This is a genomic window from Streptomyces sp. yr375 (assembly GCF_900110755.1).
GTDB lineage: Bacteria > Actinomycetota > Actinomycetes > Streptomycetales > Streptomycetaceae > Streptomyces.
In genome coordinates this window covers 1-57,671 of sequence record NZ_FOFF01000019.1, presented here as the reverse complement: position 1 = coordinate 57,671, position 57,671 = coordinate 1, and the positions used below count along the sequence as shown (strand labels likewise).

Here is a 57,671-nt window from a genome sequence, read left to right as displayed (position 1 = left end):
CCATGGAGAAACTCCTCGCCGTTCGTCGTTACGGGGCCTGTGGCGTCCCCGGCTACGAGGCGTCATCCTCACGGCCCCGCGTGCGCTCTGCCCAGGGCGACGCCGGATAGTTCGTCAGATAGGCGAGGGGCGGCTGCGTACGGAATTCCGGCGGGCGGCGGACCTGACAGAGTGGCGAGTCGCGGGTTGAGCGGCACCGATCCCGTGCATTGTGCTGTCCCCCATGTCGAATTCCACGGAAACAGCAGCAGGAACAGCAGCAGGAACAGCAGCCGGCACTTCCGCCGGTGTGCAGATCACCCTTCCCACCGAACCCGGCGGGATTTCGGCGGCGTTCGAGCAGGCTTTCAACGCGGGCAGTCTCGACGCCATCAAGCAGCTTTTCGAGCCGGACGCCCTGCGTGTTCTCGCTCCCGGCCAGTACCTGTCGGGCGAGGAGATGTGGAAGTCGGCCGAGCAGACCCTGCCGGACCGGCTGCCGGTCAAGCTGTCGGTGCGGCACATCTACACGGTCGCCGACACGGCACTGCTGATCTGCGACTACGTCCACGAGGGCACCGGCCCGGACGGAACGCACCAGCGCGTCGAGGGCACGGCCGCGGACATCCTCCGCCGTGGCGCGGACGGCGTCTGGCGGTGTCTGATCAGCAACCCGCCCGGCACCACCCGCGCCTGAGCGGCGGGGCCGACCGATGCCGGACACCTCCGACGACGACCTGCACGCGCCCGCCACAGCACCCTGGTCGCGCGCCATCGACGTACACCACCACATCCTCCCGGAGTTCTACCTCGACGAACTGGCCCGGCTGGGCGTCGCGACGATCCTTCCCGGCGTCGACCGGCCGACCTGGAGTGCGCGCGGCAGCCTCGCCATGATGGACCGGCACGGCATCCGGGCCGCCGTGGTGAGCGTCTGGCCGGGGGTGCCGGCGACCCTGGAGCCGAAGCCGGCCGCGCGGTTCGCGCGCCGGGTGAACGAGTATCTCGCCGAGCTGGTCGCCGCGCACCCCGGCCGGTTCGGCGCGTTCGCCACCCTGCCGTTTCCCCATCCGGACCTGGTCCTGGCGGAGTTCGAGTACGCCGTCGACGTGCTCGGGCTGGACGGCGTGGGCCTGGTCAGCAACTACGGCGGCCTGTACGTGGGCGACCGCTCGATGGACCCGCTGTTCGCGGCGGCGGCCCACCGGCGCACCCCGCTGTTCGTGCATCCGACGGTGCCGCCGTCGACCGGTCAGCCCGACTTCGGCCTGCCGGCCTCGCTGTACGAGTTCCCCTTCGAAACGGTGCGCGTGGCGGCCCAACTCCTCTACAACCAGACGCTGGAGAGGTACCCGGAGCTGCCGGTGATCCTGCCGCACGGCGGGGGCGGCGTCCCCTTCTACGCCGGCCGGCTCGCCTGCGGCGGACTCATCAGCGCGCCCCTCGCGGACCGACTGCCCGAGGACCCCGTCGGCTCACTGCGACGGCTCTACGTCGACATCGCCATGGCCGGCGACCCGCACGCCCTCGCGGCCCTGCGGTCCTTCGCCCCGGCGGACCGGATCCTCGTCGGCTCGGACTTCCCGCTCATGCCCGAGCACTACATCCGCGACACCGCTCAACAGGTCGTCGACCAGGGCGGGTTGAGCACTGAGGAGCGCCACCGGCTGGAGCACGCCAACGCCGAGGCCCTCTTCCCCCGGCTCCTCCCACGCCACAACGAGCGCAGAGACGGAAGCGAACACGGACACGGACACCGACACGGAAAGGACGTGTGAGATCGCCGTGCTGGACAAGGAGACGGTCGCCGCCTATCTGGACCGCATCGGGGCCGACCACCCGCCCCGTCTGGACGCGGACGCCCTGCGCCACCTGCACGAACGGCATGTGCTGTCGGTGCCGTTCGACAACCTCGACTATGTGCGCGGCGGCGACATCCGGATGGACGAACGGGCCGTCGCCAAGATCGTCCACGAGCGGCGCGGGGGCCTGTGCGGTGAGATCAACATCGCGTTCCATCTCCTGCTGGCGGCCCTGGGCTTCGACGTCACCCTGCACCAGGGCCGCGTCCACCTGCCGGACGGCGGGATCACCGCCCCGTACCACCACGTGGTGATGACGGTGGCCGTCGACGGCGCGCGATGGATCGCCGACATCGGGTTCGGCAAGAGCAGCCGCCGCCCGCTCCTGCTCGACCACGACGGCCAACAGCCGGACCCACACGGCGAGTTCACGACGCGGCGGCTGGACCGGCGGTCCGTCGAGGTGGTCCGGGGCGGGACACCGCTGTACGTCCTCTACGAGGAGCCGGTCGAGCCGGACGAGTTCCGCCAGACGATGTGGTGGTACCGGACGAGCCCGGACTCCCCGTTCCTCCAGACCCTCGTCTGCTCGCTCCCGCTGGAGGACGGCTGGGTCATCATGCGGGACGACCTGCTGACCGTCGTCTCAGGGGAACGCCGACGGACCGAGCAACTCACCGACGACGACGCGGTGTTGGCGGCGTACGAGAAGTGGTTCGGGATGCGGCTGGCGGAACGCCCCGTGCCGACCCCGTACACGAACGACTCGCTCCGCTTCTCGTTCGACAACCACTGACCGCCACTGACCGACAGGGGAAACGGCATGCTGGACGAAGTGACGACGGCCGCCTATCTGAAACGGATCTCGGCCGACCGGCCCGAGCGGCCCGACCTCGCCGCGCTGCGCCACCTCCATGAGCGGCATCTGCTGTCGGTGCCCTTCGAGAGCCTCGACTACCACCTCGGCAGGGAGATCTACTACAAGGACGAACGGATCGTCGAGAAGATCGTGCACCAGCGCCGCGGCGGCGCTTGCGGCGAGCTGAACAGCTCGTTCTTCTTCCTGCTCCAATCCCTGGGCTTCGCCGTGGAGTTGCGGCACGGGCGGGTCTGGATCGGCGGCCGGCTGCGCGATCCGTACAACCACATGCTGCTCACCGCCGAGGTCGAGGGGCGTCGCTGGATCGTCGACGTCGGGTTCGGCAGGGGCAGCCGGTATCCGATCGCGCTGGACACCCCGGAGGCACAGGCGGATCCGCACGGCGTGTTCAGCGTCCGGAGGGTCGACGAGCGGGCCACCGACGTCCTGCGCGACGGAAAACCGCAGTACCGCCTCTACGACGATCCGACGTCGCTGTCGGACTTCGACCAGGTCATCCACTGGTACCGGACGAGCCCCGACTCGATGCTCCTGCAGAACATGTTCTGCTCCCTACCCACCGACGACGGCTGGGTCGTGCTCAAGAACGACGTGCTCAGCGTCACCCGCGGAAAGGAGACGGCGACCGAGAAACTCGCCGACGACGACGCGGTGTTGGCGGCGTACGAGAAGTGGTTCGGCGTCACGCTCGACAAGCGGCCCACGCCGAGCCCGTATCTGAGGGCCTCCGTACGCATGGCGTTTGAGGAGAAATAGGCGCCCCCCTTTCGCCCTCACCACTCCCACCACTTCCACCATTCCCAAAACTCTCGACACCCCGAACCCGGCCCCGTGGAGGACTTCGTCATGCCCAAATGGGAACTCGCACCGGTCAGTCCGCGCAGCGTCGCGCTGGCATTGCCCGAAAGGGTCGTCACCAATGCGGAACTGTGCGAAACCCTGGACACCACGCCGGAGTGGATCGAGGAGAAGACCGGAATTCTTCAGCGGCGGTTTCTCCAGTCACACGAGACCGTTCTCGACCTCGCCGTCGAGTCGGCCCGCAAGGCGATGGCGGCGGCCGAGATCGGCGCCCGTGACATCGACGTCCTGGTGGTCGCCTGCACCAGCCCGGACTGGATCATGCCCTCGCTGGGCGTGAGCCTCGCCGAGCGCCTCGGCATCGAGACCCCGCGGATCCTCGACCTCACCCAGCACGCGTGCGCCTCGTCCGCGTACGGCATGTACACGGCGTCCTGCCTGCTCCAGGAGCCGGGGCTGGACACCGCGCTGGTGGTCTGCGCCGAGCGCGGCTCGGGCATCACCGACCCGCAGGACCGCCTGACCCGGATCTTCTTCGGCGACGCGGCGGGCGCGGTGGTGCTGCGCCGGACGGACGGCGCGGACGGCCTGCTCAGCTACGACCTCGGCAACGTCTACTCGGACGGCGTCCGGATGGCGTCGGCCTGGCGGGTGGACCAGGAGGTGCCGACGTCGCCGACCGACACCCCGCGCTCGCCGTACATCTTCATGGACGGCAACGTGGTGCTGCGGGAGGCGATGACCCGGGTGCCGAAGTCGCTGAGCGAGGCGCTGTCGCTGGCCGGGGTCACGGTCGACGAGGTGAGCGGGTTCGCCGTCCACCAGGCGAACGCCAAGCTGGTGCGGCACATCGGGCGGATCGCCGGCGCCGAGCCCGAACGGGTCCCGGTCACCGCCGACACCCTGGGCAACACCGCCGCGGCCTCGCCGCTGACGGCCCTGTGGCGGCTGGCCGCCGAGGGCCGGGCCCGGCGCGGCGACGTCATCGTGCTCGGCGCGATCGGGGCGGGTTTCCTCTACGGCTCACTCGTCTTCCGGCTCCCGGCGGACCTGGTCGCGGCGGAGGTCCCGGGCATGGCGCTGCCCGGAGCGGGGTGACGGCCGGCCCCGGCGGACCACTGTCCGGCCACGGCCGCTGTCCGGATCGGCACGTCCGCCGCCTCTTTCCGCCTACTCTGGCGCCCGAACCACCGGAGTACGGAAGGGACCGTCGTGCGCACACCTCTCTCCTGGCTGGCGGGCCGGTACTCGCTCGGGCCGCGCAGCGTCCAACGGGCGGCGCTGGCCTCGGTCGTGGCCGCCATCGCCATCGTCGTCACCGGCGGCATCGTCCGCGTCACGGGCTCGGGCCTGGGCTGCCCGGAGTGGCCCACGTGCACGGACAGCACGCTGGCGCCCACGGCGGAGATGGGGCTGCACGGCGCGATCGAGTTCGGCAACCGGCTGCTCACCGGGGCGCTGTGCGCCGTCGTGGGCTGGGTCATCATCACGGCCCGGATCCAGCGCACGCCGATGCCGCGGGTGCTGCGCTGGGCGTGGGCGCAGTTCTGGGTCGTCGTGCTGAACGCGGTGGTGGGCGGCGTCACCGTCTGGATGCGGCTGAGCCCGTACATCGTCGCGGCGCACTTCCTGGCCGCGATGCTGCTGCTCACAGCGGCGGTCATCACCTGGTACGAGGCTCGGCACCACGGCGGCGAGAGCGAGCCGGCCACGGCCGTACCACTGCCGCCGGCCACGACTGTGGCGCTGCCGCCGGCCTGCCGTACCGTCTCGGTGTCCCTGCTCGCCGTGAACGCGTTGCTGCTGGTGGTGGGCACCCTCGCCACCGGGTCGGGGCCGCACGCGGGCGACTCCTCCGACGTCCCCCGCATGCCGCTGAACTGGACGCTGGTGACGACCGTCCACGGGCTGCTGGCCGCCGCCGTCATGGCGGGCGCGGGCTTCCTGCTGTACGCCCTGCCGCGCGACGGCTTCGCCGCGGCCCGCCGTAAGACGGTGTTCTTCCTGGCGGCCGTACTGGCGCAGGGCGCCGTCGGTCTGGTGCAGTCGCTGACCGGCCTGCCGGCGCTCGCCGTCGTCCTGCACCTCCTGGGATCGGCGCTCGTGTGGACCGGCGCGCTCCAGGTGTACCTCACGGTAACGGCGTCGACTTCACGCCAACCGTCACCGCCCGACCGGGCCGAACCGCAGCCCCTGCCCGCCGACACGACGTCCGCCCGGTAACGTCCCGGAAATCGAAGACCCAGGTGGTGATCGCCTCGCAAGAGGCGGACACCACCTTTCTTTCTTTGTCATGTCTTTAATTGCCCAAAAGTGGAGCAATAAGTTCCGGACGCCCTCGGGAGACATCCTTGTGCCCCACACGGACCTGTGGTTAGGGTTCCTTTCGACCCAACGATCAAAGGAGTGAGAAACATGATCGAGAACGAAATCACGGAATACGAGGCGCCCGAGATGCTGCCCGTCGGCGAGTTCTCCGAGCTCACCATGTGGTACGGCTGGGCCAGCAACGACGGTGAGGGCGTAGCCATCATCTGATAACGGCGCATGTCATTCGGTCAGGAAGGGGGAGTTCATGGGTGCGTCATGGTTCGCCGCTTTTCCGGAAGACGTCGATGACGTATTCCCGAGTATCCCCGAAATGGCCGACGATACCGCACCGCACAACTCGACCCTGAGTTATGCGTCAGGCCGGACCTGGGTCGTCGCAGACGTCTCGCATTCCCGCCTGATCGTTGCGGAAGCCGGTGCCAGGCGTCTCGCGCTCTTCGGCGAGACGGACGCCGATGCGAGGCGCCTGGCACGTCTCCTCGACCGGTACGACGACGTCGACGGCCTGCTGGCCGCCGCGCACGCCCTCGCGGGCAGCTTCCACCTCCTGTATACGGACGGCCGCTCGCTGTACGTGCAGGGCAGCGCGTCCGGTCTGCGCCAGGTGTACTACGCCCGGCGCGCGGACACCGGCGGCTACGCGGTGTCCGACTCGGTCGAGTTCCTGGCCCGGCTGACGGGCGCCGCCCCGCGCGTCGAGATGGCCGCCTGGGGCATGGTCCACCCGGGCTTCGACTACGGGCTGACCGAGGGCACCTACTGGACCGGCGTCCGCCGGCTCCCCGCCGACCAGTGGCTGCGGGTGACCGGCGACCGCGTCGAGCGCTCCACCTGGTGGTCGCCGCCGCCCTCGGACCTGTCGATCCACGACGGCGCGCCGCGCCTGCGGGCCGCGCTGGACGCGGCGGTGGCCGTCCGGGTCGCCACGGCGGACGGCCTGTCGGCAGACCTGTCCGGCGGCATGGACTCCACGTCGCTCTGCTTCCTGCTCGCCGAACAGGGCGCGGCCTTCCGCTCCTTCGTCGAGCAGACCGTCGACCCCAACCACGACGACGCCCGCTGGGCGGTCCTCGCCGCGCAGGAGATGGGCCGGGCCAAGGACCTGACGGTGCTGCGCCCCGAGGACGTGCCCGGCCCCTACGACGGCATCTGGGACCCCGCCGAGGGGCTGGTCCGGTCGGTGCCGTACGGGCTCGGCGAGCCGTACACCCTGATCCGAAACCGCACCCGGAAGATCGCCATGTCGCGGATCTTCGCGGCCACCGGGGCCACCGTGCACCTCGGCGGCTTCGGCGGCGACGAACTGTTCACGGTGGCGCCCTCCTACTTCAGCGACCTGTACGCCACCTCCCCGCTCAAAGCGGTCCGCGGCATCCGCGACCTGGCCCGGCTGCGCCGCTGGCCGCTGCCGTCCGTGGTGCGCGCGCTGGCCCGGCAGCAGTCGTACGCGGGCTGGTTCGAGGAGCAGGTGCGCGGCCTGCACCTGCCGCGCCCGGACACCACCGGCCCGACCGTCGGCTGGGGGCCGCGCCTGCGCACGACACCCTGGACCACGCCCGCCGGCGTCGAGGCGATCCGCTCGCTGGCGCACGCCGCCGACTCCGGCCGCACCCCGCAGGCCGCCACCCGCTCGGTGCACACCTCCATCGCGGGGCACCGCATCGGCGGCCAGCGGCTCGGCCCGCTGCGCGCGCTCATGCAGCACCAGGGCATCCTGCTGTCGCTGCCCTACATGGACGACCACGTCCTCGAAGCCGCGCTGGCGATCTCCCGCACCGAGGCGCAGCCGGGCCGCGGCTTCAAACCGGCGCTGAGGGCCGCGATGCGCGCGGACGCGTCGAAGACCGCGCTCTCCCGCTCCACCAAGGGCGAGTTCAGCATGTCGGTGCACCGCGGCCTGGCCCGCAACCGCAAAGCCCTCCTCGGCCTGTTCGAGGACTCCCTGCTCGCCGCACACGGCCTGGTGGACATCGACCGGCTCCGCTCGACGCTCCGGGACACCATGCGCCCCGAGTACGAGACGAACGCCCTGGAACTGACCGTCGCCGCGGAGACCTGGATGCGCGCCGTCGCCGACCGCACCACCGACCGACGCCTCACGAACGGACGGCTGGCCTGACCATGCTCAGAATCTCTCCCCACGTGGTCCTCACCAAGGACGAGCACGAGAACCCGAACCAGAACCAGAACCAGGACGCCGACGACATGGCCGGGGCCGTGCTGCTGAACAAGAAGTCCGGCACCTACTTCCGGCTCAACCCGATGGCCGTCACGGTCTTCGAGCTGCTCCGCGCCGGGCAGTCCCCGGAGGCGATCGTGAGCGCCCTCCAGGCCCGCCATCCGGGCGCGGCGGACCGGATCCCGGACGACGTCCAGAAGGTCATCGCCACCATGCGGAACTCCGGAGTGCTGATCTGACATGACACTGCCCATGACGCTGGAGCCGCGCACCCCGCTGCCGCTGCACCGCAGGCCGCTCCCGCTGCTGGCCGTCGCCGCCGGCCGGCTCCTCGGCTCCCGCAGCCCGCACACGATGGAGCGGGCGCTGCGCCGGCTGGCCCGGGGCGCGCGGCCCGCCACCCACGCCGAGGCCCTGCGGGCACGCGACGACATCGTGTCCGTCAGCCGCCGGGCCGCCGGCCAGTACTGCCTGGAACGGTCGGTCGCGACGGCCATCCTGGCCCGGCTGCACGGCAGTTGGCCCGACTGGGTGTCCGGCGTCTGCCTCGTGCCGTTCGCGGCGCACGCCTGGGTCGAGGTCGACGGCAAGCCCGTCGGCGAATCGCTCCGGCTGGACGCCTTCCGCAAGAACATCGTCATCGCCTGCCCCCACCACCCCACCGGGAAGGGAAAGTGACCATGGACCCCAAGAGCATCGCGGCGGAGCTGGCGACGAAGGGCTACGCGCTCGTCCCCGACTTCCTGACGGGCACCGCCCTGACGGAGGCCGTCGCGGCGATCGAGACGTACTTCCCCGACCCCGAGGCCGACGGCAGCAGCGCGCAGGACGTGGCCGCCCTCAAGCACGCCGTCCCGTTCCCCTTCACCGCCAACGCCCTGAACCGGCACCCCCTCGACCCCCGCGTGATCGGCGTCGTCGAGGAGCTGCTGGGCACCTCCGACCTACGGATGACCAGCGCGTTCATCCAGGCCAAGTACGGAACGGCGTACGGGGAGAGCACGGACCAGCGGCTGCACAACGACGCCTGGGCGGCGAGCAGTCTGGTGCATCCCCGCGCCGACGGCGTCTACCAGCGGGTGTACGGGATCCTCTACCTGACCGACGTGACGGAGGACACCGCCCCGACCTACGTCGTCGACCGCGCCGCGCACCTCGGCCTGCCGCTGCTCACCGCCGAGGGGACGGGGGCGTACACCAAGGAGTCGTACCCCGAACTCTACGAGCGGGAGCGGCCCGTGGTGGCCGCCAAGGGCTCGCTGCTGCTGTTCGTGGGCGACATCGTCCACCGCGGCTCCGCCTACCACGCCCAACTCGGCCGCCGTCTCGCCCTGTTCTTCAACATCCATGGCGCGCAGGCCCGTTGGACGGACAAGCACCTGTGGTCGCTGCGTCCGGCGCACCCCGACTGGGGCACCTTCCGCGACCTGATGATCGAACTGGAGCCGCACCAGCGGCACTTGCTGGGCTTCCCGCCTCCCGGCGACGACTACTGGACCGAGGAGACCGTCAAACACCTGGCGGAGATGTACCCGGGCATCGACGTCGAGCCCTACCTGCCGACGGACACGGCGGACACGGCGGACACGGCCTCATGACGACGGCGGCGCACACCCCTGCGGACACCCGGGCCGCGCGCGGTTACGCGCGCCTGGCCGTCGACGGCCTCAGACACCTCGGGGACGTCCTCGAACTGGGCCCCGCCTTCCACGCGTCGGCCGAGGACACCGTGTCGGTGCTCTTCGGCGACTGGGGCCACCGCACCACGCGCGACCCCGCCAAGCCCGAACAGCCCGCCGCCCCGGCCCCGTTCGAGTACTCGCTCGTGCTGGACGGCGACCGCGTCGAGGTCCGCCTCTTCTACCGGCCGCTGGCCGCGACGGGCGCGACGTCCGCGCAGGCGAGCTGGGACGCGGGCCGGCGCACCCTCGCGGACCTCGAACGGCGCGGCCTGGCCCACCTCCGCCGCGCCCGTGACCTCGGCGACCTGTTCCGGCCCCGCAGCCCGCAGGCGTCGTTCGGGACGTGTCTGGCGGCGACCGCCGGTCCGTACGGGATCGCCCGCGTCAAGGTCTACTTCGACACCTTCGCGGCCGGTACCGGACACCACCGGGAGCTGCTCGGGGACGCCCTGCACCGGCTGGGCCACGGGCCCGCGTGGACCTGGGTGGGCCGGCACGACCCGGCGGGCGTCGCCGCGCTCATGCCGGCGGTGTTCGCCGTCGACCTCCAGGACTCCGCCGACGCCCGGAGCAAGTTCTACACCACGGTCCACGAACGCTCCGGCGCCGAACTCGCCGCGCGGGCCGCCGTGTTGTCGGACACGGCGGGCCGCACGGCGGCGGACTTCGTCACGCGCATGGCCGTCGCCGGATCGGCGGCGCTGGCGGCCGACGGGCCCCGGCCCACCCTGTGCTGGAGCATGACCTCCCGCCGGCCCGACCGCCCCGACGACGCCACGCTGTACCTCCCCAGCAACCGGTACGCCCCGAGCCGGACGGACATCACCGCCCGGCTGCGGGCCGCCCTCGCACCGGACCTGTTCCGGCGGCTGGAGCGCCTGGTCGCCCAGTACGCCGAGACCGCGCCGGCGGGAGCCCCGCAGAACCCGTTCCACTGGGTGGGCACGAAACTCCTGCGCCCGGACGCGCCGCTCACCGTCTACCTCTCGGCAGCCGCCGTGGAGTCCGCCCGCGCGGCCTTCCCTGCTGCTACGCCCTGAACGTCGCGGGGCGCTCCGGGCTCGCCGCCGCCAGCGCCTTGGTGACGTCGTCGACGCCGGCCTGGAGTCCGTAGACGGGGGTGTCGGGCTGCTGCCGCCAGGACTCGTCGATGCCGCCCGCGTCGACGGTGTCGAAGCCGAGGTCGTCGATGAGGGCGCGCACCTTCGCCTTCGCCGCCGCGTCGTCGCCCGCGACCGGGAGCGCCAGGCGAGCGGGGTCGCCCGCCGGGAGCGGGCGGTCCAGGATGTCCTGGGCGTAGGTGCCGTTGAACGCCTTGATCACGGGGTGGCCGATCCGGCGTTCCGTCCAGCGGCTCTCGGTGACGCCCTCGTCCTCGATCTCCGCGATCCGGCCGTCGCGCTGCTGCGGGTAGTAGTTGTTGGTGTCGATGACGGTGACGCCGTCGGCCGCGCCGTCCAGGACGCCGGACGGCAGGCTCGGTACCGCCTTCACCGGGATCGTGACGACCACGATCTCGGCGTCGCGCGCCGCCTCCTCGACGGTGACGGGGGTCGCCCCGGTCTCCTCGGCGAGTTCCGCGAGGGTCTGCGGGCCACGGGAGTTCGCGACGGAGACGTCGTGGCCGAGGGCGGTGAGGCGGCGGGTGAGGTTGCCACCGATGTTGCCCGCGCCGATGATGCCGATCTTCATGACAGGTCCTGTCTGCTTCGGTATCGAGCCGGATTCGATGCACGCACATACATGCCTCGTGTCGGCGTCAACCCGACCCGGCGGCACCCTATTCCGCTTACGCGATTCCGCTTACGCGACGAATCCCGGCACGCCGAAGGGGGGCACCCCCAAACGCGGCACCCCCCTGTCGGCTCACGTGACTCGCTCAGGTCACTTGCTGAGGTGGGTCCAGAACTCGTCGAACGACAGGACCTTGTCGCCGTTGAGGTCGCGGCTCTTGATGATGGCCTCGGCGACCGTCTCGGTGACGTTCCAGTCGCCCTCCTGGGCCAGGGCGCTCTTGAACTCGGCCGCGGTGATGAAGCCGTCCCCGTCCGTGTCGATCCGCTGGAACTGCTTGCGCGCTTCTTCGATGTCGGCCACCGGTCCGCCCCTCTTCGTCATGCCTTGCGGTCATGCGTACGGTCTTGCTGTCCTACTGACGCAGGTCAGATTAACGGCCCTGGTGAGCGCGCGGCGCAGCGACCACCCAGCAGACTCGGAGAGCACGACGATGACGACCTTGCGGGACATTCTCGACGCGGCCGCACAGGGCGTCTTCCCGCCGCCCGACGGCCGTACGACCCTCGTCCCCCAGCCCTCCGACCGCGACGCGGGCGTCCTCGCCTTCACCGGGCACTCGGTCGTCTTCACGGACGAGGACCCGGAGTGGGTGTACGGCGCGCTGCGCGGCGTCGACGCCGATCCCCTGTCGGCGTCCATGAACCCGCGGTTCCTGGCCGCTCTCATGGAGCGTACGGGGCGTACGGCCGAGACGGTCGACATGATGCTGGTGGGCGCCCCGCTGCCCGGCGAGCCCCCTGCGCCGCCGCGGGAGGTCAAGGACTCGGACCATGCCCGGATCCGGTACGCCCTGCGCCGGCGCGACGAGGTGCGCGTGTGGTCGGCGGACGGCGGGATCCTGGTCATGGGACGCGGTATCGGCGGCCGGCTGGAGGTGTCGGTGGAGGTCGACGAGGCGGCACGGCACCGAGGTCTCGGCCGCGGCCTGGTCACCGCCGCCCGCCACCTGGCCACGGAGCCCGTCTGGGCCCAGGTCGCCCCGGGAAACGCCCGCAGCGTACGGGCGTTCCAGGCGGCGGGGTACGTACCGGTGGGCGCGGAGATCCTGCTGATCCCCCGCCGGTCACCCGAGCGGAGTGCCTGTCGGAGTGCCTAGCGGAAGATGCCGGTGTGGCCGAGTGAGTAGCGGCCGGGCTGCGGGTAGACGGCGAGGCCGTGCGGGCCGCCGCCGACCTTGATGCGGGCGAGCTGGCGTCCGGTGCCGGTGTCGATGGCGTACACCTCGGAGTTGTAACGCCCCGACAGCCACAGGACCTTGCCGTCCGCCGAGACGCCGCCCATGTCGGGGCTGCCGCCGTCCGGGAGCCGCCACTTCTTGGTGAGGGCGTTCTTGGTGAAGTCGAAGACGGAGACGGTGCCCTCGCCCCGGTTGGAGACGTACATCTCGCGGGAGTCGCGGCTGACGTACAGGCCGTGGCAGCCCTTGCCGGTGTACAGGAACGTCGGCTTGGCGAAGGTGTCGCCGTCGAGGATCCACATCCCGTCGGCCATCATGTCGGCGATGTAAAACCGCTTGCCGTCGGGTGAGATCTTCACGTCCTGCGGCATGGCGCCCTTGAAGGGCAGTTTCTGCTGGGCGACGACCTTCATCTTCTCGGTGTCGACCTTCAGCAGTTCGCCGCTGAACTCGCAGGACACGATGAAGTACCTCCCGTCGAGGGAGAAGTCGGCGTGGTTGACGCCGTAGCAGGTGACCGGTTCCGTCTTGATCCGCTTCATGGTGTGCGGGTCGCGGAAGACGAGCTCGCGGTCCATGGAGGCCATGACGACGGCGTACTTGCCGTTGGGCGTGAAGTAGAGGTTGTACGGGTCGTGCACCTCGACCGACCTGCCCGCCTTGCCGGTGCGTGGGTCGATGGGGGTGAGGGTGTGGCCCCGGTTGTTGTTGACCCACAGCGTCTTCATGTCCCAGGACGGCACGACGTGCTGCGGCTGCCGGCCGACCCGGAGCGTCTCGATCACCTTGTACGTCTTCGGGTCGATGACGGAGACGGTGTCGGACTCGGTGTTGGGGACGTACACCCGGGACGGGAAGTCCTTGACCACCGGGGAGAGCCTGTTGGGGCGGTCGGCGGCGTAGACGTCCTTCGGGTCCAGCACGGGCGGCATGCCGGGCAGCCCGTCGACGGCCGGTCTCACGGCCTTCTTCACCGGCGCGGGGGCGGCGGCCCGGGTGGCCCGGTCCGCGCCGCCACCCTTGCCGCCGGTGCCGCAGGCGGCGAGGACGGTCAGCGCGGCGCCTGCCAGCAGGGCGCTTTTCACGAGGTTGCGGTGCATCAGCCGATCAGCTCCGTGGTGGTGACCGCGCGCAGTCCGCGGCGGTCGAGTTCGTCCAGGACGGCGGGGAGCGCGGCGACCGTGTCCGCGTACCCGAAGTGCAGGCTCACCACGGACCCGTTGCGGATCCCGCCGAGGACGTTGCGGGCGACGGCGGGGGCGCCGGGCGAGGTGAAGTCGAGCGAGTCGACGTCGTAGGAGAGGACGTGCGGGTAGCCGGCGCGGCGGGCCAGCGTCTCGACGAGCGGGGAGGCGTGGGCGGTGCGGGAGGGGCGGAACCAGGTCCCGATGGACCCGGTGAGCTTGCGCAGCCGCTCGGCGCAGCCGGTGATCTCGGCCGTCGCGTCCGCCTCGGACATGGCGTTGACGTCCAGGTGGCGCTGGGTGTGGTTGCCGAGGTCGTGGCCGCCGTCGAGGACCCGGCGGGCGAGGTCGGGGTGTTCGTCGAGCCAGGTCCCGACGGCCAGGACGGTGACCCGGGCCCCGTGCCGCTCGGCCTCACCGAGCAGGGCGCGGGCGACGGCGGGGTCCCCCTGACCGTGGAAGGTGAGGGCGACCCGGGGCCGGTCCCGGGGACCGTGCGTGATCTGGACGGGCTGCCGGGGGTAGGCCCGGGGGGCGGGAGCAGCGGCCTTGGCGGCGGGAGTCGCGGAGGTGGGGGGCGCGGAGGTGGGGGCGTGGCGGGCGGCTACGGAGGCAGAAGCGCCGGAAGGGGATCCGGAGGGCGAGCACGCGGCCGCGAACGTACCCCCGGCGACGAGCCCGGCGCCCGCCCGCAGCACGGAACGACGGTCGGATGTGGTCACCCTCCCCATTTAAAGGGTGATATGCCGCAATTCCGGCGATTGACCCATCGGCGGTCCTGCCGACATCGCCCGCGCCCGACGGTCGGCGTCTGACGGTCGGCGTCTGACGGTCGGCGTCTGACGGTCGGCGTCTGACGGTCGGCGGCTACCCGTCAGTGACTACCGGTCGGCGACGCGCATCTCGAACCACGTCGTCTTCCCCCGCGGCAGGAGGTCGGCACCCCACCGGTCGGAGAGTCTGTCGACGAGGAACAGGCCCCGCCCGCTGACGTCCAGCGCCTGAACCGGCATCAGACAGGGCAGCCCGCGGGACGGGTCGCGGACCTCGACGCGGATCCAGCCGCGCCGCCGCCGCATCCGCAGACCGAAGGCGCGGGCGCCGGTGTGACGCACGGCGTTGCCGACGAGTTCGGAGACGAGGAGCACCACGTCCTCCGTCATCTTGGGGGACAGTCCCCACTGCCGCAGGACGACGACCTGGGCGAGTCTGCGGGCCGTGCCGGCGGACTCGGGGAGGGACGGGAGCTGTACCTCGCCGTCCGTCGGATTGCCGAACAACTCCAGCGCCTTGAGCGCCCGTTCGTCCTCGACCGCAGGCGACCAGCGCGCCGCGGTCGCACGGCCCTGTCCCCGCGGCTGATCGATGCCATCCAGCCCCGCCATGCCCCCATCATGGCGGCCCGAAGCCGACTTGGGGGCCGTTCCGACGGAATGCACCCCCCGGAACCCACCATTCCGTACGTTTCGCTCGGCATATGCCAGCGGCAGTTCGTGACCTGTCGAACCCCCGCTGACCTGCGATAACGGCTCGTCCAGAGACAATCGACAGGCTCTCTCGACCGGCGGACTGAAGGCCGTCCCAAGGTTCCCACAATCCGCCCCATCGAGGGAACCTGATGAGACGTCCCGTCAATTGCAAGAGGTTCCGGGGAGTCAGAAGGAGACGTCACTCACAGGAATTTGGCCTTGCCAGGGCCTTCCTCGACGAAGCTGCGCATGCCGGTCTCGCGGTCGGCGGTCGCGAACAGGCCCGCGAACCAGGTGCGTTCGACGGCGAGGCCGGTCTCGATGTCGGTCTCCAGACCGGTGTCGATCGACTCCTTCGCGGCGCGCAGCGCGAGCGCCGGTCCCTGCGCCAGCTTCGCCGCCCAGGCGTGCGCCTCGGTGTAGACGTCGGCGGCCGGGACCACCCGGTCGACCAGACCCAGCGTCAGCGCCTCGTCGGCCTTCACCATCCGGCCGGTGAAGACGAGGTCCTTGGCCTTGGACGGGCCGACCAGCCGGGCCAGCCGCTGGGTGCCGCCCGCGCCGGGGATCAGCCCGAGCAGGATCTCCGGCTGGCCCAGCTTGGCGTTGTCGCCGGCGATCCGGAAGTCCGCGCAGAGCGCGAGCTCGCAGCCGCCGCCCAGCGCGTACCCGGTGACGGCCGCCACGACCGGCTTGGGGATGCGGGCCACGGCCGTGAACGCCTCTTGCAGGGCGCGGGAGCGCAGCACCATCGCGGTGTGGTCCATCGCCTGCATCTCCTTGATGTCCGCGCCCGCCGCGAACACCTTCTCCCCGCCGTACAGGACGACGGCGCGCACGTCGTCCCGTCGGCCCGCCTCCTCGGCGAGCTCCTTGAGCCGGTCCTGCGTGGCGATGTCCAGGGCGTTCATGGGCGGCCGGTCGAGACGGATCGTGCCGACGCCTTCGGCGACTTCGAGATTCACAGTCATGCCGGTCAGGTTAACGGGGACTAACGGCGGCGGGCCCGGTGCCGTGCGTCACAGGACGCATGGCACCGGGCCCGCTCGCGCACACCCTCAGCGGGTTACTTCTTCCACTCCGCCCACGGGATGTTCCAGCCGTTGAGGCCGTTGGACGGGTCGACCGTCGGGTCGGTGGAGTTCTTCACGACCACCACGTCGCCGACCATCGAGTGGTTGAAGAACCAGGCGGCCGGCACACCGCTGTCGTAGCCGCCGCGTACGTCGCGCAGGCCGATGCAGCCGTGGCTGGCGTTGTAGTTGCCGAAGGCGTCGCCGCCCCAGTAGTTGCCGTGCACGAAGGTGCCTGAGTCGGTCAGGCGGATGGCGTGCGGGACGTCCTTGATGTCGTACTCGCCGTCGTAGCCGACGGTGTCGCCGTTCATCCGGGTCACGGTGAACTTCTCGCTCATCACCATCTGGCCGTTCCAGGTGGCGTAACCGGGCTTGCCGGTGGTGACCGGGATGGTCTTGACGACCTTGCCCTCCTGCATGACCTTCATCGTGTGCTTCTTGGCGTCCACGACGGACACCTGGTCGCGGCCGATGGTGAAGGAGACCGTCTTGGTCTGCTCGCCGTAGACGCCCTTGCGGCCCTCGACGCCGTCGAGGTTCAGCTCGACCGTCACCTTGGTGCCGGCCTTCCAGTACTTCTCCGGACGGAAGTCGAGCCGGTCGTTGCCGAACCAGTGGCCCTCGACGTCGACGGGCGGCACGGTCTTGACGGTGATGGCCTTCTCGACGTCGGCCGGCTTGGTGATGCCGCGCGTGAAGCGCACCGAGAACGGCATGCCGACGCCGACCTTGGAGCCGTCCTCCGGCGTGAAGTTGCCGATGAAGGTGTTCTGCGGGCTCAGCGTGGTGAACGACGAGTCCTCGGCGGCCGTCCGGCCCTCGGCGTCCTTGGCGACCGCGTGCACCTGGTACGCGGTGGACGCGGCCAGGTGGGTGGCGGGCGTCCAGCCCGCGCCGTCGGCCGAGATCGCGCCGGCGACCTTCCGGCCCTTGGTGTCCTTGACGGTGACCTCGGTCAGCTTGCCCTTGGCGGCGCTGACCTTCAGGGTGCCGCTGGTGTCGACGTCCTTGGCGCCGGTCTTCGGCGCGATGGTGACGACGGCCTCCGACTGCTTGCTCTCGGCGGTGGTCGAAGCGCCGTTGCCGCCCGCGTCCTTGGCGTCGGCCTTGGTGTCCGCGCCCCCGCCGCCGCCCCCGCATGCCGTGACGGCGAGCATCAGCCCGCCGACCACCAGCGCCAACCGCTTGTTGCGGACGCCCTGGCGCCCTTCAACCGACGCCCCCGATATCGGTCGCACGTTCACAGTCCTTCTCCCCACTCCCCCGGGCCCTGCCCGAGCCCGTACCGCGACGCGTCCCCCGCGTTCGCCGCATATTAACCACAAGGTCAACGGCCTGAACGGGACGGGAATGTCACCGTTCAGTCCCAACTAGGACCTTGGTCCAGTCGCCACTATGACCATGCGAACGCGGGGAAGGTTGCGTCAGGGGGCGGGGACATTTCACGACGTCATTTCCGGACGTCGTTTCACGCGCCCCCGGCGAGCCACTCCTGCCAGGTCAGGTTCCAGCCGCCGAGCCCGTTGTCGGGGGCGACCTGCTTGTCCTTGCTGTGGACGACCTCGACGACGTCCCCGACGAGGCTGCGGTCGAAGAACCAGCCCGCCGGCGTGTCCGAACCGCCGCCCTTCACGTCCCGCAGGCCCACGCAGCCGTGGCTGAGGTTGACCTTCCCGAACGCGTCCTCGTCCGCCCAGTAGTTGCCGTGCAGGAAGGTACCGGAGCTGGTCAGCCGCATGGCGTGCGGGACGTCCGGGATGTCGTACTCGCCCTTGCCGTTCGCCTTCTTGAAGCCGACCGTGGCGCCGTTCATCCGGGTCAGCTCCAGCATCTCGGTCACCACCATCTTGCCGTTGTACGTGGTGTTCTTCGGCGCTCCGGCGGTGATGGGCACGGTGGCCAGCAGGTCGCCGTCGCGCCGGACCTCCATGGTGTGTTTCGCCGCGTCGACCAGGGAGACCTGGCTGCGGCCGACGGTGAAGGAGAACGACTTCTGCTGCAAGCCGTAGACGCCGGGCGCTCCTTCGACGTCGCGCAGGCCGAGGGCGACGGTGACGCGGGTGCCGGGGGCCCAGTACTCCTCGGGGCGGAAGTCGAGCCGGTCGTTGCCGAACCAGTGCGGCTCGACGGCCACCGCCGGCTCGGCCGTGACACGGACGGCGCGTTCGACGGCGGCCCGGTTCTCGATCTCCTGGTTGAACTCCAGCGAGACGATCATCCCGGTGCCGACGGTGGCCCGGTTCTCGGGGGTGACGTAGCCGATGAAGCGCTCCTCGGGGACGTAGGTGGTGAACGTGGTGTGCCGGGCCGAGCGGTTGCCGTCGCCGTCCAGGGCGACCACGTCGACGGTGTAACGGGCGGCGAGCCCGAGCCGGTCGTCGTCCGGACGCCAGCTCAGGCCGTCCGCGGCGACCTTGCCCGGCACCTCGGTCTCCTGGGCGTCCTGCGAGCGGACCACCTTCACCGACTCCAGCCGCCCGTCGGGCACCCGCACCCGCAGGCCCTGTCCCGGCCGGACGCCCTTGGCGTTGTCCTGCGGGGTGACCCGGATGACGTCCTCGGGGGCCGGGGGTTTGCCGAGCATCCGGTCCACACCGCCCCCGCTGTCGCCGCCGGTGCAGCCGGCGGCCCCGGCCAGTAGTCCTGCCCATGTCAGTACGGCGGCCAGTGCGACCCCTGCGCGCCGTGCGCGCCCTTGTACGTGCCTCACGGGGTGCCCAACGATCGGGCCCGCCCCGGGGAAACGTGAGTGCGAGGGCCGCTCTGGGCAGAAATGGGGGGAGGACGACGCGACGGGAGCCCCGGCGGGACACCGGGCACTCTTTTCCCACGTCGCCCCACGAGCCGCGGGAGGCGAGACGGTGTCCAGCGCAGCCGAGCAGGAGGCGGTGGCGGGCCGGCGCAGCGCGCCGGACACCGTCGTGAACGGTGCGCCGCGCAAGGTACCGGGCCCACCCGTGCGACCGGGCGCGGCCACCCCGCTGGGCGCCCGGTTCCGGGTCGGCCCGGACGGGGTCGCGGGCACCAACTTCGCGCTGTGGGCGGGGGGCGCCGAGGCGGTCGACCTGTGCCTGTTCGACGAGGCGGGACGCGAGACGCGCGCCCGGCTCACCGAACTCACGCACGAGATCTGGCACGGCTTCCTGCCCGGCGTGATGCCGGGCCAGCGCTACGGCTTCAGGGTGCACGGCCGCTGGGACCCGTGGACCGGCGGCCGCTGGAACCCGGCGAAGCTGCTCCTCGACCCGTACGCCCGCGCGGTCGACGGCGAGTTCGGCCTGCCGGCGGAGGTGTACGGGCACGTCCGGGACTGGCCGCAGCAGCAGGTCGCCGACACCGTCCGCGACGAACGGGACTCGGCTCCTTACGTCCCGAAGGGGGTCGTCGTCCACGATGACGACGACTGGGCCGACGACCGCCGCCCGAAAACCCCGTGGGCGGACTCGGTCATCTACGAGCTGCACGTACGCGGCTTCACCCGGCTGCACCCGGACATCCCCGAGCGACTGCGCGGCACCTACGCCGGGTTGGCGCATCCGGCGGCCGTCGACCACCTGGTGAAACTGGGCGTGACGGCGGTGGAGCTGCTGCCGGTCCACCAGTTCGCGCACGAGGACCATCTGCTGCGCCGCGGCCTGAAGAACTACTGGGGCTACAACTCGATCGGCTACTTCGCCCCGCACGCCGCGTACGCCTCGTCGGGTACGACGGGCCAGCAGGTCGGCGAGTTCAAGCGGATGGTGCGCGCGCTGCACGCCGCCGGGATCGAGGTGATCCTCGACGTCGTCTACAACCACACTGCGGAAGCGGGCGAGTTGGGCCCGACGCTGTCGCTGAAGGGCATCGACAACCGCGGCTACTACCGGCTCCAGTCCGACGCCCGGCGCTACACCGACTACACGGGCTGCGGGAACACCCTGCACGTGGTGCAGCCGCACGTACTGCGCCTGATCACCGACTCGCTGCGCTACTGGGTGACCGAGATGGGCGTCGACGGCTTCCGCTTCGACCTGGCGGCGGCCCTGGCCCGCTCCATGCACGACGTCGACATGCTGTCCCCGTTCCTGGCGGTCATCGCCCAGGACCCGGTGCTGCGCCGGGTGAAACTGATCGCGGAACCGTGGGACGTCGGCTCGGGCGGCTACCAGGTGGGCGCTTTCCCGCCCCTGTGGACGGAGTGGAACGACCGCTACCGCGACGCCGTACGCGACTTCTGGCGGCACGCGCTGCCGGACGTCCGCGAGATGGGCTACCGGCTGTCGGGCTCCAGCGACCTGTACGCGTGGGGCGGGCGACGGCCCTACGCCTCCGTCAACTTCGTGACGGCGCACGACGGTTTCACACTCCGCGACCTGGTGTCGTACGAGCGCAAGCACAACGAGGCCAACGGCGAGGGCAACCGCGACGGCACGAACGACAACCGCTCCTGGAACGGCGGCGAAGAGGGCGAGACGGCTGACGAACGCCTACTGGCGCTGCGGCGAAGGCAGTTGAAGAACCTACTGACGACCCTGCTGCTGTCGACGGGCGTGCCGATGCTGGTCGCCGGCGACGAACTCGGGCGCACCCAGGGGGGCAACAACAACGCCTACTGCCAGGACAACGAGACCAGTTGGCTGGACTGGGGACTCCTGGAACAGCCGGGCTGGCGGGCACTGTTCGACCTCACCTCCCGCCTGATCGCCCTGCGCCACCGCCACCCGGTACTGCGCCGCCGGGCCTTCTTCTCCGGCCGGGCCCACTCGGCGGACGGCCTGCGCGACCTGGCCTGGTTCACGGACCAGGGCACGGAGATGACGGAACGGGACTGGTACGCCCCCGCCGCGACCCTCGGCATGTACCTCTCCGGCCGGGACATCCCCGGCCGCGACGAGCAGGGCGCCCCGATCACCGACGACAGCTTCCTCGCCGTCCTGCACGCCGGCGACCGCCCGGTGCAGTTCGTCCTCCCGGGCCCGCCATGGGCGGAACGGTACGAGGTGATCGTCGACACGTCCCGCGAGGAGCAAGGGGAGGCGCCGGGGGTGACGTACCCGGCGGGCGTGGCGGTGACCGTGCCGGGGCGGGCGGTGCTGTTGTTGCGGGTGGGGTGAGGGGCGGGGGCCGTCGGGAAGCGGGGCTCGGCGACGGGTCAGCCCGTCACGGGCCGCCTCGGCCCAGGATGCCTCGTTCGTATGCCACGGCGACCGCTGCGGCTCGGTCGTTGACGTTCAGCTTGGCGTAGAGGTGGGTGAGGTGGGTTTTGACCGTGGCCTCGCTGATGAAGAGTTCGCGGGCGATCTCGCGGTTGGACGTGCCCTTGGCCACCAGGGCGAGGACCTCGCGTTCGCGGGTGGAGAGCGGTTCGCTCGCGGGGGTTCGAGGGGTGCGGACCGCGGAGACGAGGCGGGAGGCGACGGCCGGGGAGAGGACGGTGCGGCCTGCGGCGGCGGCGCGGACGGCGGTGAAGAGTTCGTCGCGAGGGGCGTCCTTCAGCAGGTAGCCCGTCGCGCCCGCCTCGATCGCGGGCAGGGTGTCGGAGTCGGTGTCGTACGTGGTCAGGACGAGGATTTTGGCGCGGGCGCCGCGCCGGGTCAGTGCGGCGATCGCGTCGACTCCGCCGCCGCCCGGCATGCGCAGGTCCATCAGGACCACGTCGGGGTCGAGGGCGGCGGCCCGGTCGAGGGCCTCGACGCCGTCGGAGGCCTCGCCGAGGACCGTGAATCCGGGGGCCGACTCGAACATGCCGCGCAGACCGTCCCGTACGACGGGGTGGTCGTCGACGATCAGCAGGGTGATGGCGGTCAGGGGTGCGTCACTCATGGCGGACCAACGGTACGCGAGCCGACAGGGCCGTGCCGTGGCCCGGTTCGGACTCCACGGTCAGCGAGCCCGCGATGCGTTCGGCGCGGGCGCGCATGCCGTCCAGGCCGAAGCCGCCGGAGCTGGAGCGGGCGGGGAGGGCGCGGGGGTCGAAGCCGGTGCCGTCGTCGCGGATGTCGAGGATGACGTCGTCGCCGAGGAAGGACAGGGTGACGCCGACGCGGGCGGCGCGGGCGTGCCGGGCGGCGTTGGACAGGGCCTCCTGGACGATGCGCAGGAGGGTGGCCGCGACCTCCTCGTGGAGTTGCTCGGCGGTGCCGGTCAGCGTGAACTCGGCGCGTACGCCGGTCCGTTCGCCCCAGTCGGCGACCGTCTTCTTCAGGGCTTCGGGCAGTCCGTCGTACTCCAGCGCCACCGGCGCCAGGTTCTGCACGGAGCGGCGGGCCTCGCCGAGGCTGTAGCGGGCCAACTCCATTGCGCGGCCGGTGTGTTCGCGGGCCTGGTCGCGGTCGGGGGTGTTCGCGACGACCTGGAGCTGGGCGATGATCCCGGTCAGGCCCTGGGCGATGGTGTCGTGGATCTCGGCCGCGAGACGTCTGCGTTCGTCGGCGACCCCGGCTTCCCGTGCCTGGACGAGGAGTTGGGCGTGCAGCGCGGCGTTCTCGTCGAGGGCCTGCTGCAACGCGGCGTTGGTGCGCTCGAGTTCGGTGATGATGGCGGCCTGGACGCGGGCGCGTTCGTCCTCGGTGGCGAACAGCCGGTCGGAGACGCCGACCAGGACGAGGGTGATCACGAGGATCGCCCCGAACAGCAGCCACTGGGTCCGCCCGCTCGGCGGCATCCCGCCGGTGTACGCGCCGGACATGGTGACGGCGGTGGCGAACAGTCCGACGGTCACCGCAGGGCGCGGCAGCAGTCGGCGGGCGCCGAAGTAGCCGGTGAACGCGTAGAAGCAGAAGAGCGGGTTGATCCAGGTCAGGGCGAAGGCGATGGCCCAGCGGACGGCGTAGTAGCCGATGCTGGTGGCCGACGGCGCGCGCCGGGTGTCGGCGACGGTCCCCCACCACACCTGGAGCGCCAGTCCGGCGGCGACCAGTGCACCGGTCGCGTACCAGTCGCCACGCCCCATGTGGAACATGCCGGCGGTCGGCACCGCGAGGAGCGCGCTCACCAGCAGCAGCAGGTACGGCCCCCGGTGGTTGACCGCCGCCCACCGCCGCTCGACGCCCGCTACGTCCCGGTCCCGGGCCATGTCCGGGACCGGGGCGGGGGCCGGGGCCGTGTCCGGGCCCATGTGCGTGTCCATGGGCCCAGTGTGGGCGACGGGCAGGCTCACTCCCAGCGGAACCACCGGCTCGCCGCGCCCGTCAGCAGCAGGAACCACACCACCAGCACGCCCAGGTGGGTCCAGCCCGGCCAGTGCCCGGCCGCCGCCTGGTTCAGGGCCTGCGCGGCGGCGCCGAAGGGCGTGTACTCCACGATCCGGGCGAGGGTGTCCGGCATGGACTGCACCGGCATCCACAGACCGGCGCAGAACATCGCCGGGAAGAACACGGCGGAGCCGATCGCGCCCGCGATCTTCGTCGTACGGGACAGCGCCGACACCACCGATCCGAGAGCGAGGGCGACCAGGACGGCCAGCAGCAGGGCGAGGAGGTAGCCGAAGAGCTGCCGCGGCACGCGTACGTCGAAGCCGAACCGCCCGACCACGAGGACCAGCAGCGCCGACAGCAGGGACGCCCCGCCGTACACCAGCATGTGCGCGGACAGCAGGGCGGTCGGGCGCACCGGGGTGGCGGACATCCGGCGCAGGATGCCGCGCTCGCGGTAGCCGGTGAGGGTCTGCGGCATCGACTGGAGGCCGCCGACGATCAGGCCGAGCAGCACGGCCACCGGCACGTAGGCGTCGATGGTGCGCAGGCCGCCGAGGTCGGCCTGGTGGTGCCGGAAGGCGGGGATGCAGCCGAGGATCACCAGGAGGAGGGTCGGGAAGAGCAGGATCCAGAAGATGCCGCCGGGTTCGCGCCGGAAGAGGCGGACCTCGGTCTTCAGCACGGCAATGTTCATACCGCTGCCTCCTTGGCGACGTCGTTCGTGACGTCCTTGGTCAGGTCGAGGAACGCGTCGTCGAGCGTGGCGTCCAGGACGCGGAGCTGGTGGGCGGTGACGCGGTGGCGGGCGAGAAGCGTGATGACGGCGTTGACGGTCTCGTCGCTGCCGGACAGCGTGATCCGGCTGTCCTTGTGCTCGACGGACGCGAGGCCGGGCAGGGCGTTCAGGTCACGCTCGTCCAGCGGGACCGACGGGGTGAAGCTGATGACGGTGGACCCCGCCGAGCGGCGGATCAGTCCGGCGGGGGTGTCCAGCGCGGCGACCCGGCCCTTGTCGATCACGGCGATCCGGTCGCACAGCCGCTGCGCCTCCTCCATGAAGTGCGTGACGAGCAGGACCGTCACCCCGCCCGCGCGGACGTCCTCGATCAGCTCCCAGGTGTCCCGGCGGGCGCGCGGGTCGAGGCCGGTGGTCAGTTCGTCGAGGACGACGATCCGGGGGTCGCCGATCAGCGCGAGCGCGATGAACAGGCGCTGCTTCTGGCCGCCGGAGAGCTTCGCGAACCGGGTGGAGAGTTTCGGGGTCAGGCCGAGGCGGTCGGCGAGCGGCGCCCACGCGAGCGGGTGCGGATAGAAGGAGGCGTACAGCTCCAGGGCCTCGCGGACGGTCAGTTTGGCCTGGAGCTCGCTCTGCTGGAGCTGGGCGCCGAGGACGCGGGCCACGCGCGCGTGGTCGGCGACGGGGTCGAGCCCGGTGACCCGGACCCGGCCCCCGTCGGGCGTCCGCAGACCCTCGACGCACTCGACGGTGGTGGTCTTGCCGGCGCCGTTCGGGCCGAGGATCCCGAAGATCTCGCCCTCCTCGACGGCGAAGGAGACGCCGTCGACGACAGCGCGGCCGTCGTAGGACTTGCGCAGATCGGTGACTTCGATGACAGGCATGGCACCAGGGTTCCGCCCGGCACCGGTTCGGCACATCGGCCGGCTCGCTCGAACGCGCATCAGCCGATCGGTGGATACGGCGCTACGACTCTCACCAGCGTCCGGCCAAAACTCGGTGGGCGTTGTCAGTGCCGGTCCGTAGGCTCGCGGTGATGGCCAGGACACGTGCAACCACCACCCCCCACACCCCCGACCGCTCCGCCGTACGCACCCTGCTGCGCCTGTGGCCGTACGTCCGCCCGGCACGGCTACGGCTCTTCACCGCCGCGTTCGTCGCCATAGTCGCCTCCGGTACGGGCCTGGTGATCCCGCTCGTCCTGAAGTGGCTGGTGGACGGGCCCGTGGCCGACCGGGACACGGGCGGGGTCTGGCTCGGCGCGCTCTGGCTGCTGCTGCTCGGGCTCGCGGAGGCGCTGCTGTTCGGGCTGCGGCGCTGGCTGGTGGCGCGCCCGCTGTCGCACGTCGAGGCGTCGATGCGGGCCGCGCTGTACGAGCGGCTCCAGCGGCTGCCGGTGGCCTTCCACGACCGGTGGCCGTCGGGGCAGTTGCTGTCCCGGGCGACGGCCGATCTGGGGCTGCTGCGCATGTTCCTCGCCTTCCCGCTGACGTTCCTGCTGGTCAACGGGGTGACGATCCTCATCGGCGTCGTCATCATGCTGCTTCAGGACTGGACGCTCGGGCTGGTCATCCTGGGGCCGGTGGTCCCCGTGATCGTGATGTGCGTGTACTTCGAGAACCGGTACGCGGTCGTGGCGCGGCGCGCGCAGGACCAGGTCGGCGATCTGACGACGGTGGTCGAGGAGAGCGTCCTCGGGATCCGGATCATCAAGGGCTTCGGCCGGCACCGCAGCCAGGCGCGGGCCTTCCGCGAGCTGTCGTCGACCCTGCGCGGCACGGAACTGCGCAAGGCGCGCCTGCTGGCCACGATCTGGGCCGTCATCGTGACCCTGCCCGAACTGGCCATCGGAGCCGCGCTGGTGCTGGGCGCGGTACAGGTCGCCGACGGCGAGCTGTCCGCAGGCACCCTGGTCGCCTTCCTGTCCACCGCCCTCGCTTTGCGCTGGCCGGTCGACTCCATCGGCTTCCTCCTCGCCATGAGCCAGGAGGCGGCGACAGCCACGGAACGCTACTTCGAGGTGATGGACGAACTCCCGGAGGACCCGGGCGGGACGGGTGCCCATACCACGACCGGTGCGGGTGACGCCGGGGCCGCGGCGGGTGGCGGACTGTGTTTCTCCGGGGTCGTCTTCCGGTATCCCGATGCCGCACTCGATTCCCCGCCCACCCTCGACGGAGTCGACCTGCACATCCGGCCCGGGGAGTCGATGGCGTTGGTCGGGGCGACCGGCAGTGGGAAGACCACCCTGACCGCGCTGGTGCCCCGGTTGCACGAGGTGACGGCCGGGCGCATCACCCTCGACGGTGAGGACATCACCGCGCTGCCCCGCGAGGAACTGCGCGCGCGGGTCGCCGTCGCCTTCGAGGAGCCGACCCTGTTCTCCGCGAGCGTCGGCGAGAACGTCCTGATGGGCGCGGACGACCGGGCGGGCAGCGCCGAGCTGGCGCGGGCGCTGGAAGTGGCCCAGGCCGACTTCGCGCACGCGCTGCCGCAGGGCGTCGACACCCAGGTCGGCGAGCAGGGGCTCAGTCTCTCCGGCGGCCAGCGGCAGCGGCTCGCGCTGGCCCGCGCCGTCGTCGGACAGCCCCGCTTCCTGGTCCTCGACGACCCGCTCTCCGCGCTGGACGTGCACACCGAGGCCGCCGTGGAGGCCGCGCTGCGCCAGGTCCTGGCCGACACCACCGCGCTGATCGTGGCCCACCGCCCGTCCACCGTGCTCCTCGCCGACCGCGTCGCCCTGCTGTCCGGCGGGCGCGTCACCGCCGTCGGCACCCACCACGAACTGCTGCGCCGCAACGCCGAGTACGCCCACCTCATGTCCGGAACCGGCCGCCAGGAGGACGACCGATGACCGCGCCCCCCACCGCCACCCCCGCGGCCTCCCCCACCCCCACCACCGCCGACGACGAGACGCCTCCCCAGCCCTTCGCCGGCGACCCCTTCGACAAGGACGTCCTGCCCGCCCCGCCCGGCGCCACCGGCGCGCTGCTGCGTTCCCTGCTCGCGCCGATGCGGGCGCGCGTCGCCCTCACCACACTCCTGCTGCTGCTCCAGCAGGCGGCCGTGCAGGCGGGCCCGCTGCTGGTGGCGTACGCCATCGACCGCGCCGTACCGGCCTTCCGGGCCGACGACCACGGGCCGCTGCTCGCGGTGGGCGCCGGCTACCTGCTGTGCGCGCTGGCCGCCGGCGCGCTCCAGTACGTGTTCCTGATCGCGTCCGCCCGCGTCAACCAGGACGTGCTGCTCGACCTGCGCGGCCGGATCTTCCGGCACGCGCAGGCGCTGAGCCTCGACTTCCACGAGCGCTACACCTCGGGCCGGCTCATCTCCCGCTCCACCAGCGACGTGGAGGCACTGCGCGAACTCCTCAGCGAGGGCCTCCAGGAACTCGTCGCGGTCGTGCTGTCCTTCGTGTTCATCTCCGCGATGCTGCTCTGGCTGGACCTGGGCCTGGGCGCGGTGGCGGTGGCCTCCTTCGGGCCGCTGTATCTGTTGATGCGGCTCTACCAGCGGCGCGCGGGCCGGGCGTTCGCGGCCCGGTCCACCGCGATCGCGACCGTGATCGTGAAGTTCGTGGAGACGATGAACGGCATCCGCCCGGTGCGCGCCTTCCGCCGCGAGTCCGCCAACGAGGCCGCCTTCCGGGTCCTGAACCGGCGGCACGAACGCGCCAACGGCGACGCCCTGTTGGAGATGGCCCGGTACGTCACCGGATCGCGGCTGGTCGCGAACACGGCGGTCGCGGTGATCGTGCTGTGGGGCGCGCTGCGGGTGGTGGACGGCTCGCTGGAGCTGGGCGTGCTGGCGGCGGCGGTGCTGTATCTGCGGCGGCTGTACGACCCGATCGACCGGCTCGCGATGTTCCTCAACTCCTACCAGTCGGCGGCCGCCTCGCTGGAGAAGATCGCGGGCCTGCTCGCCCAGACACCGTCCGTGCCGGAACCGTCCACGCCGAGGGAACTCCCGGCGCGGGACGGCGAACTCCCGGGCCGCGCAGTCGTGTTCGACGAGGTCGCCTTCGGTTACCGCACCGGCGGCGAGATCCTCCCCCGCTTCGATCTCACCCTGCCCGCCGGGCAGACCGTCGCCGTGGTCGGCTCGACCGGCGCGGGCAAGTCCACGCTGGCCAAGCTGCTCGCCCGCTTCTACGACCCGTCCGCCGGCCGGGTGTTGCTGGACGGGGTCGACCTGCGCGAGCTGGCCGGGCCCGAACTGCGGCGCGGGGTGGTCATGGTGACACAGGAGGCGTTCCTGTTCTCCGGCACGGTCGCCGAGAACATCGCCATCGGACGGCCGGACGCGAGCCGGGAGGAGATCGAGCGGGCGGCGAAGGCGATCGGCGCGCACGAGTTCATCAGCGCCCTGCCCGACGGCTACGACACGGACGTCCGCAAGCGGGGCGGCCGGATCTCCGCAGGGCAGCGTCAACTGGTCGCGTTCGCACGGGCGTTGCTGGCCGATCCGGCGGTGCTGATCCTCGACGAGGCGACCAGCTCGCTGGACGTCCCGGGCGAGCGGGCCGTGCAGGCGGCGATGGCGACGGTGCTGAAGGGCCGTACGGCGGTGGTGATCGCGCACCGGCTGTCGACCGTGGAGATCGCCGACCGGGTCCTGGTCATGGAGCACGGCCGGATCGTCGAGGACGGCAGCCCGGCCGAACTCATCGCGGGCACCGGCCGGTTCGCGGACCTGCACCGCGCCTGGCGCGACAGCCTGGCCTGAGAGCCTCCTGACAGCCTTGCCCGACCAGAGCGGTAATTGCGTCTGGGTAACTTATCAAGTCAGCTACTTGCACTTGATGTTAAGGGAGGGGCTCCCTAACGTTGCCGACATGAACCTCACCGTCCTCGCGGCCTCCGGCCGGACCGGAATGGCCCTCACCCGACAGGCGCTGCGACGCGGTCACACCGTGACCGCCATCGCGCGCGATCCCGCGAAGATCGCCCTGCCCGACTCCCCGGCCCTGCGCAAAGTGGCGGGCGACGTGACCGACGCGGCCGGTGTCGCCGCCCTCGTGGACGGGGATTCCGTGGTCCTGTCCGCGCTGGGCACCGACCGGGCCGGGATTCTCCTGACCGGCGCCCGGGCCGTCGTCGCCGCCGGCCCACGGCGCGTCATCTGGCTCGGCGCCTACGGCACGGGCCCGTCGGCCGAAGCGGCGGGGGAAGGCGTCGAGGTGCTCGCCAAGGTGCTGGGCGACCGGCTCGCGGACAAGGTGGAGGCCGACAACACCGTTCTCGCGGCCGGGGGCACCGTCTTCCACGCCGGGATGCTCGACGACGGGCCGGAGAGCCCCCGCCGGCGCACGGTCGGGCTGGCGGCCGCGCCGGCCTTCGACCTCGGTGCGAAGGTCAGCCGGGAAACCGTCGCCGCGGCCATGCTCGACGAAGCGGAGACGCCCGGCTTTCCCGGCGCAGTCGCCCTGCCCCTGGCGGAGTAGGCACAGGGATTGGCGGGCCGAGCGGGCGTCAGGCGGTGATCTCCTCGATCGACGCCCGGACCTGCTCACGGAGCCAGGCGTGGGCGGGGTCGGAGTCGTAGCGCTGGTGCCAGTTGCAGTTGATCGTCGCGGCCGGGGTCTCGAACGGCAGCGGGCGGGCGACGAGCCCGAACGCCTCGATGAGCGGGCGGCCGAGAATCGCCGCACAGGTGACCAGCGCGTCGCCACGGGCGGCGATCTGCAGGGCGGTGGAGACCGTGGCCACCGCCGCGACCACCCGGCGCCGCAGGCCTTCGGCGGCCAGCAGGTCGTCGATCGGCGCGGTGAGGCGGCCGCGCCGGGAGATCGCCACATGCGGCTGCGCCGCGTAGGAGGCCAGGTCGAGTCCGGCGGCGCAAGGGTGGTCCGCGCGCATCACCACGACGAGCCGGTCGTCACCGATCGGCTCGGACCGGAACTCGGGCAGCGCGGGTCCACCGCCGCCGAGTTCCAGATCGACGCGGCCGTGTCGCAGGTCGTCGGTGTCGACGGAGGCCTCCGCCAGCACCCGCAACCGCACGCCGGACGCCCGCTGTTGGATCCTGCCGACCAGCACCGGCACCAGTGACGCGGCCACCGCGTCATGACACTGGATCGTGAAGGTGCGATCCAGCGCCGTCAGGTCCAACTCCCGTACCGGCGACAGCACTTCGTGCGCCTGCCGGACCAGCCGGTGCACGTCAGCCCGCACCGACAGGGCGTACGGGGTGGGGGTCATCGAGTGGCCGGTGCGCACCAGGATGTCGTCCCCGGTGACGGCGCGCAGCCGGCCGAGGGTGCGGCTGACCGCGGGCGAGGACAGGTGCAGCCGCTCGGCCGCACCCATCACGCTGCCCTCTTCGAGCAGGGCGTCCAGCACGGTCAGCAGATTCAAGTCCAGTTGCATGAAAGTAAATCCTAACAACACATAGATCCACTTCAGTCAACCAACTCCAGGGGTGTCCCATGAGCCAGGAACTGCTTGCCGCCACCGTCGCCGCCGTCCGGCACGCCGGGGCCCGGATGATGACGCGCTATTCGATCGACTCCCGTCAGCCCGGGCTCCCCGAACTGCTCGCGGACCTCCAGGCCAATGACGCGGCCGTGGTCGACGTGTTGCGCCCGGCGTTGTCCGAGGCCCTGCCGAGCGCGGGCTGGCTCGACGACGAACACGGATCGGGACCGCTGGCCGCGGGCGAGTGGTGGCTCGTCGACCCGGTCGGCGGCAATGTCAACGCCGTGCACGGCATGCCCGACTGGAACATCGGCGTGAGCCTCGTCCGGGACGGCCGCCCGGTGCTCTCGGTGGTCTTCTTCCCGGTCTTCGACGAGATGTTCACCGCGACCGAGGGCGGCGGGGCGTTCCTCAACGGTGTGCGGCTGCGGGCTTCGGCCAAGACGTCGTTGGACGGCGCACTGGCCGGAACCGGCCAGGCCCAGCCGCGCCAGGACCCCGAGCTCGCGACCCGGATGGGCACCGCGTTCACCGCGATGACGAACTCCGCCCTGTATGTACGGATCTCCGTGCCCGTGACCCACCAGCTCGCCCAGGTCGCCGCGGGCCGGATGGACCTGCACTGGCAGTTCGACAACGTCCGCTCCCACGCGGCGGGCGTGCTGCTGGTGCAGGAGGCCGGCGGCGTCGTGACCGACCTCGACGGCAAACCGTGGGACTTGGCCAAAAAGAGCTACCTCGCCGCCGCGCCGGGCGTGCACTCCGCCGCGCTCGAAGTCCTCACCGCCTGAGGGAAGTCGAAGCCGAGGCAAGAAACCGACAAGGAGGCAAAGGAGACAAGGGCGGCCATGAGCACCCTCACCACACCCCGCGCCACCCCGCCGGCCCGCGGCAACCAGGTCCGCCGGCGCATCCCGGTCCGGCTGCGCAAGGCCATCCTGGTCACGCATGCCTTGTCGGCGAAAGCCTGGATCGGCATCGACGCCGTCTCCGCCGTCCTGGTGGCGATCGGCTGGGTGCGCGCGGGCGACGACCGCACCGCCGTATACCGGCCACTGGCGGACTTCTTCGTCGTCCCGCTCCTGCTGTCGGCTCTCGCGGCGGGGGTGGTCTGCCTGGTCACCGGTGTCCTGCTGGGGCCGGCGACCAAGTGGGGACTCGTCCGCCACCGGTGGGTCGCGGTGAAGCCGGCCGTCAATGTCGTCGCCTGCGCGATGATGGCGGCGTTCCTGGGCCCGATCGCCGAACTCGGCTCGGGCGCACAGCCGTTGCGGGACATCTGGTTCGTCGCGTTCCTCGCGGTCGCCGCCATGGTGCTGCTGAGTTTCGCGATGGTGCTCTCGGTCTTCAAGCCGTGGGGCCGGGTCCGCGCGTGAATATTCCCGGTCGGCGCTGATCGGCGTCTGCTTACATGGACGGTGAACCCCCGTCGGCCGAACCGGGGTTCACCGTGACCGGTGCGACGTCAGCGGACGGGGGACGTGTGATCGACGCCTACGAGGATCCCGGGACGCCCGACTGCCGTGGCGGCTGGGCGTACTTGGCGTGGCTGGTGCGCTGCCAGCCGTGGCGGGCGCTGGCCGGGGCGGTGCTGGCCAGCGTGTGGATGGTGCTGATGGCGGGGGCGCCGTACCTGCTGTCGCGGGCGGTGGACGACGGGCTGGAGACCGGTGACCGGGCGGCGCTGGCCGGCTGGACGGGCGCGCTGTTCGCGGCGGGCGCGCTCAACGCGTGGGTGAGCATCATGCGGCACCGCACGATGACCCGGGTGCGGATGGACGGCTACTTCCGCACCACCAAGGTCGTCGTCCGGCAGACGGTGCGGCTCGGCGCGGGGCTGTCGCGGCAGGTGCCGGCCGGTGAGGTCGTCACCATCGGGGTGGCCGACGTGCACACCATCGCGGGCTCGCTGACCGTGATCGGGCCGGGCGTCGGCGCGGTCGTGGTGTACGTGGTGGTCGCCGGGCTGCTGCTGTCCGTGTCGGCGCTGCTGGCGGGGGTCGTGCTGCTGGGGGTGCCGGTGGTCGCGGTGCTGGTGGGGCCGTTGATGGCGCGGTTGCAGGGTACGGAGGCCGAGTACCGGGAGCGGCAGGGCGTGCTCACCGCGCGGATCGGCGACCTCGCGGGCGGGCTGCGCGTCCTCAACGGGCTGGGCGGCAAAGGGCTGTTCGCGGACGCCTTCGAGCGTGACTCGCGGCGGCTGCGGGAGCAGGGCTACCGGGTCGGCGCGGTCACCAGTTGGCTCCAGGCCCTCGGGCTGGGCCTGCCGACGCTGTTCCTCGCCGTGGTGACCTGGCTTGCGGCCCGGCTCGCCGCCCAAGGGAAGCTGACGGTGGGCGAGTTGGTGTCGGTGTACGGCTATGTCGCCGTCCTGGTCGGCACGGTGGCGTTCCTCGTCGACATGGGCTACCAGCTCAGCCGGGGCGTGGTGGCCGCCCGGCGCGTCGTCGGGCTGCTGCGGCTGGAGCCCGCCCCGGACACCGGCACCGCCGACGCGCCCGGCGAACCGGCGGCGCTGCACGACCCCGGGTCGGGGGTGCGGGTCGCGCCGGGCCGGCTGACCGCGCTGGTCGGCGCGCGGCACGCGGAGGTCAGCGCCGTCGTGGACCGGCTCGGCAGGTACGGTCCCTCGGACGCCACCTGGGGCGGGGTACGGCTGGACGCCATGCCGTTGGACCAGGTCAGGGCCGGGATCCTGGTCGCCGATCACGAGGCCGACCTGTTCGCGGGCAGCCTGCGCGAGGTGGTCGCCGGACGGCGTGAGCCCGCCCCGGCGGACCTCGTGTCGGTGGTGCGGGCGGCGGCGGCCGACGACATCGTGCGGGGCCTGGCGGCGGGGCTCGACTCGCCCGTGACGGCGCAGGGCCGCAGTCTCTCCGGGGGCCAGCGGCAGCGCGTACGGCTGATGCGGGCGCTGCTCGCCGATCCCGAGGTGCTGCTGGCCGTCGAGCCGACGTCGGCGCTGGACGCGCACACCGAGGCGGCGGTCGCGCGGCGGCTGCGCGACGCCCGGGCCGGCCGGACCACGGTCGTCACCACCACCTCGCCGCTGGTCCTCGACCACGCGGAGACCGTGCACTACCTGGTCGACGGCAAGGTCGCGGCGACCGGCCACCACCGCGACCTGCTGCAACAGGAACCGGGCTACCGGGAGTTGGTGGCCCGGGACACAGCAGACGGAGAAGAGACAGAAGGCGCCGAAGCGGCCGGGGAGACGGTGCGATGACGGTGGCCGACGGGTCCTCGGGGCGGCTGCCGGTCGCCGAGCCGGCCGAGGTGCGCCGGGCGACGGCCCGGCTGGTGCGGGCCGACGGACGGGCGTTCACCGGCGCCCTCGCCCTGAACGTGCTCGCGGCCGGGGCCGGGCTCGCCGGGCCGTGGCTGCTGGGGCGGATCATCGACGAGGTGCGGGCCGGGCACGGCACCGGCGTCGTGGACCGGCTGGCGGCGGCCATCCTGGTCTGCGCGGTGGCGCAGTTGCTGCTGGCGCGCTGGGCCCGGTACGCGGGCCACCGCTTCGGCGAGCGGACCCTCGCCCGGGTGCGGGAGGAGTTCGTCGGGCGGGCCCTCTCCCTGCCCGCGTCGGTCGTGGAGCGGGCGGGCACCGGCGATCTCACCACGCGCGGCACCGCCGACGTGGCGGCGGTGGGCACGACCCTGCGGGACGCCGGGCCCGAACTGCTGGTGTGCACCGTCCAGGCGCTGTTCACGCTCGGCGCGGTGTTCGCGATCGATCCGCTGTTCGGCGCGGTCGGGGTGCTCGCGCTCACCCCGATCTGGTGCGCGCTGCGCTGGTATCTGCGGCGGGCGCGCGCCGCCTACCTCGCGGAGGGGGCGGCCACCTCGGAGGTCGCCGAGATCGTCGCGTCGACCGCGTCCGGGGCGCGCACGGTGGAGGCGCTGCGGCTCCAGGAGCGGCGCACGGCGGCGAGCCGGGACGCGCTGGAGACCTCGCGCCGCACCCGTTTCCGCACGCTGCACCTGCGCACGGTGTTCTTCCCGGTGGTCGAGGTGTCGTACTCGCTGCCGGTGGCGGGCGTGCTGCTGCTGGGCGGCGCGCTGCACGCGCGGGGTGCGGCGAGTCTGGGCGCGGTGGTGGCGGCGGCGCTGTATCTGCGGCAGTTCACCGACCCGCTCGACCAGATCCTGCTGCGTGTCGAGCAACTGCAGAGCAGCGGCGCGTCGTTCGCCCGGGTGGAGGGGCTGGCCCGGGCGCCGCGGGCGGTGTCGGACGACTGTCCCGTCCCGGCGGACGACCGGATCGACGTGACGGGCGTGCGGTACTCCTACGAGCACGGCGGCGAGGTGCTGCGCGGGGTCGACCTGACGGTGCGGCCCGGGGAGCGGCTCGCGGTCGTCGGCCCGTCCGGCGCGGGCAAGACGACGCTGAGCAGGCTGCTCGCGGGCGTGGACGCGCCGAGCGCGGGCACGGTGACGGTGGGCGGGGTGCCGGTCGCGGATCTGGCGCCGGAGACGCTGCGCCGGCAGGTCGTCCTGGTCACCCAGGAGCATCACGTCTTCCTCGGCACGGTCCGCGACAACCTGCTGATCGCCGAACCGGCTGCCGGTGACCAGAAGTTGTGGGCGGCGCTGGCCGCCGTCGGCGCCGCCGACTGGGTCCGGGAACTGCCCGCCGGCCTCGACACCGAACTGGGCGGCCGAGGTTGCCGTACGGACGGCTCGCAGGCCCAGCAACTGGCCTTGGCCCGCGTAGTGTTGGCCGACCCGCACACCCTGATCCTGGACGAGGCGACGGCCCTGCTGGACCCGACGACCGCCCGGCACACCGAACGCGCCCTGGCCGCCGTCCTCCAGGGCCGCACCGTCATCGCCATCGCCCACCGCCTGCACACCGCGCACGACGCGGACCGGGTCGCCGTCATGGAAGACGGCCGCCTCACCGAACTCGGCACGCACGAGGCGCTGGTGACGGGCGACGGCGCATACGCGGCCCTGTGGCGGACCTGGCACGGAACACCGGGCAGGCCGTAGGCCCGCGGGCCGCAAGAAGCCCGAAAGCAGACTCGGGCGTCCGACTCATCCGCATATCGAACATGAACTCCCGGACAACGAACGGTTTCCGGCCAACTTTCTGACGCGCTCCTGACAGACAGCGCAATCCACTGCCACTCTTCCCACTGCAACTTCACAGCAACCCCACAGCTACGTCCGCTCCACGTACCGCCTTTGTTCTGCGTACCGCCTTTGTCGTGCCCCGGACGGCTCACCGGCCGTCGGGTCTCCCCCTGGCCGCGTGATCCGTGGCCGCGCAGAAGGAGTCAGTGTTGAGCAACAGCCCCTCTCTCAGACGCACCCCCCGCACCACCTCCTCCCACACCACCTCCCACGCCTCGACCCGGCGTGCCGCGGCCGTCGCCCTCGTCGGCGTCTGCGCGCTCATCGCCGCCGCCGTGCAGTCCGGCGCGGCGACGGCCGCCCCGACGGGCGCGTCGCAGGTCCGCCCCGGCGCGGAATCGGTCAAGCTCACCCCCGCCCAGCGCGCCGCGCTGCTGCGCGCCGCCGACGCGGGAAAGGCGGCCACCGCCGAGGAGTTGGGCCTCGGCGCCAAGGAGGCGCTCGTCGTCCGGGACGTCGTCAAGGACGGCGACGGCACCCTGCACACCCGCTACGAGCGCACCTACGGCGGCCTCCCGGTGCTCGGCGGCGACCTCGTCGTCGACACCGCGAAGTCCGGTGCGACCGAGAGCGTCACGAAGGCCACCCGAGCCGCCATCAAGGTCGCCTCGCTCACCCCGACGTTCAGCGCGGCCAAGGCCCAGAAGCAGGCGCTGAGCCTCGCCACGGCCGCCGGCGCGGCGAAGGCGGACACCAACAGGGCCCCGCGCACGGTGATCTGGGCGGCGAGCGGCACCCCGGTCCTGGCGTACGAGACGGTCGTCGGCGGTCTCCAGGAGGACGGCACGCCGAACGAGCTGCACGTCATCACGGACGCGTCCACCGGCGCGAAGCTCTACCAGTACCAGGGCGTCGAGACCGGCATCGGCAACACGATGTACAGCGGTCAGGTCACCCTGGGCACCACGCAGTCGGGGTCGACGTACAACCTGACCGACACGGCGCGCGGCGGGCACAAGACGTACAACCTCAACCGGGGCACCTCCGGCACCGGCACGCTCTTCTCGGGCGCGGACGACACCTGGGGCACCGGCGCCGCGTCCAACACGGAGACCGCCGCCGCCGACGCGCACTACGGCGCGGCCCTGACCTGGGACTACTACAAGAACGTGCACGGCCGCTCGGGCATCAAGGGCGACGGCGTCGGCGCGTACTCGCGGGTCCACTACGGCAGCAACTACGTCAACGCGTTCTGGCAGGACAGTTGCTTCTGCATGACGTACGGCGACGGCGACGGGAACACCCACCCGCTCACCGCGATCGACGTGGCCGGCCACGAGATGACGCACGGCGTCACCGCCAACACCGCGGGCCTCAACTACAGCGGCGAGTCCGGCGGCCTGAACGAGGCGACCTCGGACATCTTCGGCACGTCGGTCGAGTTCTACGCCCAGAACGCCTCGGACGTCGGCGACTACCTCATCGGCGAGGAGATCGACATCAACGGCGACGGCTCGCCGCTGCGTTACATGGACAAGCCGAGCAAGGACGGTTCTTCCAAGGACAGTTGGTACTCGGGCATCGGGTCGGTCGACGTGCACTACTCGTCGGGCCCGGCGAACCACTTCTTCTACCTGCTGTCCGAGGGCAGCGGCGCGAAGACGATCAACGGGGTGAGCTACAACTCGCCGACCTCGGACGGTCTTCCGGTCACCGGCATCGGCCGTGACAAGGCGGAGAAGATCTGGTTCCGGGCGCTGACCACGAAGTTCACCTCGACCACCAACTACGCGGCGGCCCGCACCGGCACGCTGGCGGCGGCCGGTGAGCTGTACGGGACGACGAGCGCCGAGTACACGGCGGTGCAGAACGCGTGGGCGGCCGTCGCGGTCGGGGCGCGTCCCGGCGGTGGCGGCGGGGGCGGCACCTCTTTCGAGAACACCGCCGACGTATCGATTCCGGACAACGGTGCGGCGGTCACGTCGTCGATCACCGTCTCCGGGCGGACCGGCAACGCGCCGTCGAACCTCGCGGTGGCGGTCGACATCGTGCACACCTACATCGGTGACCTCCAGGTGCAGTTGATCGCCCCCGACGGGACGGCGTACGCGCTGAAGGCGTACGGCACCGGTGGCAGCACGGACAACCTCAGCACCACGTACACGGTCAACGCCTCGTCCGAAGTCGCCAACGGAACCTGGCAATTGAAGGTCCAGGACAACGCGGCCCAGGACACCGGGTACATCAACGGCTGGTCGCTGACCTTCCCGTAGCCGGCGGGCCGGCGCGAGCCGGGCACGACCGCCCGACAGGCATCGCACGAGGCGCCGCCCCGGAGCTTCGACTCCCCGGGGCGGCGTCGCCTTTTTACCGTCGCCTTACCCATGCCCTGTTGGCCGTTGACCCAGGTCAAGTCCGTTTACATTCCTGCAACGTTCACCAGACAGTCGCTTTTCAGCCAACATCACTTCGGGGTCATGACATGTACGCGCCTTGATGTCACTCTTCCTTCACCCGCCGCACAACTTCACACCCGTCACGGGCAGGTGCCCCACGCCGCCCGGACCCCCCACACCCAAGGAGCTTGTGTGTCCTCCCTCTACGCGCGTCACAAGCACACCACTCTGGCCATCGCCACCGCCGTCGCGGCCGGAGCCCTCGTCACCACCGGCCTCACCGCCGGCAGCGCTGCCGCCCAGAGCCCGGCCGAGTCGACCGGCAAGACCATCCCGCTGGCCGCCCCGGTCCAGATGTCCGCCGCCGCCCGCACCACGCTGATCAAGCAGCAGCAGGCGGACGCGCCGGAGACCGCCCAGGCGATAGGCCTCGGCGCCAAGGAGAAGCTGGTCGTCAAGGACGTCGTCAAGGACGCCGACGGGACGGTCCACACCCGCTACGAGCGCACCTACGCGGGCCTGCCGGTCCTCGGCGGCGACCTCGTCGTCCACGAGTCCGCCACCGGCGCGGCCAAGGGCGTCACCAAGGCCAACACCGCGACCATCAAGGTCGCCACGCTGACCCCGAAGATCGCCCCCGCCAAGGTCGAGAAGCAGGCGCTGACCGCCGCCAAGGCCGCGGGCTCGGCGTCCACCACCGCCGACCAGGCCCCCCGCAAGGTGATCTGGGCCGCGAACGGCACCCCGGTCCTCGCGTTCGAGACGGTCGTCGGCGGCCTCCAGGACGACGGCACCCCGAACCAGCTCCACGTCATCACCGACGCGGCCACCGGCAAGAAGCTGTTCGAGTACCAGGGCATCGAGACCGGCACCGGCAAGAGCCTCTACTCGGGCACGGTCACGCTCGGCACGACCAAGTCGGGTTCGACGTACAACCTGACGGACGGCACGCGCGGCGGCCACAAGACGTACAACAAGGCGCGCTCCACGTCCTCCTCCACCGGCACCCTGTTCACCGACGCGGACGACACGTGGGGCACCGGCGCGGCATCCAGCTCCACCACCGACCAGACCGCCGCCGTCGACGCCGCCTACGGCGCGCAGACCACCTGGGACTTCTACAAGTCGACGTTCGGCCGCAGCGGCATCAAGAACAACGGCGTCGCGGCCTACTCCCGCGTCCACTACGGCAACGCGTACGTCAACGCGTTCTGGGACGACAGCTGCTTCTGCATGACGTACGGCGACGGCGACGGCAACAACCACCCGCTGACCTCGCTGGACGTCGCCGGTCACGAGATGAGCCACGGCGTCACCTCGAACACCGCGGGCCTGAACTACTCGGGCGAGTCCGGCGGCCTGAACGAGGCCACCTCGGACATCTTCGGCACCGGCGTGGAGTTCTACGCGAACAACCCCAGCGACCCCGGCGACTACCTCATCGGCGAGAAGATCGACATCAACGGCGACGGCACCCCGCTGCGCTACATGGACAAGCCCAGCAAGGACGGCGGCTCGGCCGACTCCTGGTCCTCCGGCGTCGGCAACAAGGACGTGCACTACTCGTCCGGCGTCGCGAACCACTTCTTCTACCTCCTCTCGGAGGGCAGCGGCGCCAAGACGATCAACGGGGTGAGCTACAACTCCCCGACGTCCAACGGCTCCACGGTCACCGGCATCGGCCGCGACAAGGCCCTGCAGATCTGGTACAAGGCGCTGACGACGTACTTCACGTCGACGACGAACTACAAGGCGGCGCGTACGGGCACGCTGAGCGCGGCCTCGGCGCTGTACGGCTCCACCAGCACGGAGTACAAGGCGGTGGCGGCGGCATGGTCGGCCGTCAACGTCAGCTAACTCTTGTGTACTGAGCTGTAGTTGAGCTGGGGCGGCACCCGGGGCGAAGGCATCCCCGGGTGCCGCCCTACTCTTGGCTCCCATGCCCCCGAAGGACTTCACGTACGACGACGTCGGCGCGACCCGCGACCGCCCCGGCTTCTGCCCGCCCGGCTTCCACCCCCTGCACGTCCGCACCCGCCTCGGCGAGGGCCACGACCTGTTCCGCCGCGCGGCGGAAGCGGTGATGACCTGGGAAATGCACCGCGCCATGGGCGTGGGCATAGCGGCGACGACAGAACGCGCGGCCCCGAACACGGACGTCACCGTCACCCTGGCCGGCCTCATAAAGGCCCCCTGCCGCGTGATCTGGACGATAGACGAACCCCGCACCGCAGGCTGGGCCTACGGCACCCTCCCCGGCCACCCCGAATCCGGCGAGGAATCCTTCATCGTCCACCGCACAGGAGACGGCACGGTCTGGCTGACGGTGACAGCCTTCAGCCGCGGCGCGAAGTGGTACGCAAGGGCAGGCGGCCCGGCAACCCGGGGCTTGCAGCAGGCGTACGCGCGACGGTGCGGGGTGGTGTTGCGGGGGCTGTGCGGCGGCGAGGACGCATAACCGACCCACCGGGCCGGTCCTCAAGCGGCGCGCAGCACCTTCCCCCGCCCACCGACCTCGAAGCACAACAACTTCCCCTCCACCGGGAGGCCCCGCCCTCGTACTCGGCGTTCATCCACGAGTCGGCTCTACGCATGGGCTTCGGCGGCCCGGTCGTCACGCGCGGCCAACTGAAACACCTGCTCGACATGAGTGAACTGCCTCATGTCACGGTCAGCGTGATCCCGTTCGGCACGGAGTACTTCCCGATTACGGGCCAGTCCTTCGACTACGTCGAGGGTCCCGTTCCGCAACTCGACACCGTCCAGTTGGACACTCATCACGGCGGCTGCGAATTCCTCGACGCAGAAGCGCAGTTGGACAAGTACCGGGCCGTACTGGACCGCATGGAGTCCTGCGCCCTGGCCACCACCGAGTCACGCGACTTCATCCACCACCGCATCCAGTCCCTGTAAAGGAACCAGCCATGCAGACTCTCCACTGGCAGAAGTCGTCCTACAGCGGAGACGGCTCGAACTGCGTCAACATCGCCGCTTCCCCCACGGGCACCCTCCACCTCCGCGAAAGCGACGAGCCGGGGGTCGTCCTCACGACGACACCGACTCGCCTGCGTGCCTTGATACGCGGCCTCAAGGACCATCGGGAACTGCTCCAACGCCCCTGACACGGCCGGCACAGCCACCCGGACGGGATCGGGCACGGCCTGTTCCGACTCGCACCGCACGAGGCACCATGACCGACTATCTCCAGCTATCTCCAGGCCGCCATCAACACGATCGGTACGCCCGAGAACCGTTACGCCGACCCCGCCGCCCGGTGTCAACTGGAGGGCGAACTGGGCTGGCCTCTTCCCGCCGACTACAAGAAGATCACCGACGCGTACGCCCCGATCAAGGTCAACGGACACCTTTAGACCCGGCGCTGGAACCTCGGCCAAGATACCCAAGACACGATCCGCGCCTTCACCGGAGTCGACTGGGACGGCCTTGACCTCGACCCGGACGAGGACCCTCGCGAACTATTCGGCCTTCCAGAGCTGACCTTCGGGACGCCGAAAGGGCCGTGGCATCTCGCGAGCACCGATCGCGGGGAGACCGCCTTTCTTGCCGAGCCGGGCGGGAAAGCCGAGCGCTTGATCATTGCCGACGGAGACGGCTGGTGGACAGAGCACGGAATGTCATTTGCCGAATGACTCTACCGCTACCTCACCGGTGAGGACATGGACGGCCCCAACAGTTCAGCATTCTATGCCGGCCCCCTCGAACTGGAGCATCTGCCCATGTCACCAGGCGAGCACACACGGCCCCACTACGGGCCGGGTCGCGGCATGTAAACGAATTGGACCCAACCGGCGGCACCGAGGTGCACTAAATCCACCTTCGGCGAAAATCATCCGAATCACTCTCCGAACATCCCGGCGAACGGGTCGGGCCCACCGGACCAAGGGTCCATCCCTGCTACCCGTAGACGCCTCTCCTCATCTCTGTGCACGAACTTCGGGGACTCATTTCCCCAAAGCGACAGTGAACCAAGAGGGCATTCATCGAAGTCGGCGCGGAAAACTCGACACAGGAACTCAACCATTCCGCATGAATACTCACGCCAACGGGCATCATCCTGATTCCAGACAGCCATAAACCAGCCATCAGGGTCGCCACCCGCCATCGACCAGCAGATAATGTCCGCACTGGCATCCACTCCCCAAGCCACGAGCGATGATGGTTGCAGCTCGTGCGATGGTGCAGCCTTACATGCATGACGAGCGTTTCGAGTCTCGGCTGACATTCCTTCGACCGGCGACTCATCACCGAGATTCCTCTCCGGAAGCAGGAGTGCCAGGTAATCGCCGACACTTCCTTGCCCGTAGACGGAAACGAACTCCTTATAGTCGGACGGAAAGCGTGTCCCCCAGCTACTTTCGATGACGTCCCAGTCGACGACGTCACCAGCGCCTGGACCGGGGGGCATGATGCCCCTCAGCACGTCAAGCCAAGCCATCAATCTTCACCTCTCCATCATCACGGCATCGAGCCGGTCGGCACGGGGGCTCCGGTGCGACTGTCAGTCACCGTTCCGAGATTCCTCCAGGCATCCTGTGGCTGTCCGCAAGTGGGAGCCGTGGCACCGGCACATCGCCCTGGCCTGCGCCGCCTTCGCGTTCCTGTCCGTCAGCGCCACCCGCACCACCCGCCTCGCCCCGCCCCACGACGCCACGGCAGCCACACCCAACGATGCCGAACCCGCCATAGCCTGGCCACCGCTGACCCCGCACCCGACCCCCAGCCCCTGATCGCCTACACCGCCGAGGAGATCCGCCGCCCGCTCCACCAGACCCTGTGGCACGTGACCATCCCGCACACCATCGCCTTCACCCAGTCCCTGTGGCACCGAGCCCACCAAGCCGTCGCACGCCGCATCCACTACGAACACCGCAGACGACGAGCTTCCGAAACTCCCCTGTAGTACAGGCATGCCCTCGCCGTCATCCTGGGTAAGTGCGGACCTCAGGATTGGATCCAGGTAGGTTGCCTGGCAGGCCGCGCCGCTCGACGCTTCCGTCGATAATCCCGACAAGGAAAGAAAGCGCGCCGCCAGAGAATTCCCACCATTCTAGATTTCGACTGTTCACAACGACGGGCCAGCCGTCGGGATCCCCGCCCGTCACACGCCAGTAGAAAACGTCGCCGGACAGCGACTCACTCCACGGAATCAGACCTCCGGGATCCGGGTGGGCAACATACCCCTCGGCCATGTCATCTTCCTGGAGATCCCTCAGCACTTCCAGCTCCTGGAAGATCCCGCCAACAAAGTCTCGTTCACGTCCCGGTACAGGGAGCGGAATACGCCAGAAGCTATCGAGTTCAAGTGTCGGATAGCTGTCTGCCAATTCCCGAAAGTCGCTGGGCAGCTCAATGCCAAGCAAGGAAGAAATTTCCCCGAAGTCGACCCCCCGTGGCTCGGCAGACCGATACGCAGAGAGACTTCTAACAGCGTTCTCAAGCGCCGACACCCTCAGCATGTCGCCTGCCAATCCTGAACGTTCTTCACTGTCACGTCGAACAGCCGCCCTTCCTTGGTGTATGCGGTCATGCGAATGCTCTCAGGTATCACACTGTTCCCAGCATAGTTTAGCCGCCCCGAGTACAATACGGGATTGGAGCCCCGGAGCTGCTTGGCGATCTTGTTCTCGCAACGCTTCATGCCGCTCTTATTCATGCGATCGAATCCTGTGAAGAGATTCTCACTCTTCCACGCCCCGTGGAACATGTCTCCAATGATGTGTGTGCGGTTGTAAACGGGCTTTCCGTTGGAACCGATGTTGTCCCCATCCGGGAAGCCTGCCACATTGACTGTCGCTCCGTCGTCCCTCTTACTGCCCGTTGGCTTCAGGTCGCCCGGGCATATAAGTGCGGTTGCTCCTGTCGGCAGCCCGTTCTGCAGTGGCTGGTACTTGTATCGCTCGTCACGCGGTTTTGAACAAGGCTCGTCCCTCTGGCCGGTTCCTCCCGGACTTCCGTTAGCGGGAGCCGCTGCCGCGTCCGCCACGGTCTCGGGGTCGTACTGCGCGTCGTCGACAAGGCCAAGCATCCTTGCCGCGCCGACGATAGCTCCGACAGCGTCGCCCAGTTTCCACCTGGCGTCGTCGAAGTCCGGCTCAGCCGCCGGACGCGCCACTGCCGGCGTCGGGTTCGGGCCGTTATTCGGGTTCTGGTCGATCGGAGGGGTCGGCGGGACGACGACGCAACCGTACTGGCAGCCACCGGAGCCCGTACCGGTACCGGTGCCAGGCGTATAGCCATGGCCGTAGCCGGTGTCGACCAGTCCGGCCCATCCCACCTCCGGCCCCGACTGCACGAAGAAGCGCACAGACTGCTTGCGCAATGCCTCTGCGACGCTGCCGACGCTGCCGCTGATTGTCGAGAAGAGGGAGCCTCGCCCCGGCTTGGCAGGCAGGCTTCGGGTCCGCTGAGGGTATCGGCGCGCCTCCCCGGGCCCGGTACGGGTCTTAGGAACGGTACGAGTGTTGAAGCTGTAGCTCCGCGAAATCGAAATGCCTGTGAGGGAGATCGGCCCTGCACCGCCTCCGGCGTCGGGATGCAGTAGGTGTCCGGTCGGATCGGTCCCGTTGAGCGGTCCTCCGTTGGCGTACGTGTAGCGATTGGCCTGCGCCGACGGCATCGGATCCAACTGCCAAGTGTCCCGAGACGCGAAGCTCCCCGTCCCCGGCTGGTACCACCGGGCCGCCATGTTGACGTCCCCGCTTGTCGGATCCGTCCAGCCTGACTGGTAGCCGACCGCCGGGGTCGAGCCGGTGGTTGCTGTTTCCTTGCCGAAGGGGTCGTACGACGTCGAGCCGCTCACCGAGTTGCCGTCCGCCGCGAGGCCGGCGACCAGGTCGGTGTGTTGGTCGGTCAGGGCCCATTGCTTGGTGGTGCCGGTGGAGAGGGAGAGGAGGGTGCCTTCGGGAGTGCGGTTGTAGTCCGTTGTGCCGTCGCCGGCGAGGTTGTTGGAGCCTCCGTCGTAGGTGAAGGTCGTCGAGCCGTGGGTCTGGACCCGGTCCAGGGAGTCGTACGAGTAGGTCGTCGCGCCGTCGGTGATCTTGCGTTCGAAGGCGTCGAAGGTCAGGGACCGGGCGGGCCCGGTGCCGGTGCCGGCCGAGGAGAGAGTTCCTCTCGCCGTGTACGTGTACGTCGTCGTGCCGTCCGTCAGTTGGCGGTTGCGGGCGTCGAACGTCGCCGTCGTCGTGCCGGACTTGGTGCGGTTGCCCGCCGCGTCCCACTCGTACGGCGTGGTCGCCGTGCCGTCCTTCGTCCAGGACGTCATGCGGTTCGCGTAGTCGTAGGCGTAGGTGTTGGTGCCGGCGCCCGCCGTGCCCGCCGTCGTCTTGGACGTCAGGTTGTCGTCCAGGTCGTAGCCGTAGGTCGTTGCAGTCACGCCCACTGCTGCGTCCGCCGACGCGACCGTGTCCGTCTTCAGGCGGCCCAACTCGTCGTAGCCGTACGTGCGTTTCGCCGTGACCGTGTACGGCGCGGCACCCGTCTGGCTGGTGGCGTACTGCTCGATGCTCGGGCGGCCCGCCGCGTCGAAGTCGTACAGGACGTTGTTGCCGGTGATGGAGTCCCGGACGGTGTCGATGCGGCCTGCGGCGTCGTAGGTGTAGTCGGTGGTGCCCGCCGTGGTGGTGCGTCGCGTCATGCTGCCGTCGGCGTCGTAGGCGTAGGCGGAGGTGCCGCCGGGGCCTTCAGCGGTCAGCAGCGCGCCCCGGTCGTTGTAGGTGTAGGTGTCGCGGGTCAGGCCGTCCGCCGTGCCGATCGCCGTCAGCCGGCCGGTCAGGTCGTACTCCAGGGTGCGGGTCGCCGTCGAAGCCTCCGCGCCCGTGCCCGTCTCCCTGGTCAGGCGGCCCAGGCCGTCGTACGTGCGCTCGCGCTCGACGCCGCCGGGCAGCAGTTCCGCCACCGCCTGGCCGGCCTTGTCGTAGACGGTCGTCCAGGTGCGGTCGGCCGCGTTCGGGTGGGTGGTCGTGGCCGGTTCGATCGTGGATTCCGGCTGGCCCCAGGTGCTGAAGGTGTAGACGGTCTTGTTGCCGCGTCCGTCCGTCAGGCGGGTGAGGTTGCCCGCGGCGTCGTGGCCGAGTGACGTCGTGATCGACGTCGTCGCGGTGACCGGTTCGGTCTGGGTCGTCAGGCGGCCCAGGGCGTCGTACCCGTACGTGGAGCGGGCCTTGCTCCCGGCGGCGGTCGCCGCCGTGCGGTTGCCCTCCGCGTCGTACTCGGCGGTCGCCGTGCGCAGGGCGGTGGTGCCGGTGCCGTGGTCGGTGTCGGCCGTGACGTCGCCGAGGGCGTCGTACGCGGTGGTGACGCGGCGGTTGGTCGCGTCCGTCGTCTCCGTCTGTCGGCCCAGGCCGTCGTAGTCGAACCTGGTCGTTCCGGCGAGGTCCGTCAGCGTCTTCGGCTCACCGGCCGCGTTGTACGTGCTCGTCGTGGCGATGCCGGCCGGTGTCGTGGCCGCGGTCTGGTTGCTCGCGTCGTCCCAGGTGTAGCGGGAGACGAGGTTGACGGTGCTGGGGCGGCGTTCGACGGTGGTCGCCGTGAGCTGCCTGCCCAGTTCGTCGTACGTGGCCTCGGTGCGGGCGCCCATCGGGTCGGTGACGGAGAGCTGGAGACCTGTCGGGGTCCAGGTGGAGCGGGTGACCCCGCCGCCGTCCGCGCTCGCGGGGTTGAGCAGGTCCGGGTCGGTCTCCGCCGCCACCGCCGTGGCGGCGTCGGGCACCGGGTCCGTCTGGGCCGTCAACTGACCGAACTGGTCGTAGGCGTAGCGGGTGACGCGGCCCAGGGGGTCCGTCTCCGTCCGCGGCAGGCCGAGCGGCGTGTACGTGGTGCGGGCGGTCGCCGTCAGGGCGGTCGTGGCGCCCGGCGGGGTGTAGTCGGGCAGGGTCACGGCGGTGGCGCGGCCGAGGCGGTCGACCTCGGTGCGGGTGATGTTGCCGCGGGGGTCCTTGGCGTCGGTGGCCTCGCCGAAGGCGTTGTAGCCGGTCAGCGTGGTCGGCTTGAGGGTGACGGACGCGTCGCCGTTCTCCTCGGCCTGGACGGCCGGCGCGGTCTGCTGCACCGGGCGGCCCAGCGCGTCGTAGCGGTAGGCGGTGGTGTGGGCGGCCGGATCGGCGCCCGTGACGTTGCCGCGGGGGCTGACCGCCGTCAGCGGCAGGCCGCGGTCGTCGTAGGTGCCGGTGGTGACGTGGGTGCTGGTGCCGTCGGTGACGGTCTGCCTGGTGACGTTGCCGGCCGCGTCGTACTCGGACGTCGTGGTCAGCTTCTTCGTCCCCGAGATGGTCTGCGTCTGTTCCTTGACCTGGTCGTCGGCGTCGTAGGTGTAGGTGGCGGTGCGGCTGAGGCCGGACGGGTCGAGCACGCTCGTCAGGGTTCGGCCGAGCGCGTCCACGGTGAAGATCTGGGTGGTCGCGCCGCCGCCGGTGACCTGCTGGGTGAGGTTGCCCGCCGGGTCGTAGGTGTCGGACTCCAGCACGATGTCGTGCCGGGTGCCGTCGGCCTGGGTGACCTGCTGGGCCGTGGTGGTGGCCGCGAGGCCGTCGTCGTAGTAGGTGTACGCGGTCGTCGCGCCCATCGCGTCGGTCGTGGCGGCGAGCCGGCCGGCCGGGTCGTAGGCGTTCGACGCCACGGTCAGGTCGCGGGTGGTGCCGGACGGGTCGCCGGTCCAGTCGTCCAGGATCGTCGTGGCGTGCTGGCCGCGGGCCGTGTAGGTGTATGTGAGGTGGGTGCCCGCCGCGTCGGTCGTGCCGACTGCCCGGCCGAGCTCGTCGTACTCGTAGCGGGTGATGTTCTGCTCGGCGTCCGTGGCGCTGTCGTTGAGGCCGTGGGCGTCGTAGGTGTAGACGGTGGTCCGCTCGGCGTCGCCGCCGGTGGTGTCCTTCGTCGACTCCGACAGCAGGTTGCCGTCCTCGTCGTAGGCGCGGCTGATCACGGCGGTGTGCGTGCTGCCGGTGATCTCGTTGCGCACGCCGGCGCCGGTCTCGGTGACTAGGTGCGAGGCCGCGTCGTAGGCGTAGGAGGTGCTCACGCCGGCCGGGAAGGTGTCGGAGACCTGCTTCTCGGCCGTCTTGCGGCCGAGTCCGTCGTACGTGTACGACGTCACCAGCTCGGACGGTGACGTGACCTCGGCCAGGTCGCCGCCCGCGTAGTAGCGGTACGACGTCTTGGCGCCGCCCGGTGTCGTCTGCGTCAGGACCAGGCCGGCCGGGGCGGTGCCACCGCCGACCGCGGCCTCGGTACCCGCGGTGTAGGTCGTGACGGCGGCGGAGGCGTCCGGGCGGGTCGTGGTGGTGGGCAGGCCCAGCGCGTTGTAGGCGTACTGGGTGCGGTAGCGGGTGTCCTTGTGGTCGGTGGAACGCTGGTCGCTGCGGGTCAGCGGCTTGTCGTTGCGCGGGTCGAGCGGGTCGCCCGCGGTGAGGTGGTACGAGGCGAAGCTCGTCCAGCACGAGTCGGCGTCCCGGCAGGTCGTGCTCGACACCACGTTGCCGCGCGCGTCGTGACCGGTGACGGTGGCGTGGCCGTTGGGGTCGGTGACAGTGTGGAGGTTGCCGGCCGTGTCGTAGGCGTACGAGGTGACCGCGCCGGTGGCGTCCTTCGCCGCGACGACGCGCTGGCCGCGCAGGGCGTCGTAGCTGGTGGCGCCGGTGTGCTGCTGCGGGTCGGTGACCCGCACGGTGGAGGTCAGGCCCGAGTCGGCGGCCTCGGCCTGGGCCCGGTAGTGGGCGGAGACCTGGTCGGCCGTCAACGCGCCCCGGTACAGGGCTGCTTCGTCGAGCTGGCCGTTGAAGTAGTAGGTGGCGGCGGGCAGGTCCATCCAGCCGCCGTTGGCGTAGCCGGCGCCGAGGTAGGCGTGGCTGCGGGTCTGGTCGGCGACGGCGCCGGTGATCGAGCCGAGCGGCACGCCGTCCAGGTAGAGGCTCTGGGTGGTGCTCGCCGACGTCAGCACCACGTGGTGCCAGGCGCCGTCGGTGACCGCGCCGGGCGAGGTGACGGGGGTGGCGGACGCGCCGCCGACCAGGTAGAAGCGGCCGCGCAGCTTGCCCGCTCCGTCGACGTTCAGGACCGGGAGTGCGGAGGTCGGGGTCTGGCCGACGGCCGCGTTCTGGAAGGCGAGCAGGACGCCCGAGGCGGTGGTGGTGCGGAACCACAGCTCCGCGGTCAGGTCGGTGGTGCCGGCCAGTGTCGACGCGGGGAGCTGCACGGCTCCGCCGCCGAGCTTCACGGCCCGGTCGTCGCCCGCGCCGAACACGCCGGTCTGGTCGAGCTTCGAGACGGCGCCGGTGTCGGGGCGGAAGGTCGCGTTCATGCCGGGGCCGCCGACCTCGCTGCCCAGCGCGGTGCCCGCGTCCTCGCCGAGCCGCCAGTAGGCGGCCGGGGCGTCGGCGAGGGCGACGCCGTCGTACTGGTCACCGCGCCCGGCGACCAGGCTGCGGCGGGCCTGGATGTGCTGGTTGGGGGCGTCGGTCTGGCCCGCGGCCACCGGGACGTACTTCCACACGCCCGCGGTCTGCGTGAACGTCACGAGGGGCTTGTCGTAGAAGGCGACCTCGTCGATCTGCCCGGTGAAGGTGCGGTAGCCCGCGGCCTGGCCGTCCCAGCCGCTCGACGCGTAGCCGCCGCCGAGGAACACATGGGCGTAGCGGTCCGCGGCGACGCCGGTGGCCGTGGTGCCCTGGAGGTCGCCGTCGACGAACAGTGCCTGCATGCCCGCGTTGCCGGTGAGCAGGACGTGGTGCCAGGTGTCGTCGGTGAGGGCGTCCTTGGACAGCAGGCTGCTGCCGGTGCCGGAGAGCCGGCCGCGCAGCTTGCCCGCGGAGTCGATCAGCAGCATGGGCCGCCAGTTTGTCGGGGTGTCGCCGAAGTCGGCGTCCTGGTTGGCGACCAGCACACCGGGGCCGGCCGTCTTGAACCACAGTTCGAGGGACATCGCCGGGTTGGTGCCCAGCGATTCGACCGGCAGCTCGACCGCGCCGTCGCCGGTGAAGCCCGCCGCGGTGTCGTCGCCGTCGGCGAAGACGCCCGCGCTGCCCGGGTGCGTGCCGTCCAGGTAGCTGCCGGCGAGGTCCTCGCCGAGCGGGCTGACGGCTTCGGCGCCGCCGCGCTCGCCCAGCCGCCAGTAGCCGGTGGGGCCGCTGCGCTGGACGGTGTCCGCGTACGACGAGGACGAGGTGGAGTAGGCGGGCGCCGACACCTTCCAGGTGCCGCCGTTGGCGTCGGTGTGCTCGGTGAGCCGGCCGCTGACGGAGTCGTACGCCGCGGTGGCGTGCACCCGGCCGGAGGGCAGCGTGACCTTCGTCATCTGGCCGACCGGGGCCCGGGCGGCGTAGTGCTCGGCGACGGTCGCGGGGTCCAGGGTGTGGTCGTAGAAGGCGACTTCGTCCATCTGGCCGGTGAACGGGTACCAGGCCGCCGCCATGTCCATCCAGCCGCCGTTGGCGTAGCCGGCGCCGAGGAAGGCGTACTCGCGGGACTGTTCGGCGATGACTCCGCTGATGGAGCCGAGTTTCACGCCGTCCAGGTAGAGGCTCTGGGTGTTGGCGGCGGCCGTCAGCACCGCGTGGTGCCAGGCGCCGTCGGTGACCGCCTGCGGCGAGGTGATGGGGACCGCGGAGGCCCCGCCGGACAGGTAGAACCGCCCGCGCAGCTTGCCCGCGCCGTCGACGTTCAGCACCGGCAGCGCGGTGGTGGGCTTCTCGCCCACGTCGGCGTTCTGGAAGCCGACGAGGACACCGGCCGCCGTGGTGGTCTTGAACCACACCTCGATGGTCGGGAAGGCGGACGTCTTCAGTGTGTCCGCCGGCAGTTCGACGACCGAGTCGACGCCGTCGAAGCCCGCGGAGGTGTCCGCGGTGCCCGCGATCGCCGAGTCCGCGCCGAGTTCGGTGTCCCGGTGCACGGCGTCGTTCAGGCCGGTGCGCGAGACGGCCTCGCTCGCCGCCACCGAGCCCTCGGCCTCGCCGAGCCGCCAGTAGGAGGTGGGCGCCGAGTCCAGCACACCGCTGCGGTAGACGGAGCCGGTGGCGTACGCGTACGCCGTGCACTTGGTCGTCGACGTCGGCGGGCAGACCCGCGTCAACTGGTCGCCGGTGTAGGCGTACGTCCAGGTCAGGCCGGGTGTGTTCGCGTCGATGGCGCTGGTGGTGACGGCGGTGACGTGCCCGCCGGTCCAGCCGAACGACAGGGAGCGGCCCGACAGGTCGTCGGTCACCTTCTGCACCGGGCCGCCGGTCGCCGTCGCGTGCGTGATGGTCTGGCCGCGGCCCGCCACGTCGGTGATCCTGGTGAGGACGCCGCTCGCCAGGAAGCGGTGGGTGGCGCCGGAACGTTCCCGCAGGACCCAGTCGGTGGATTGGCGGGCCAGCGTGAGCGAGCCGCCGGACGGGCCGGTGTAGGTGCCGTCGGCGTTCTTGCCGAACCTCACCTGCGAGCCGTCGGACAGGGTGACGAGGACCGACGACGTGGCCGTCTCCTCGCGCAGTTGCATGTCCCAGCGGGTGGACCAGCCGGTGCCGAACGCCCCGCCGGTGCGCGGGTCCAGCGAGTTGTAGGTGCGGGTCAGGGACAGCTCGGGGCCCACGGTGGTCAGCGCGGCGTCGGTCGCGGCGGTGACGTGGTTGCCCTCGCGGGTGCCGATCTCCTTGCCCTCGTCGGCGCCGCCGAGGTGGCTGGTCACGGCGGGCTGCGGAACATGCGTGGTCAGCAGGGCCGCGCCGGGGCGTATGGAGGTGGCGGAGCCGTCGTAGGCGTACCCGTACCAGGCGTACGTCTTGCTCCAGGACAGCCAGCCGGACGGCACCGCCCACTGCTGTTCGTTGCTGCGCGTGCCGGCCTTGCAGTTCTTGCGCAGGTTGCTGCCCTCGACCTCGCAGACCTCGAACGAGTACTGGAGGGCGGCCTTCGGATACCGGTCCGCGTCGGTGCCCTTCGCCCACAGGGTCGGCGTGAGGGTGTTCACGGCGGTGCCGCTGCCCGGGGACTCCGCCGTGAGCTGCGGCGGGATGTTCACCGCGGAGAGCTTGACCGCCGCCCCGGGCACGCCCGCGGCGGTGAAACGGCTGACGCCGACCTCCTCCATCGTCCACTGCACGGTGTACGTGGCGGGCGTCAGCGGGGCGATCTTCGCGTCCAGGGTGATGGTCTCGCCGGGCGAGATCGCCTGCGGCATCGCCGTCCAGCGGATCTTCGCGCTGTCCGTGATCTCGGTGCCGGCCGCGTCGAACAGGTTGTACCGCAGCTTGTAGGCGCCGCCTGCGGGCCAGGTCGCCTGCCCCTGGTTGGTGACGGTGATCTTCTCGACGCCCTCGGTGGTGGCGGTGACCGGCGCGGTGAAGTCACCGAGCCCGTACGTGGCGCCGTACTTGGTCCACGTGACGTCCAGGCTGGGCTTGCCACTCGGGTAGTCGTCGGAGCCGAACTGCTTCCAGCTCTTGGAGTCGGTGGCCGACGCCTTCACCGCGAGGCCGTAGTTCGTCTTGCGGGCGTGCGTCCAGTCGTCGACCAGTTTGCGGCCGGCCGCGCCGAGCTTGATGGTCTCCCAGGCCGGTCCGCACGACCAGGTCGTGGTCCCTTCGGGCCGCCAGCCGTGCGCGAAGCTCTTCGACACGAGCGAGGCGCCCGTGGACGGCCCCGGCCACTTCGACGTCGTGGACTCCGCCCAGTTCGAGGTGATCGGGTGCACGGTCACCGGCCGGGCGGCGCACGACTGCGACCAGGTGTTGTAGAGCGCGAGGTTGGCACTGACCACCCAGGCGTTCTTCAGGGAGGTCTCGAGCCCGGCGAAGCGCAGGAACGCCGAGGCCTTGTGGCTGCCGCCGTCGTACGTGCCCACCTTCAGCACGGTGTCCGAGGCGAAGTTGGCGTTGTACGGGTACTCGACGTACGTGCCGGAGGTCGCGTCGACCGACTTCACCGACGGGTCGACGCGCACCGGGAAGACCCGCTCGGGCGCGGACAGCCACGCCTTGTCCAGCGTGACGACCAACACCTGCCGGCCGTCCTCGACGGCCAGGCTGTAGGTGACGCCGGAGGAGACGGCACCCTCGTTGGAATCGGGAGCGAGGTTCGAGTCCTGCATCCAGCCAACCGGCGTCCAGGCGCGGACGGTGCCCTCGGTGTCGGTGAACACCACGTTGCCCTGGGGGTCGAGCCGCGCGGTGAGGCCTTGCAGCTCCAGCGGGAAGCGCCACTCGGTGGGCGCGGCGGCGTCCTTGAGGACCAAGGTCTCCTTGACCGAGTCGCTGCCCGCGATCAGCTCCACGTCCGCGCCGGGGCGCGCGTTCTCGTAGGTGAGGGTGCTGTCCTCGGCCTGCCCGGCGACGGGGTGGGCGTCGTCCACGCCGTAGCCGACCGAGACGCCCTCGTCCACCTGCATCCGCACCACCGGGTAGGCGTCGGCCGTCCCTCCGAACTCGATCTGCGCCTCGGTCGAACCGGTCTCCCAGCCCTCCTCGGCCGCGCTCATGGTGGCGGGCCCCGACGCGTCCTGAGGCACGAGAGTCGTATCAATGGGCTGCCAACTGCCATCTGTGGCACGGAAGTTGACCGGGTCGGTGTAGAAGCGGGTGGTGTAGGTGCCGTCCGGGTTGAGGTAGGTGCGCTCACGCTCGGCGCGCTCGCCCGCCACTTCCGCGCTGCGCCGGGCGTCGAAGCCCTGAGGTTCGGCCGCGACGGGCGCGGCCACCTCGACGACCGGCCCGGGCGCGGGGATCCGGCCGGTGCTGGGCAGCCGCGTGACGCCGTCGGCCGACTCGGCGGGCAGCTCGCCGCGCCCGGCGAGCGCCTGGTCGCGCCCGCCCTTCGCGGCGGCGTCCGTCGCCGTCGCGGACGCGACATGGCTGCGCCCGGCGGCGGAACCCCAGCGCTGGCCGGGGGCCTTACCGGAGCCGACGGCCACGGACTGCCCTACGGCGAAGGCGACTTGCTCGGTCCCGGCCAGCACAGCCAGAACGAAGGCGACAACAAGAACAAACGGACGTGCCGGACGCACGGAATCCCCCCACCCAAAAGATCACGAGTGGGGAATTTTTAAAGGATCTCCAAACAAAAATACAAGAGATTTACATGGTTCCTTCAAATGAAGTGAAAATGGTCACGCGACATCCACCGCAAAAACGACATCACACGGGACACTCGCCAAGCGGCGGGACGGACGGCCACAGGAGCCGCCCCGCGCTCGCGGGGACGCGACCGAGCGGACCGCCGCACCTCTCAGCTCCCGCCACGGCCAGGGCGGCTGGAACCGCCGCCACCACCCGCAGCCACCCCGCCGGGGCACTCCCCCCCTGCGGACCGGAGATGCCCTGCACCACACGGAACGCCAGCCCTAAGCGACCACCGGCGTTGCCGCGCCCCGCCGCCCGCCCACCTCGAACCACAACAACTTGCCCGCCCCTCGCCCGAGGAGCCCGCCCCCGAGCGGCCACCCACCCCACCAGTCCGCATACTGCTGCACGAGATACAGCCCCCGCCCACCCTCACCATCAACCGGGCCGGACGGAAGCCGATCCCCGGGAGGCACGGCGAAGGGCGCGGGAATGTGCGGATGACTGTCCCAGACCCCGACCCTGAGCCGCCCGTCCCCCGGCGCGGTGAGCCGCAGCGAGGCGGGCCCGTCGGTGTGCAGATAGACGTTGGCGACCATCTCGGACGTCAACAACTCGACGACGTCGACCACTTCACCCATCCCATGCCCAGCAAGCGCCGCCCGCACGGTCATACGTGCGACCCGTGCCGCTCTCGGGTCATGCGGCAGACGGAGCGCATACACCCAACTCTCGGGCGAGGCTACGGTGACCATGAAGAACCTCCGGGACAACAGGAAGGGGCAGAGGAAGAGGACTTGGACAACTCGCTCACGACCGCGCCGAGCGGTGGCATTGCCTGGTCGGTGCGCTTCCGGCTTATGGGTGCGGGGTGTTGAGCGGCTGCGCTGTACAACGTAGCGTCACACTGGAAGGTCTTCCATTAAATCTGCGAAGATCTACCAATCATCACCCGTGTAGGTGACGCTGAAGGCCCACGCCGAAAAGAGAAGCCACCCGCCATGCCACCCGCCGCCACCTCGACCCTGCGCCAACAGCGCCTCGGAGCCGAGCTGCGCAAGCTCCGTGAACGCGCCGGACTCACCTCGACCGCGGCTGCCGCACTCCTCGGAGGGCCGCAAGCCCGGATCAGCAACATCGAAGCGGGGCGTTACGCCGTGAGCGCCGAGCGCGTCCGTACGCTCGCACGCAACTACACCTGTGCCGACGAGGCCTACGTCGACGCCCTGGCCGCGATGACGGGCGGCCGCAAACGGGGCTGGTGGGAGGAGTACCGGGACAACCTCCCGTCCGGTCTGCTCGACCTCGCGGAACTGGAGCACCACGCCACGGCGCTGCGAGTGGCCGTGACGGTCCACATGCCTGGACTTCTACAGACGTCCGAACACGCCCGCGCCACGATGCGCGAGGCGGTCCCGCCCTTGCGCCCGTACGAAATCGAGCACCGCGTCTCGTACCGGGTGAAGCGCCAGGCCGTACTGTTCGAGGGCACCCCGACCCCCTACACGGCCATCGTTCACGAGGCAGCCCTGCGCATGGGCTTCGGCGGCCCGGACATCACCCGCACCCAGCTTGACCACCTCTTGGAGGCAAGTGAACAGCCCACGATCACCGTCCTTGTGATCCCCTTCGGCCAGACCGGCTTCCCCGCCTCGGGCCAACCCATCACTGTTGTTGACGGACCCGTGCCGCAACTCGACACCGTGGTCCTGGACACCGACCACGGTTGCGAGTTCCTCGACGCAGAAGCCCAGTTGGACCGCTATCGCTCCGTACTGGACCGCATGGAATCCCGCGCACTCCCCGAACCCAAGTCCCGAGACCTCATCCACCGCATCTCCAGCGACCTCTGAGGAGCCCCGCCATGCCCGAGCTCACCTGGCAGAAGTCCACCTACAGCGCCGAGGCCGCCAACTGCGTCCACATCGCCGCGTCCTCCTCCGGCACCCTCCACCTCCGCGAAAGCGACGACCCGGACGCCGTCCTCACGACGACACCGGCCCGCTTGCGAGCGCTGATAAACGGTCTGAAGGGTCATCCGACGTCTTGACCATCGCGCGCAGCAGAAGGGCCCCTCCCGAGAGAGGGGCCCATCCCAGGTACAGGTAAAGCATCCCTACCTGATAAGAGACTTCGCGTACTCCACGAAGCCGGCCCAGGGTGCCGGCCGGAGTTGCCCCCTCCTAACAAGTCATCTCACTTGGCGAGTCTGCGGTAGTAGATGAGAGTGCAGGCGAGGAAGTACTCGGCCTTGCGTTCGTAACGGCGGTGGAGTCTGCGGCAGCCGGCGAGCCAGGCCATGGTCCGTTCGATGGTCCAGCGGTGTCGGCCCAGTCGCTGTGCCGTCTCGACTCCCTTGCGCGCGATGCGGTGCTGGATGCCTCGCTGCGACACCCATTGCCGCAGGTGGCGGTAGCCATAGCCCTTGTCCGCGCAGGCTGTCGGTGGCACCGGCCACCGCCACATCGACCGCCCGCACACATCACACTCCACAGGCGGATCCTCACATGCCAGCACGGGCCACCCCAAGGGGGCTGGCATCGCGGCAGTCCTTTCGGCGGCAGGCGCAAAGGAAGATCCATTTGCATGCTGCTTCCCGCAGGGATCCACTGGAAGTGGCCGAGAATGAGGAGTTGGGTCATGACATCATACGACCTCAAGATCGTGCGACTTCACTGCGTCCAAACCGCTGGCGGCGCGTCCGATGACGTGAAAATGCAAATCGATGGTGTGAAGAGGTGGCCACCGGGGGACCCAGAAGGCTTCGTCACGATGGCCATAGGCAACTACTTCGACATCAACGAGAGGTACACGTTCCACGGCGACTGGATGGGTGTCTTCCTCTACGGCGATACCACCTTCGGGGCGGATGACAGGCTTGGGGGGGTGGACATTCCGAGGGATTCCGCGCCAGGTGAGCAAACGACCGATCTGCAAGACGAAGCGCACTACGAGCTCACCTACAAAGTGATCAAGATCGATGACTGAACGGGAACTCGCGGGTAGACCCGGTTGACCATGGAGTCGATGGCGACGGTCACAGTCAACCGGGCACCACCGCGTTTATCAACGGAGCTGACTACCAGCGATTTAGACCGTGTCCTACATGGTCTAAGAGGTTGCCATGCGGTCAAAGTGCTGGATCGCAGCTAGTGTCCTGAGTCGTTAATTCGTGTGCAGTATGCGGCGAGGGTGTCGAGGATGTCGTCGGCGGTCTTCGTCCAGACGAACGGCTTGGGGTTCTTGTTCCACTCGTTGATCCAGCCGCGGATGTCGCGTTCGAGTTCGACCACGCTGCGGTGGGCCGAGCGGCGGAGTTTGCGGCAGGTCAGTTCGGCGAACCAGCGCTCGACGAGGTTGAGCCAGGACGCCGAGGTGGGGGTGAAGTGCAGGTGGAAGCGGGGGTGGCGAAGCAGCCACTTCTTGACCGGCTCGGTCTTGTGGGTGGCGTAGTTGTCCAGGACCAGGT

The 57,671-nt window shown here is 70.6% G+C and carries 49 protein-coding genes and 1 pseudogene (1 of these 50 running past the window's edge); 30 read left to right on the top strand and 20 right to left on the bottom strand.

The window, feature by feature from the left end; genetic code table 11:
• On the bottom strand, nt 1-4 hold the 5' end (the start) of the coding sequence (locus BMZ82_RS20085) for an NAD(P)H-dependent oxidoreductase (RefSeq protein ID WP_093777655.1). It extends 677 nt beyond the left edge of the window; only the first 4 of its 681 coding nucleotides appear in the window; the start codon lies at nt 2-4; its stop codon lies beyond the left edge, outside the window.
• A 219-nt stretch (nt 5-223) separates the two neighbouring features.
• On the opposite strand from BMZ82_RS20085, the gene BMZ82_RS20080 reads away from it, so the two are divergent.
• The 12 genes from BMZ82_RS20080 to BMZ82_RS20030 all read left to right on the top strand — a co-directional run bounded on the left by BMZ82_RS20080 (nt 224) and on the right by BMZ82_RS20030 (nt 10,694).
• Nucleotides 224-676, top strand: coding sequence for a YybH family protein (locus BMZ82_RS20080; RefSeq protein ID WP_093777653.1), 453 nt, complete (start codon nt 224-226; stop codon nt 674-676).
• A gap of 16 nt (nt 677-692) precedes the next feature.
• Nucleotides 693-1,757, top strand: coding sequence for an amidohydrolase family protein (locus BMZ82_RS20075; RefSeq protein WP_093777651.1), 1,065 nt, complete (start codon nt 693-695; stop codon nt 1,755-1,757).
• Nucleotides 1,758-1,764: 7 nt separating this feature from the next.
• Nucleotides 1,765-2,577: an arylamine N-acetyltransferase family protein gene (locus tag BMZ82_RS20070; RefSeq protein WP_177244570.1), complete on the top strand. Its 813-nt coding sequence runs from the start codon at nt 1,765-1,767 to the stop codon at nt 2,575-2,577.
• Nucleotides 2,578-2,604: 27 nt separating this feature from the next.
• Nucleotides 2,605-3,417: an arylamine N-acetyltransferase family protein gene (locus BMZ82_RS20065; protein ID WP_093777647.1), complete on the top strand. Its 813-nt coding sequence runs from the start codon at nt 2,605-2,607 to the stop codon at nt 3,415-3,417.
• Nucleotides 3,418-3,507: 90 nt separating this feature from the next.
• Nucleotides 3,508-4,560: a 3-oxoacyl-ACP synthase III family protein gene (locus tag BMZ82_RS20060; protein WP_143098881.1), complete on the top strand. Its 1,053-nt coding sequence runs from the start codon at nt 3,508-3,510 to the stop codon at nt 4,558-4,560.
• 114 nt (nt 4,561-4,674) lie between these two features.
• Nucleotides 4,675-5,685 carry a COX15/CtaA family protein gene (locus tag BMZ82_RS20055; protein WP_256252010.1) on the top strand — a complete coding sequence of 337 codons (1,011 nt, stop codon included), beginning with the start codon at nt 4,675-4,677 and terminating at the stop codon, nt 5,683-5,685.
• A gap of 192 nt (nt 5,686-5,877) precedes the next feature.
• Entirely contained in the window at nt 5,878-6,000 is a 123-nt protein-coding gene (locus tag BMZ82_RS40265) for a lasso RiPP family leader peptide-containing protein (RefSeq protein ID WP_143098880.1), read from the top strand.
• Between the two features lie 103 nt (nt 6,001-6,103).
• The gene (locus BMZ82_RS20050; RefSeq protein ID WP_177244569.1) at nt 6,104-7,912 is read left to right on the top strand and encodes an asparagine synthase-related protein; all 1,809 of its coding nucleotides are present in this window, start codon (nt 6,104-6,106) and stop codon (nt 7,910-7,912) included.
• Nucleotides 7,913-7,914: 2 nt separating this feature from the next.
• A complete protein-coding gene (locus BMZ82_RS20045; RefSeq protein WP_093777641.1) occupies nt 7,915-8,211 on the top strand; it encodes a PqqD family peptide modification chaperone in 297 nt (98 codons plus the stop codon).
• Between the two features lies 1 nt (nt 8,212).
• On the top strand, nt 8,213-8,650 hold the full coding sequence (locus tag BMZ82_RS20040; protein ID WP_218159038.1) for a lasso peptide biosynthesis B2 protein: 438 nt from the start codon (nt 8,213-8,215) through the stop codon (nt 8,648-8,650).
• Between the two features lie 2 nt (nt 8,651-8,652).
• The gene (locus BMZ82_RS20035; RefSeq protein WP_093777639.1) at nt 8,653-9,570 is read left to right on the top strand and encodes a phytanoyl-CoA dioxygenase family protein; all 918 of its coding nucleotides are present in this window, start codon (nt 8,653-8,655) and stop codon (nt 9,568-9,570) included.
• A complete protein-coding gene (locus BMZ82_RS20030; protein WP_093777637.1) occupies nt 9,567-10,694 on the top strand; it encodes a hypothetical protein in 1,128 nt (375 codons plus the stop codon). Before BMZ82_RS20035 ends, BMZ82_RS20030 begins: the two co-directional genes overlap by 4 nt.
• Here the strand turns inward: BMZ82_RS20030 and BMZ82_RS20025 are convergent.
• Both BMZ82_RS20025 and BMZ82_RS20020 read right to left on the bottom strand, forming a co-directional pair.
• The gene (locus BMZ82_RS20025) at nt 10,684-11,346 is read right to left on the bottom strand and encodes an NADPH-dependent F420 reductase (protein ID WP_093777635.1); all 663 of its coding nucleotides are present in this window, start codon (nt 11,344-11,346) and stop codon (nt 10,684-10,686) included. The genes BMZ82_RS20030 and BMZ82_RS20025 overlap by 11 nt on opposite strands.
• A 192-nt stretch (nt 11,347-11,538) precedes the next feature.
• Complete coding sequence (locus tag BMZ82_RS20020; RefSeq protein ID WP_093777791.1) at nt 11,539-11,751, bottom strand: EF-hand domain-containing protein; 213 nt, start codon at nt 11,749-11,751, stop codon at nt 11,539-11,541.
• 130 nt (nt 11,752-11,881) lie between these two features.
• Here BMZ82_RS20020 and BMZ82_RS20015 point away from each other — a divergent pair, with 130 nt between their 5' ends.
• The gene (locus tag BMZ82_RS20015) at nt 11,882-12,547 is read left to right on the top strand and encodes a GNAT family N-acetyltransferase (RefSeq protein WP_093777633.1); all 666 of its coding nucleotides are present in this window, start codon (nt 11,882-11,884) and stop codon (nt 12,545-12,547) included.
• Here BMZ82_RS20015 and BMZ82_RS20010 read toward each other — a convergent pair.
• From BMZ82_RS20010 to BMZ82_RS19985, 6 genes are all read right to left on the bottom strand, one after another.
• A complete protein-coding gene (locus BMZ82_RS20010; RefSeq protein ID WP_093777631.1) occupies nt 12,544-13,728 on the bottom strand; it encodes a YncE family protein in 1,185 nt (394 codons plus the stop codon). The two genes, BMZ82_RS20015 and BMZ82_RS20010, sit on opposite strands and share 4 nt — an antisense overlap.
• Entirely contained in the window at nt 13,728-14,543 is an 816-nt protein-coding gene (locus BMZ82_RS20005; protein ID WP_093777629.1) for a polysaccharide deacetylase family protein, read from the bottom strand. Before BMZ82_RS20005 ends, BMZ82_RS20010 begins: the two co-directional genes overlap by 1 nt.
• 150 nt (nt 14,544-14,693) lie before the next feature.
• Nucleotides 14,694-15,197, bottom strand: a complete 504-nt coding sequence (locus BMZ82_RS20000; RefSeq protein WP_093777627.1) for an ATP-binding protein — start codon at nt 15,195-15,197, stop codon at nt 14,694-14,696.
• Nucleotides 15,198-15,484: 287 nt separating this feature from the next.
• Complete coding sequence (locus BMZ82_RS19995) at nt 15,485-16,252, bottom strand: enoyl-CoA hydratase/isomerase family protein (protein ID WP_093777625.1); 768 nt, start codon at nt 16,250-16,252, stop codon at nt 15,485-15,487.
• Between the two features lie 95 nt (nt 16,253-16,347).
• Entirely contained in the window at nt 16,348-17,601 is a 1,254-nt protein-coding gene (locus BMZ82_RS19990; protein ID WP_177244568.1) for a L,D-transpeptidase, read from the bottom strand.
• 224 nt (nt 17,602-17,825) lie between these two features.
• Nucleotides 17,826-19,067: a L,D-transpeptidase gene (locus BMZ82_RS19985; RefSeq protein ID WP_093777623.1), complete on the bottom strand. Its 1,242-nt coding sequence runs from the start codon at nt 19,065-19,067 to the stop codon at nt 17,826-17,828.
• 151 nt (nt 19,068-19,218) lie between these two features.
• On the opposite strand from BMZ82_RS19985, the gene glgX reads away from it, so the two are divergent.
• Complete coding sequence (gene glgX / locus BMZ82_RS19980) at nt 19,219-21,450, top strand: glycogen debranching protein GlgX (RefSeq protein WP_093777621.1); 2,232 nt, start codon at nt 19,219-19,221, stop codon at nt 21,448-21,450.
• A gap of 46 nt (nt 21,451-21,496) precedes the next feature.
• Here glgX and BMZ82_RS19975 read toward each other — a convergent pair whose 3' ends face one another.
• The 4 genes from BMZ82_RS19975 to BMZ82_RS19960 all read right to left on the bottom strand — a co-directional run bounded on the left by BMZ82_RS19975 (nt 21,497) and on the right by BMZ82_RS19960 (nt 25,152).
• Entirely contained in the window at nt 21,497-22,159 is a 663-nt protein-coding gene (locus BMZ82_RS19975; RefSeq protein WP_093777619.1) for a response regulator, read from the bottom strand.
• Nucleotides 22,152-23,411 carry a sensor histidine kinase gene (locus tag BMZ82_RS19970; RefSeq protein WP_093777787.1) on the bottom strand — a complete coding sequence of 420 codons (1,260 nt, stop codon included), beginning with the start codon at nt 23,409-23,411 and terminating at the stop codon, nt 22,152-22,154. Before BMZ82_RS19970 ends, BMZ82_RS19975 begins: the two co-directional genes overlap by 8 nt.
• Before the next feature lie 80 nt (nt 23,412-23,491).
• A complete protein-coding gene (locus BMZ82_RS19965; protein WP_093777617.1) occupies nt 23,492-24,226 on the bottom strand; it encodes an ABC transporter permease in 735 nt (244 codons plus the stop codon).
• A complete protein-coding gene (locus BMZ82_RS19960; protein WP_177244567.1) occupies nt 24,223-25,152 on the bottom strand; it encodes an ABC transporter ATP-binding protein in 930 nt (309 codons plus the stop codon). Before BMZ82_RS19960 ends, BMZ82_RS19965 begins: the two co-directional genes overlap by 4 nt.
• Nucleotides 25,153-25,304: 152 nt before the next feature.
• On the opposite strand from BMZ82_RS19960, the gene BMZ82_RS19955 reads away from it, so the two are divergent.
• From BMZ82_RS19955 to BMZ82_RS19945, 3 genes are all read left to right on the top strand, one after another.
• The gene (locus BMZ82_RS19955; RefSeq protein ID WP_093777613.1) at nt 25,305-27,122 is read left to right on the top strand and encodes an ABC transporter ATP-binding protein; all 1,818 of its coding nucleotides are present in this window, start codon (nt 25,305-25,307) and stop codon (nt 27,120-27,122) included.
• Nucleotides 27,119-28,993, top strand: a complete 1,875-nt coding sequence (locus tag BMZ82_RS19950) for an ABC transporter ATP-binding protein (RefSeq protein WP_093777611.1) — start codon at nt 27,119-27,121, stop codon at nt 28,991-28,993. The genes BMZ82_RS19955 and BMZ82_RS19950 overlap by 4 nt, the downstream gene beginning before the upstream one ends.
• A 109-nt stretch (nt 28,994-29,102) precedes the next feature.
• Entirely contained in the window at nt 29,103-29,711 is a 609-nt protein-coding gene (locus tag BMZ82_RS19945; protein WP_093777609.1) for an NAD(P)-dependent oxidoreductase, read from the top strand.
• A gap of 28 nt (nt 29,712-29,739) precedes the next feature.
• On the opposite strand, the gene BMZ82_RS19940 is transcribed toward BMZ82_RS19945, so the two are convergent.
• Complete coding sequence (locus BMZ82_RS19940; protein ID WP_093777607.1) at nt 29,740-30,636, bottom strand: LysR family transcriptional regulator; 897 nt, start codon at nt 30,634-30,636, stop codon at nt 29,740-29,742.
• 59 nt (nt 30,637-30,695) lie between these two features.
• Between BMZ82_RS19940 and BMZ82_RS19935 the strand changes: the two genes are divergently transcribed.
• From BMZ82_RS19935 to BMZ82_RS19895, 9 genes and pseudogenes are all read left to right on the top strand, one after another.
• Complete coding sequence (locus BMZ82_RS19935) at nt 30,696-31,475, top strand: inositol monophosphatase family protein (RefSeq protein WP_093777605.1); 780 nt, start codon at nt 30,696-30,698, stop codon at nt 31,473-31,475.
• A 57-nt stretch (nt 31,476-31,532) separates the two neighbouring features.
• The gene (locus tag BMZ82_RS19930; protein ID WP_256252009.1) at nt 31,533-32,060 is read left to right on the top strand and encodes a hypothetical protein; all 528 of its coding nucleotides are present in this window, start codon (nt 31,533-31,535) and stop codon (nt 32,058-32,060) included.
• A gap of 107 nt (nt 32,061-32,167) precedes the next feature.
• Nucleotides 32,168-33,910, top strand: coding sequence for an ABC transporter transmembrane domain-containing protein (locus BMZ82_RS19925; protein ID WP_093777783.1), 1,743 nt, complete (start codon nt 32,168-32,170; stop codon nt 33,908-33,910).
• Entirely contained in the window at nt 33,907-35,676 is a 1,770-nt protein-coding gene (locus BMZ82_RS19920) for an ABC transporter ATP-binding protein (RefSeq protein WP_093777603.1), read from the top strand. Before BMZ82_RS19925 ends, BMZ82_RS19920 begins: the two co-directional genes overlap by 4 nt.
• Before the next feature lie 293 nt (nt 35,677-35,969).
• Entirely contained in the window at nt 35,970-38,033 is a 2,064-nt protein-coding gene (locus BMZ82_RS19915) for a M4 family metallopeptidase (protein WP_093777601.1), read from the top strand.
• Nucleotides 38,034-38,348: 315 nt separating this feature from the next.
• Nucleotides 38,349-40,013, top strand: a complete 1,665-nt coding sequence (locus tag BMZ82_RS19910; protein WP_093777599.1) for a M4 family metallopeptidase — start codon at nt 38,349-38,351, stop codon at nt 40,011-40,013.
• Nucleotides 40,014-40,095: 82 nt separating this feature from the next.
• Nucleotides 40,096-40,614, top strand: a complete 519-nt coding sequence (locus tag BMZ82_RS19905) for a DUF1990 domain-containing protein (protein WP_093777597.1) — start codon at nt 40,096-40,098, stop codon at nt 40,612-40,614.
• Nucleotides 40,615-40,691: 77 nt separating this feature from the next.
• A pseudogene (locus BMZ82_RS19900) lies at nt 40,692-41,069 on the top strand (DUF5753 domain-containing protein); the annotation flags it as partial.
• A gap of 11 nt (nt 41,070-41,080) precedes the next feature.
• A complete protein-coding gene (locus BMZ82_RS19895) occupies nt 41,081-41,278 on the top strand; it encodes a DUF397 domain-containing protein (protein ID WP_093777595.1) in 198 nt (65 codons plus the stop codon).
• 734 nt (nt 41,279-42,012) lie between these two features.
• Here BMZ82_RS19895 and BMZ82_RS19885 read toward each other — a convergent pair.
• A complete protein-coding gene (locus BMZ82_RS19885) occupies nt 42,013-42,612 on the bottom strand; it encodes an SMI1/KNR4 family protein (protein ID WP_093777593.1) in 600 nt (199 codons plus the stop codon).
• A gap of 97 nt (nt 42,613-42,709) precedes the next feature.
• On the opposite strand from BMZ82_RS19885, the gene BMZ82_RS19880 reads away from it, so the two are divergent.
• Complete coding sequence (locus BMZ82_RS19880; protein WP_093777591.1) at nt 42,710-42,904, top strand: hypothetical protein; 195 nt, start codon at nt 42,710-42,712, stop codon at nt 42,902-42,904.
• Between the two features lie 192 nt (nt 42,905-43,096).
• Here the strand turns inward: BMZ82_RS19880 and BMZ82_RS41910 are convergent, their stop codons facing one another.
• The 3 genes from BMZ82_RS41910 to BMZ82_RS19865 all read right to left on the bottom strand — a co-directional run bounded on the left by BMZ82_RS41910 (nt 43,097) and on the right by BMZ82_RS19865 (nt 54,876).
• A complete protein-coding gene (locus tag BMZ82_RS41910; RefSeq protein ID WP_256252008.1) occupies nt 43,097-43,645 on the bottom strand; it encodes an SMI1/KNR4 family protein in 549 nt (182 codons plus the stop codon).
• Nucleotides 43,627-54,099 (bottom strand): LamG-like jellyroll fold domain-containing protein, encoded by a 10,473-nt coding sequence (locus tag BMZ82_RS19870; RefSeq protein ID WP_093777589.1) that lies wholly within the window; start codon nt 54,097-54,099, stop codon nt 43,627-43,629. The genes BMZ82_RS41910 and BMZ82_RS19870 overlap by 19 nt, the downstream gene beginning before the upstream one ends.
• A 384-nt stretch (nt 54,100-54,483) precedes the next feature.
• The gene (locus BMZ82_RS19865) at nt 54,484-54,876 is read right to left on the bottom strand and encodes an ATP-binding protein (RefSeq protein ID WP_371271269.1); all 393 of its coding nucleotides are present in this window, start codon (nt 54,874-54,876) and stop codon (nt 54,484-54,486) included.
• Between the two features lie 327 nt (nt 54,877-55,203).
• On the opposite strand from BMZ82_RS19865, the gene BMZ82_RS19860 reads away from it, so the two are divergent.
• Nucleotides 55,204-56,055: a helix-turn-helix domain-containing protein gene (locus BMZ82_RS19860; protein ID WP_093777585.1), complete on the top strand. Its 852-nt coding sequence runs from the start codon at nt 55,204-55,206 to the stop codon at nt 56,053-56,055.
• Nucleotides 56,056-56,066: 11 nt separating this feature from the next.
• Nucleotides 56,067-56,252: a DUF397 domain-containing protein gene (locus BMZ82_RS19855; protein WP_093777583.1), complete on the top strand. Its 186-nt coding sequence runs from the start codon at nt 56,067-56,069 to the stop codon at nt 56,250-56,252.
• 146 nt (nt 56,253-56,398) lie between these two features.
• Here the strand turns inward: BMZ82_RS19855 and BMZ82_RS19850 are convergent, their stop codons facing one another.
• On the bottom strand, nt 56,399-56,653 hold the full coding sequence (locus tag BMZ82_RS19850; protein ID WP_371271268.1) for a transposase: 255 nt from the start codon (nt 56,651-56,653) through the stop codon (nt 56,399-56,401).
• A gap of 189 nt (nt 56,654-56,842) precedes the next feature.
• Between BMZ82_RS19850 and BMZ82_RS19845 the strand changes: the two genes are divergently transcribed.
• Complete coding sequence (locus tag BMZ82_RS19845; RefSeq protein ID WP_143098879.1) at nt 56,843-57,190, top strand: hypothetical protein; 348 nt, start codon at nt 56,843-56,845, stop codon at nt 57,188-57,190.
• Between the two features lie 161 nt (nt 57,191-57,351).
• Here BMZ82_RS19845 and BMZ82_RS19840 read toward each other — a convergent pair.
• The coding region (locus BMZ82_RS19840) for a transposase (protein ID WP_177244565.1) at nt 57,352-57,671 on the bottom strand (320 nt) is incomplete at its 5' end.

What these genes read in the sequence shown, in the direction of transcription:
- BMZ82_RS20080 (WP_093777653.1), top strand. Translation starts at nt 224, where the DNA reads ATGTCGAATTCCACGGAAACAGCAGCAGGAACAGCAGCAGGAACAGCA.
- BMZ82_RS20075 (WP_093777651.1), top strand. Translation starts at nt 693, where the DNA reads ATGCCGGACACCTCCGACGACGACCTGCACGCGCCCGCCACAGCACCC.
- BMZ82_RS20065 (WP_093777647.1), top strand. Translation starts at nt 2,605, where the DNA reads ATGCTGGACGAAGTGACGACGGCCGCCTATCTGAAACGGATCTCGGCC.
- BMZ82_RS20060 (WP_143098881.1), top strand. Translation starts at nt 3,508, where the DNA reads ATGCCCAAATGGGAACTCGCACCGGTCAGTCCGCGCAGCGTCGCGCTG.
- BMZ82_RS40265 (WP_143098880.1), top strand. Translation starts at nt 5,878, where the DNA reads ATGATCGAGAACGAAATCACGGAATACGAGGCGCCCGAGATGCTGCCC.
- BMZ82_RS20050 (WP_177244569.1), top strand. Translation starts at nt 6,104, where the DNA reads ATGGCCGACGATACCGCACCGCACAACTCGACCCTGAGTTATGCGTCA.
- BMZ82_RS20045 (WP_093777641.1), top strand. Translation starts at nt 7,915, where the DNA reads ATGCTCAGAATCTCTCCCCACGTGGTCCTCACCAAGGACGAGCACGAG.
- BMZ82_RS20040 (WP_218159038.1), top strand. Translation starts at nt 8,213, where the DNA reads ATGACACTGCCCATGACGCTGGAGCCGCGCACCCCGCTGCCGCTGCAC.
- BMZ82_RS20035 (WP_093777639.1), top strand. Translation starts at nt 8,653, where the DNA reads ATGGACCCCAAGAGCATCGCGGCGGAGCTGGCGACGAAGGGCTACGCG.
- BMZ82_RS20030 (WP_093777637.1), top strand. Translation starts at nt 9,567, where the DNA reads ATGACGACGGCGGCGCACACCCCTGCGGACACCCGGGCCGCGCGCGGT.
- BMZ82_RS20025 (WP_093777635.1), bottom strand. Translation starts at nt 11,346, where the DNA reads ATGAAGATCGGCATCATCGGCGCGGGCAACATCGGTGGCAACCTCACC.
- BMZ82_RS20015 (WP_093777633.1), top strand. Translation starts at nt 11,882, where the DNA reads ATGACGACCTTGCGGGACATTCTCGACGCGGCCGCACAGGGCGTCTTC.
- BMZ82_RS20010 (WP_093777631.1), bottom strand. Translation starts at nt 13,728, where the DNA reads ATGCACCGCAACCTCGTGAAAAGCGCCCTGCTGGCAGGCGCCGCGCTG.
- BMZ82_RS20005 (WP_093777629.1), bottom strand. Translation starts at nt 14,543, where the DNA reads ATGGGGAGGGTGACCACATCCGACCGTCGTTCCGTGCTGCGGGCGGGC.
- BMZ82_RS20000 (WP_093777627.1), bottom strand. Translation starts at nt 15,197, where the DNA reads ATGGCGGGGCTGGATGGCATCGATCAGCCGCGGGGACAGGGCCGTGCG.
- BMZ82_RS19995 (WP_093777625.1), bottom strand. Translation starts at nt 16,252, where the DNA reads ATGACTGTGAATCTCGAAGTCGCCGAAGGCGTCGGCACGATCCGTCTC.
- BMZ82_RS19975 (WP_093777619.1), bottom strand. Translation starts at nt 22,159, where the DNA reads ATGAGTGACGCACCCCTGACCGCCATCACCCTGCTGATCGTCGACGAC.
- BMZ82_RS19970 (WP_093777787.1), bottom strand. Translation starts at nt 23,411, where the DNA reads ATGGCCCGGGACCGGGACGTAGCGGGCGTCGAGCGGCGGTGGGCGGCG.
- BMZ82_RS19965 (WP_093777617.1), bottom strand. Translation starts at nt 24,226, where the DNA reads ATGAACATTGCCGTGCTGAAGACCGAGGTCCGCCTCTTCCGGCGCGAA.
- BMZ82_RS19960 (WP_177244567.1), bottom strand. Translation starts at nt 25,152, where the DNA reads ATGCCTGTCATCGAAGTCACCGATCTGCGCAAGTCCTACGACGGCCGC.
- BMZ82_RS19955 (WP_093777613.1), top strand. Translation starts at nt 25,305, where the DNA reads ATGGCCAGGACACGTGCAACCACCACCCCCCACACCCCCGACCGCTCC.
- BMZ82_RS19950 (WP_093777611.1), top strand. Translation starts at nt 27,119, where the DNA reads ATGACCGCGCCCCCCACCGCCACCCCCGCGGCCTCCCCCACCCCCACC.
- BMZ82_RS19945 (WP_093777609.1), top strand. Translation starts at nt 29,103, where the DNA reads ATGAACCTCACCGTCCTCGCGGCCTCCGGCCGGACCGGAATGGCCCTC.
- BMZ82_RS19940 (WP_093777607.1), bottom strand. Translation starts at nt 30,636, where the DNA reads ATGCAACTGGACTTGAATCTGCTGACCGTGCTGGACGCCCTGCTCGAA.
- BMZ82_RS19935 (WP_093777605.1), top strand. Translation starts at nt 30,696, where the DNA reads ATGAGCCAGGAACTGCTTGCCGCCACCGTCGCCGCCGTCCGGCACGCC.
- BMZ82_RS19930 (WP_256252009.1), top strand. Translation starts at nt 31,533, where the DNA reads ATGAGCACCCTCACCACACCCCGCGCCACCCCGCCGGCCCGCGGCAAC.
- BMZ82_RS19920 (WP_093777603.1), top strand. Translation starts at nt 33,907, where the DNA reads ATGACGGTGGCCGACGGGTCCTCGGGGCGGCTGCCGGTCGCCGAGCCG.
- BMZ82_RS19905 (WP_093777597.1), top strand. Translation starts at nt 40,096, where the DNA reads ATGCCCCCGAAGGACTTCACGTACGACGACGTCGGCGCGACCCGCGAC.
- BMZ82_RS19895 (WP_093777595.1), top strand. Translation starts at nt 41,081, where the DNA reads ATGCAGACTCTCCACTGGCAGAAGTCGTCCTACAGCGGAGACGGCTCG.
- BMZ82_RS19885 (WP_093777593.1), bottom strand. Translation starts at nt 42,612, where the DNA reads ATGGCTTGGCTTGACGTGCTGAGGGGCATCATGCCCCCCGGTCCAGGC.
- BMZ82_RS19865 (WP_371271269.1), bottom strand. Translation starts at nt 54,876, where the DNA reads ATGACCGTGCGGGCGGCGCTTGCTGGGCATGGGATGGGTGAAGTGGTC.
- BMZ82_RS19860 (WP_093777585.1), top strand. Translation starts at nt 55,204, where the DNA reads ATGCCACCCGCCGCCACCTCGACCCTGCGCCAACAGCGCCTCGGAGCC.
- BMZ82_RS19855 (WP_093777583.1), top strand. Translation starts at nt 56,067, where the DNA reads ATGCCCGAGCTCACCTGGCAGAAGTCCACCTACAGCGCCGAGGCCGCC.
- BMZ82_RS19845 (WP_143098879.1), top strand. Translation starts at nt 56,843, where the DNA reads ATGACATCATACGACCTCAAGATCGTGCGACTTCACTGCGTCCAAACC.